Genomic DNA, 56,585 nt, shown 5'->3' with positions numbered 1-56,585 from the left:
CCCCAACGTTTCGGTTGTTGGATGGAATTCGGACTGTATTGCATGACGATTCGCCGCGCAGGATTCGTAACAGCCTGTTTTTAAAGCACTTTTGCTACGTGGCGGCATGAAATAATGGGTGCTAAAATACGGTCTTATAGGGTAAGCAATATTTTCATCAGTTAAGGGATTCAGGAGAGTTATGGAAACGAGCAAAAGTTTGCAGGTTATGGACCCGATGGTACCGGGCCGTGATTTGACCGCTTACATCGCGTCTGTGAACAGTATTGCGGTTCTAACTCCCGAACAGGAAAAAGAGTTAGCAAACCAGTACTACTATGACGATAACGTGGATGCCGCCCGACAGCTGGTCCTTTCACACCTGCGCTTCGTGGTACATATGGCGAAATCCTACTCCGGTTACGGCCTGCCCCTGGGCGATCTCATTCAGGAAGGCAATGTCGGCCTTATGAAAGCGGTGAAACGCTTCAACCCGGAAGTCGGCGTGCGGTTGATCTCCTTTGCCGTCCATTGGATCAAGGCGGAGATGCACGAGTTTATTCTCAAGAACTGGCGGATTGTGAAAGTCGCCACTACCAAGTCCCAGCGCAAACTGTTCTTCAACCTCCGCAGTTCCAAGAAGCGGCTGGGGTGGCTGAACAACGAGGAAGCGGAAGCCGTTGCCAGAGATCTGGGTGTAGATGCCAAGGTGGTAAGGCAGATGGAAGGTCGCATGAGCGCCTTCGACACCTCCTTCGACGTGGAAGCTGATGCTGACGATGACGTGAGTTACCGTGCGCCGGTCAATTACCTGGAAGACCAGAATTCTGACCTGGCGGCCAGCCTGGAGGAGGCCGAGTGGGAAGAAGTGACCAACCGCAGCCTGCATCTGGCGCTGGGTGAGCTGGACGAGCGCAGTAAGGACATTCTTGCCAGCCGCTGGTTGAGCGACAAGAAAGCCACGTTGCATGATCTGGCCGACAAATACAACGTGTCGGCGGAGCGCATTAGACAGCTTGAGAAAAATGCCATGAACAAGGTCAAGGTGATGATGGAGGCCTGACCGGGTCTCACTCGGCGTTCAAAGACTCACTGGCAGTAGGGTGTTGAAGCGCTGGCCGTTTGATTCAGAGACGACCTGAAAGGCCGCCGGCAAAGGTGGCCTTTTTTGATGGTGTCGCTTCTGGTCTGACTCCGTGACTTTCTATGCAGGCTGCACCACTGACCCGGGCAGCTTGATTTGCCTTGCCCTAACAGCCACAATCCACCTCATGCCAAAACTTTTCCTTTTTCTCGCCGCGGCCAACGGTTTCCTCTCTGTCGCTTTAGGTGCTTTCGCTGCCCATGGCCTCAGTGCACGCCTGTCGGAGCAGATGCTTGCAACCTTCCAGACCGGCGTTCAATACCACATGTACCACACTCTGGCCCTGTTCGGTGTCGGCGTGTTGAGCCTCCACTACCCGGGGGCAACGTTGCTTCGATACAGCGGGTTTCTGTTCCTGGCGGGTACTCTGATCTTCTCCGGCAGCCTCTATATCCTCGCGCTGAGCGGAATACGCTGGCTAGGCGCTATCACTCCCATCGGCGGCGTGGCATTCCTGGCAGGCTGGGCGGCGCTGGCGTGGTTTGCCCTGTCGGAACCTCTTGCCTCCTGATGGGCTCCGCCATGGAAGTACTGGTTAACGGAAAAACTGTCAGCCTCCCGGAAGCAAGCAGCCTGGCGGCACTGATTAAAACACTCTCACTGCAGGACTCCCGGGTGGCGGTTGAAGTCAATCGCGACATCGTGCCACGCAGCCAATATGAATCAACCCACCTGAAAAATGGCGACCAGGTTGAAATCGTGCAGGCTATCGGCGGCGGCTGATCACACTGGCCGCTCTGCATTTCTTCTCTCACAGATCAGACACTTTTCTCACTATGACTCAAAAACAGGACACTCCACTGACAATAGCCGGCGTGACTTATCAATCACGCCTTATCATTGGCAGCGGCAAGTATAAAGACTTCGATGAAAACCTGGCGGCGCTGAAAACCAGCGGTGCGGAAATCATCACGGTGGCGATCCGACGCGTAAACCTGGGCCAGCATGCCGGTGAACCCAGCCTGCTGGAAGTAATCTCGCCCCGGGACTACACCATTCTGCCAAATACCGCCGGTTGCTATAACGCCGATGACGCAGTCCGTACCTGCCGCATGGCGCGTGAGTTACTGGACGGTCACAGGCTGGTGAAGCTGGAAGTGCTGGGTGACCAGAAAACGCTGTATCCCAATGTAACCGAAACTCTGGCCGCGGCCGAACAGCTGGTGGCAGACGGCTTCGATGTCATGGTTTACACCAGTGACGACCCTCTGGTGGCGAAACGCCTGGAGGAGATCGGCTGCGTTGCTGTCATGCCTCTGGGGGCCCCCATCGGGTCTGGTCTTGGCATCCGCAATCCTTACAACATCCGCATGATTCTGGAAAACGCCTCGGTTCCCATCATCGTGGATGCGGGAGTGGGAACTGCATCCGACGCTGCCATTGCCATGGAGCTGGGCTGCGACGGTGTGCTGATGAATACCGCCATTGCCGAAGCCGGTGACCCGATCCTGATGGCATCGGCAATGAACAAGGCTGTGCAATCGGGACGGGAAGCTTTCCTGGCCGGCAGGATGCCGCGACGTCTTTATGCCAGCGCCTCGTCTCCGATTGATGGCACCTTCTTTTAGCTTTCAGCCACCCGTTCCAGGCAAATCTCCAGCACTCGGTCCATTCACTTTCAGCGACGCTAGAGTTATTCCCGACATGAGCACATCAGAATGCGACAACGACCTGACCGGCAGTCTGCCTTCCGGTTCGGACAGGCGCCCGATCAGGAGTTACGTCATCCGCGGCGGTCGTCTGACCACCTCGCAGCAGAAAGCCCTGGAAACACTCTCAGCCGACTACGTGGTGGACTTCAGGCCCGAACCTCTGGATAAGGAATCTCTGTTCGGCAATGCCCACCCAGTGATCGTAGAGATCGGTTTTGGCATGGGAGACTCTTTGCTGGCCATGGCAAAAAACCATCCGGAGAGGAACTTCCTGGGGATCGAAGTGCACAAACCCGGCATCGGTAAGCTGCTGCTGGGTATAGCCAGTGACGACATTGCCAATATCCGGGTCATCAACCATGACGCCCGTGAGGTTATCGAGCGCTGTTTTGTCAATCAAAGCCTGGACGGCATCCAGATATTTTTCCCCGACCCCTGGCACAAGAAACGGCATAACAAGCGACGTCTCATCCAGGCGGGTTTCGTGGAACTGCTGGTCAGCCGGTTGAAAGCCGGGGGGAAGCTGCATCTGGCCACGGACTGGGAGCCCTATGCCGAGCAGATGCTGGAAGTGCTGGAAGCCAATCAGGCTCTGATCAACAGCGCCGGCCCGGGAAACTTTGCCACACCGGGTGACCGGCCGACGACAAAGTTTGAACAGCGTGGCAGGAAACTTGGCCACGGCGTCTGGGATCTTCACTTCACCCGCCGCCCGGACTAATCAGCGGGGCTACAGCCACAGACGATGCTCGTGAGCCTGCAGCCACTCCCGGTAATACTGGTAATCGGGGCATACCGACTCCACCAGTGCCCAGAACTCTGCCGAATGGTTCATATGCACCAGATGGCAGATCTCATGGGCAATCATGTAGTCAATAATCGAGTTGGGCGCCAGCATAATCAGCCAGTTAAACTGCACGACACCGGAGGATGTGCAGTGACCCCACTTGGTCTTGGTCTTGCGCAATTTGATCTCTTTAAGCCGTCGGCTGACGCGCAGGTAGCCAGCCAGTGCCCTGGCGCGGTCGGGCAGGTATCTGCTGGCTTTTTCCTGCAGATAATTCTCCACCTGCTCTCTGGCGCTGGCCGGCGTCAGCCCGGGACCCTGAATGATGAATTCGTCTCTGCTGATGACGATGCGCTGGCGCGGAGAGTCTGCAAAGACAATGCGCCGTTCCCTGGCCCGGTAGAAGATTTTTCGTCCGTGTTCAATCCGCAGCGACTCCCGATAGCGGCGGGACTCTTCACGCAACTTCTGTTCGATCCATGCCTGGTTTGACTCCAGGAATTTCAGAATCTGCCGCCGGCTGGTCCACAACGGACTGCGAACCTCCACCTTGCGGTGCCGAATATAGATAGCAAGACTTTTTCGTGACGAGCGGCTGATCTCACAATCGATGTGCTTAAGACGACTGGACCGATCACCAAAATTGAGAGGAATCACCTTCACTGTCATATTCTTCCACCCCATGTTAAGGAACCTGTCCGGCCGGCTTGCGTGCCACCAGGCTTGCAAAGTGCCGGGGCGGTGACGCCTCAAACCCTTCGACATCCAGTAAAATTTCCCAGTCCCGGAACCACTCTCTCAGCTCGGCAGGCTGCAGAAGAAACGTCGGGTTCCGAGGGCGACCCACGTTTGCCTGCGCCACGGTGAATGTCTCATAAAGCAACAACCCACCTTCCACCAGGCACTCTCTGAGAGCCGGAATCAGCGGACGATGCAGGTAATTGAACACCAGGATTGCGTCAAATTTTTTACCAGCCAGGGGCCGACTGTCAGGCTCCTCAAAATCAACTTGCCACAGCTTCGCCGACCTGTCCGAAGCGCCCAGCCTGGCAGCAACTTTTTCCAGAGCTGACGGCTCTATGTCGGCAAAGCAGACTGGAATATTATGCCCGGCAAGAAACAAACCATTGCGCCCGGAACCGCAGGCGAGATCCAGTACGCCATGGTTCCGCACCACTGCACGGATTTCTGGCAGGTACTGTTTGACCAGTCTGGCGGGAACTGAGTGCTCTGCTGCCATTGAAACCCGGGAACAAGAAATTTCTGACATGACACCCCGGCATGTGCTGCGCGGTTGCAACCGACCGCGACCCGGAGCGGATTTAATCCAGTGGTGGCACCGGGCCAGGCGCTTACCTTTGGGTTGGGTTAAGAAACGTGATTAATTACCACAACGCCCTGCGAGGCCTTCAGACCAACCTGCTGGGTGCGTCGCACTGCCCTGGCAGGCCCAGGCATGCCGGTGGCAATGCGCCCTGTCAGTGGACTTGTCAAAAGACCAGAGCATTGTGGTAATTAATCAGGTTCCTTAAAATAGTTTATCTCGCAGGATTGGACAAGCTGCGTTTATCACTGCCACGCACAATAATCCGGGCGACCGACATTGAGCTCCAAAAAAGATACCCTGTTTGCCTCCGATGCGGCGCCGACCAGCTTTGTTTTCGATGCCAAGGTGGCAGACGTTTTTGAAGATATGATAAACCGCTCAGTGCCCGGCTACGCCACGATTGTCTCCATGATCGGCCTGTTAGCCAGACAATATTGTCAACCGGATTCCAATGTCTATGATCTTGGCTGCTCACTGGGCGCGGCAACCCTGGCAATTCACAGTCAGGTTCCCCATCAGGATTTCCGGTTGATTGCTGTCGACAATTCACCGGCCATGGTGGAGCGCTGCCGAATGAATCTGCAACGCATGAATGGCAGTCAGACTGCTGTTGACCTGCGATGCGCCGATATCCTGGAGACGGAGATCTCTGCTGCTTCCGTGGTGGTTCTGAACTTTACTTTGCAGTTCATCGCACTGGAAGAGCGGGCCGCACTGATCGAAAGAATCTACCGTGGCATGTTGCCGGGAGGGATTCTGATACTGTCAGAAAAGATACGGTTTCCGAATTCCACACTCGATCAGTTGTTCATTGACGCCTACCACAGTTTCAAGCAGCGCATGGGCTACTCGGACCTTGAAATCAGCAAAAAGCGCTCAGCCCTGGAAAATGTCCTGATCCCCGAGGCAATCACAACCCACAAGGAACGCGCCCTGGCTGCCGGTTTCCAGACCGTGGATGTGTGGTTTCAGTGTTTCAATTTCGCCTCGCTGGTAGCCATCAAGTGAACCCTCCAAAGGATCCTTTCGGGCTGGCAGCGCTGCATGAGGCTGGCAGCGATTCACCGTTAGCCGAACTCCGCGCGATCACCGATCCCGCCTATATCGACACACTGAACCATGGAGACCTTCAGGACTGGCTGGCGGTCATCGAAAGTCTGCCGGACCTTCGACCCACCCATATCGAACTGAAGAACGGGGTCAGCGCAGGGCTTGCAGGTGTCACGGCAGAGCAGATCGAAACGCTTGAAACCCAGCTAAGAAAATTTATTCCCTGGCGCAAGGGACCGTTTGACCTGTTTGGTGTGTCGCTGGACACCGAGTGGGATTCCGGCATGAAGTGGGAACGGCTGGTCCCCCATCTGGATCCGCTGGCGGGAAAGCGGGTGCTGGACGTCGGTTGCGGTAACGGCTATCACTGCTGGCGTGCGCTGGGAGAGGGAGCCGATCTGGTGATTGGCCTGGAACCTTATCTACTGTATGTGATGCAGTTTCTAGCCGTCAGAAAATACCTGGCTGGCCTCCCCTGTCACCTGTTGCCGCTGCGCCTGGAACACTACCCCGGGCCGTTCCGGTTTTATGACACAGTTCTTTCCATGGGTGTCATCTACCATGTCAGATCGCCAATCGACCACCTGCTGCTGCTGAAGAACTGTGTAAAACCGGGAGGCCAGGTGGTACTGGAGACCCTGGTGGTGGAAGGTGAAGAGGGGTACAGCCTGACTCCCGCCAGCCGCTATGCGCGAATGTCCAACGTCTGGTTCATCCCCAGCGTACCCACCCTGCAACGCTGGATGCTGCGTTGCGGATTCACTGATGTCCGGCTGGTGGATCTGACTACAACCTCGGAGGCCGAACAGCGCAGTACCTCATGGATGCCCTTTCAGTCCCTGGCCGACGGGCTTGACCGGTCCGATTCATCCCGCACCGTAGAGGGCCTCCCGGCGCCCAGGCGCGCGATCATGGTTGGCAGGGTCGCGCCTTAGCTGCTTGTCAAACAGCGCTGCTATTTGCACGATCAGGGTCTGGAACAAAAAGTATAAAAGTGTAATTCCAGCCGTTGAATCAGCTGATTTATTGATCTATATTTTTCCAACGCGATTTATTCCTGCAAACCGCCATTGTTGTGTTGACCTGTAACCCTAATTACGATAACTATGTTAAGGAGTGCAGGGGGTCAACTGTAACCTGTTTAAGATTATGTGTAGGGTTTTTGGGAGTCACAGGGGGAATTCGAGGCTCCGACCACGCAGAACACCTGGTGGAAAAGCCCCATGCTTGGCGATTAAGCAGTCACCCGTATAACAATTAGATCGAACCCCCAGGCCCAGACTTCCCGGTTACCGCCGAAACGATAAAAACAACAATAACGAAAGAGTACAGGTACCTCACAATGGCCAGACCACTACGAATAGAATATCCCGACGCTGTTTACCACGTATCGAATTACGGTCTCGACAAACAACGCGTTTTCCCCTCCGATCGATATTTCGAGGCGTTCCTGTCCGGACTGGAAGAAACCTGCTCGCGGCTCAATGTGCAGGTACTGGCTTATTGCCTGCTTCGTGATCAGTATCATCTGGTCATCAAGACCCCGGAAGCCAATCTGTCCCGCTTCATGCGCCAGGTTGATGGCCTGTACACACAGCAGTATCAGCGGTTGAAAAAGGCCGAGGGATCCCTGTTCAAGGGGCGCTACAAGGCCGTGCTGGTGCAGGAAGATAAATTTCTTCTGCCCCTGACCCGCTACGTTCATTCCCTGGTGCGCTCCGGTGACATAAAGTCCTATCAATGGTCCAGCTACGCTGCTTACGTTGGCAAAGAGCTCCCCCCCGCCTGGCTGGTGCGTGATAACGCCCTGCGCCAGTTACCGGTAGCGGCCGCCAAGCGCCGCGCTGCCTATGGCGCGTATGTTGCCGAAGGCGTCGATGACGAGATGGCAAGGTTTTACGGTAAAAAGAACCTCGCTTCTGTTATGGGCGATGAGAAATTCAGGAAACAGGCCCAAAGGAAGCGCTCAACCACCAAGGTTCGGGGTGTTTCCCGGGGCGCTCACGCAAAATGGCGGCCATCCTGCAAAGATATCGTTAGCGAGGTGGCAAAGCAGTTCAAAGTTTCCGAGGAGAGTATTTACAAGGCTGCCCGAGGCCCCGGTTCCAAGAATGTACCGCGCTGGGTAGCGATGTACCTGTGTCAGGAGCTCTCCGCCGTCACGTTGCAGTCTATCGCAAGGCTGTTCAAATTGAAGCGTTACGGTACGGTTTCCACCACCGTGGGTAAACTCAAGAAAGAGTTTGACGCGGACCCGAAGTTAAAAGCCTCTGCGGAGCGGCTGGCCAAACGACTGGCCAAAGGCAAGTAACGGCGGGCGGAATACAGAGCGCCAGAGGCCGATCGCCTGCGGTTAAGCCAGAGGCCGATCGCCTGCGGTTAAAAAGCAGGCACTAAAAAGCCGGAATTCCCGTCGGGATTCCGGCTTTTTCTGGCAACCCGAAACCGTTACTTGATCTTGGATTCCTTGTAGATCACGTGCTTGCGAACAACCGGGTCGTATTTCTTGATTTCCATCTTATCCGGCATGTTCCGCTTGTTTTTATCGGTGGTGTAGTAATGCCCTGTTCCAGCGCTTGAAACCAGCTTAATCTTGTCACGCATCGCAAGTTACCTGTTAATTTCCTGAAGATTGGTTTAAACCCGCACACCCTTATCGCGCAGACTGGCCAGCACGGTGTCGATCCCCTGCTTGTCGATAATACGCATACCCTTGCTGGATACGCGCAGTTTGACAAAGCGCTTCTCTGACTCTACCCAGAAACGATGGGTATGGAGATTGGGACAAAAACGCCGCCGCGTTCTTCGGTTGGCGTGAGAAACATTGTTACCGGTGACCGGTTTCTTGCCAGTTACCATGCATACCCTGGACATGAACTACCCTCGATTCTTGACGTTTCTTGACCACGGCACTGTTTACCGTGTCTTGACTAAAGTCTTTACTAGAATGACCACTTCATTGTCAGTATTACCTGCCCTGACGTCACAGTCGGACCCCGTGTGTTGCAAAAATTCGGGTTTTGCCGGACCTGGCCAAAAAAGAGCTGCGTTTTATACCAGAATCCCGATGCCTTAGCAATAATAGACTTACAGTAATCCGCGTTCGGCAAACGATACGACTTCCGGGTCACCGACGACAAAATGGTCCAGAACCCTGACATCTATGGTCCCCAGGGCACTCTGGAGCTTTCGGGTAATAGCAATATCAGCCTGGCTGGGTTCGGCGATTCCCGAGGGGTGATTATGGGCAAAGATCACCGCAGCCGCATTATGATGCAGACACTGCTTGACGACTTCCCGCGGATACACCGCTGCGCCGTCGATAGTGCCGCTGAACATCTCCTCGACTTTGACAATATAATGCTGATTATTCAGAAAGATACAACAGAAGCTTTCCCGTTTATGGGACTTGAACCGGGCCCTCAGGTAGTCCCTGGTGGATTTGGAACTCGAGAGCAGTTCACCCTGTGGCAGGTTTTCCAGCATCTGCCGCCGACTCAGCTCCAACGCCGCCTGCAGCACGGCATACTTTTCGGGACCCAACCCGTCCAGGCTGCAGAATTCGGCGAGCTCGTGGGCGAACAGCCGGGTCAGACTGCCCGTTTGGGTCAATAAAATTCTGGCCAGATCCAGCGCCGTCCGGCCTCTTGAGCCGGAACGCAGGCAAACGGCAAGTAATTCGGCATCGCTGAGACTGCCTGGGCCATTGGCGATCAGTCGCTCTCTGGGCCGCTCCTGGGCGGGCCACTCAGATATTGCCATTTCGGTTTTTCCTCCATTTGCGGCAATTCAAGCATAGACCGGCGGCGGAAAAGTGCCACTATTGCGCAGGCTTCTACTCTCAACCGGCTCCTTTCAACTGTCCTGCCGACAGGGCTGCCGGGCAAATTGCCAAGCCCCGGACTTGCTGATAGGCTTTCCGGCCTGCTCACCAATTCAGGAATTCAGGCCCCGCCTCAAGCCACCATGCAAAGCCTATCCAACAAACGCATTCTGTTAGGGATAACCGGTGGTATTGCCGCCTACAAGTGTGCCGAACTGACCAGGCTGTTGATAAAAGCCGGCGCCACGGTGCAAGTGGTTATGACCAGGGCGGCAACGGAGTTCGTGACCCCGCTGACCATGCAGGCACTATCCGGTAACCGGGTCCATCTGGACCTGTTGGATCCTGAGGCAGAGGCCTCCATGGGCCACATCGAACTGGCTCGCTGGGCTGACCTGGTCCTGGTCGCCCCGGCCAGCGCCGATTTTATCTCCCGTCTGGCCACTGGTCGCGCTGACGATCTGTTGACAACCCTGATACTGGCCTGCACGGCCCCGTTGGCAGTGGCACCGGCTATGAATCAGGCGATGTGGGCGGACGCAGGCACTGGCGCCAACATCGCCCTGTTGCGACAACGGGGCGTTTATCTGTTCGGTCCGGCAGAGGGGGAGCAGGCCTGTGGCGATGTGGGACCGGGCCGGCTGCTGGAACCGGAGCAGTTGCTGGAAGCCTGTGCGTCACTGTTCAAGCCTGGCCTGCTGAGTGGCAGAAAGCTGCTGATCACGGCGGGGCCAACCCGGGAAGCGATCGACCCGGTGCGTTTTATCAGCAATCACAGCTCCGGCAAGATGGGCTATGCCCTTGCCGCAGAGGCTGCTGCAGCCGGTGCCCGGGTAATGCTGGTCAGCGGTCCCACCTGCCTGCCCTGTCCAGACCGGGTCGAACGTATAGACGTACAGTCCGCCAACGAGATGCTTGAAGCCTGTCTGACCCGTATTCAGCAGGCGGATATCTTTATCGGTGTAGCCGCGGTGGCAGACTATCGCCCTGAGCAGGTGAGCGGGGAGAAAATCAAGAAAAACGCCGGGACCATGGAACTCAGACTGGTTAAGAATCCCGACATTATCAGCGCCGTAGCGTCCCTGCCGGACCGGCCTTTCACGGTCGGCTTCGCGGCGGAGACCAGTAATGTCGTCGAGAACGGCCGCGCCAAGTTACAGAACAAGAAACTGGACCTGTTGTTTGCCAACCAGGCGACCGATACATTCAACAGGGATTCTGTCGCGGCGACGGCGATCTTTGCCGAGGGTCAGAGCGATATGGGACCAGGCAACAAACACCAGGTCGCCCGACAGATGCTGAAGTTGATAGCGGAGCGCGCTCCGCAGAGCAAGGGATCCACCGATCAGCCTGCCGCCAGGCAAGTGCGTTAGACAGTAATCAGTGGTTCTATCAGGGAGTATTGAATGCCAGCGAATGGGGACCTGGGCGTGTCCACTTCCGGCCAACCGGTCACCGCGGAAATCTTTCGGGCTTACGACATACGCGGAATCTACGACGACCAGCTGGATGAACAGAGTATCCGCGTCATTGGCCACGCCATCGGCAGCGAGGCACTGGATGCGGGCATTCACACACTGCTGGCAGGGCGCGATGGCCGTCTCTCAAGCCCGAGTCTGTCTAAACACCTGATTGCCGGGATCCGGGCCAGCGGCTGCAATGTGGTGGATCTGGATCTGGTGCCCACACCGCTGGTCTACTTCGGCAATCACACCACCAACTGGACTTCCGGCGTCATGTTGACCGCCAGTCACAACCCGGCTGCCTATAACGGTATCAAGATCGTATTCCGGCGCGCCTGTCTGGCCGACAATCAGATCCAACGCATCCGCCAGCGCATCGAAGCGGGACTGCTGCGCCACGGACAGGGCCGGTACCAGGCGCTGGATATCAAACCAGACTATATCGCCTACCTGTGTGATCACCTGCAGATAAAGCGCAAACTGAAGCTCGTGGTGGATTGTGCCAATGCCGTGACCAGCATCATCGCCCCGGCGTTATTCTCTGCGCTGGGCTGCGAGGTAATTCCGTTGTATTGCGAGCTGGATGGCAATTTTCCCAACCATGATCCTGACCCCACCATTGCCAACAACCTGGCCGAGTTGCGGAAACAGGTACTTGCTCAACAGGCAGACCTCGGCCTGGCATTTGACGGAGACGGCGACCGGCTTGGTGTGGTGACCAGTGACGGAGAAATCATCGACACCGACCTGTTGCTGGCCACCCTGATCAGCCATATCGTGCCCCATCACCCGGGTGAACCGGTCATCTTCGATGTGAAGTGCAGCAGCCGGCTTGCCGGTCTGATCGAAGCCTGCGGGGGTATACCGGTCATGCATAAAAGCGGCCATTCCTTCATGAAACAGAAGATGCAGGAGACCAATGCACCGCTGGGCGGCGAATACTCGGCCCATATTTTTATCAAGGATCGCTGGTTCGGATACGATGACGGCATGTACACAGCAGCCCGTCTGCTGGAGATTTTCGCTGCCAGCCCAGGCCCGACGGCGAGTCTGGTGACCAGCCTGGGGGAACGTTTCGCCACGGCGGAGCTGCCCGTGCCGGTTCCAGAGCAGCGCAAGTTCAGCCTGGTCGAACAATTGCGCAGCCAGGCCCGGTTTCCAGACGGCCGGATCAGCGAAATAGACGGCATCCGGGTAGACTACCCTGATGGCTGGGGACTGGTCAGGGCGTCAAATACCAGCCCCGCCCTGCTCTTGAGATTCGAGGCGGATTCGCCTGCCGCCCTGGAAAGAATCAAGGACGAGTTTCGCCACCTGCTTGCCCGGGTGGATCAATCTCTTGTGATAAACTTCTAGCGCTTGCATCAAAGTAAACGTTTACTTACCTTATGCCCTTCTGAAATCCGAGTGGTTTTTTTGCTATGTCACTGAGTCTGGACAATGCCCACAACGTCGCCAGGGTGCTCACCAAAGCCCTGCCTTATATTCAGCGCTACACCGACCGTACCATCGTCGTGAAATACGGCGGCAACGCCATGGTCGACGAAAACCTGAAAAACAGTTTCGCCCGCGATATCGTATTGATGAAACTGGTCGGCATGAACCCGGTGGTCGTACACGGTGGCGGTCCCCAGATTGGTTCGCTTCTGGAAAAGCTGGAAATTGAATCCAATTTTATCGAAGGCATGCGGGTAACCGACAAGCGGACCATGGATGTGGTGGAGATGGTGCTGGGCGGCCTGGTCAACAAAGAGATCGTCAGCCTGTTATCAAGACACCAGGGTAAGGCCATCGGCATAACCGGCAAGGATGGCGGGCTGATCACCGCCGAGAAGCTGTTACTGAGAAAATCCGATGCCGGCAGCGACCAGGCGGGTATCGACATCGGCCAGGTTGGCAGGGTAACTGCCATCAATACCGAGATTATCGATGCCATGAAAAACAGTGACTTCATCCCGGTCATTGCCCCGATCGGCACAGACCGCGAGGGCAACAGCTACAACATCAACGCTGACACTGTCGCCGGTGAAATCGCCAAGGTCCTGCACGCCGAAAAACTTATCCTGCTGACCAACGTGGCCGGGGTTCAGGACAAGGACGGCAAGGTGCTCACCGGCCTCACCACGGAACAGGTGGACGGCCTGATTGCGGACAAAACCATCCATGGCGGCATGCTGCCCAAGGTGCAGTGCGCCCTGGATGCAGTGAAGGGTGGCGTTAAACGGGCCCATATCATTGACGGGCGCGTAGAGCACGCGGTTCTTCTGGAAATCTTCACTGATGAGGGCGTCGGCACGCTTATCACCAACAATAATTAAAGCCTCACCAACTGACGGGCTGGAACAGAGTAATTATGGCAACACCCCCTAAGACTTCGAGAAAAGAACAGATTCTGCAATCCCTGGCGCGCATGCTGGAAACCTCGCCGGGTGAGCGCATAACCACTGCCGCACTGGCGCGGGAAGTGGGTGTATCGGAAGCCGCTCTTTACCGTCATTTCCCCAGCAAGGCGCGGATGTTCGAGGGGCTCATCAAATTTATCGAAGACACCCTGTTTACTCGCTTCAGCCGCATCCTCAGTGACGAAGGTACCGCCGAGCAGCGCTGCGAACAGATTCTGTTTCTGGTACTGACCTTTGCCGACAAGAACCCGGGTATTACGCGTATCCTTGCCGGGGATGCCCTGGCGGGGGAAACCGAACGCCTGCGGGCCCGGGTGGCTCAGATCTATGACCGCCTGGAATCCCAGCTGAAACAGATCCTGCGTGAAGCCCAGATCCGCGAGGGACTGAGGGCCAGTATATCGCCGGCGGCGCTCGCCAATCTGCTGCTGGCCTGGTGTGAGGGGCGTATGAATGAATACGTGCGCAGTGAATTCCGGCGCTCACCGCTGGAGAACTGGGATGTTCAGTGGGCTTACCTGAAAACCAATCTGCTGGTGCCCGCGACGATACCGGGTCTGCACCCCCAGACCACGATTTCGGGTTAGCTGGCTGTCAGTCCCGCCGCGCAGGATCAGACCGCACCGTACTCTTCCCGATATCGGTCGATGGCTTCAAGGTGTTCGAGATAGGCCGGATTATCGCTGGCGTCCAGGTAATCGATAATGTCCTGCAGACTGATAATGCAGGTAATCGGTACGTTGTAGGTACTGGCAATTTCCTGAATCGTGGAGCGCTCTCCCCGCCCTCTCTCCTGTCGATCCATTGCCACCACGATGCCGGCCAGGCCGGCACCTTCTCCATTGATGATCTCAACAGCTTCCCGCACCGCTGTCCCGGCGGTGATCACATCATCAATAAGTAATACCTGGCCCCTGAGGTGGGCACCGACAATCACACCACCCTCGCCATGGTCCTTGGCTTCCTTACGATTAAAACAATAGGGCCGGTCAAAATCATGTTCGATGGCAAGAATCGCAGAAGTTACAGCGGCCAGTGGAATGCCTTTGTAGGCCGGGCCGAACATGACGTCGAAATCCATCGCCGACTCTCTGATCGCGGCGGCGTAGCTGCGTGCCAGAAAAGCGAGCTTGGCGCCGGTATTAAACGACCCGGCATTGAAAAAATAGGGGCTGGTACGTCCTGATTTCAGAGTAAATTCACCGAATCGCAGGATATCGTTGTCGATCACAAATTCAATAAACTTCTTCTGATAGTTCTGCATCGCTGTACCGGTTCCGTAATTGGTTCTCAAAATTGTCTCGGGCAGTCCCTCAAAAACTGAGGCCGCAGTTCCCTAGCGAAGTACTTCCTTTTGTTTCCTGATCAGTTCATCAATACCGCGCTGGGCCAGCGCGATCATGTCCTGCAGCTGTTGCAGGGTGAAATCGCCGTCCTCGCCAGTACCCTGAACTTCGATAAAGTTACCGCTCTCTGTCATTACCACGTTCATGTCTGTTTCTGCGTTTGAATCTTCAGCGTAATCCAGATCCAGAATCGGCGTGCCTTTGAAGATACCTACTGACACCGAAGCAATCATCTGCCGCAACGGGTCCGTTTTCAGCAGGCCTTTTACCTGCATGTGCCTGAGCGCATCAACCAGTGCCACGCAGCCCCCGGTAATGGATGCCGTGCGGGTGCCACCATCTGCCTGAATCACGTCGCAATCGATCTTGATCGTGTTTTCGCCCAGTTTCCCCAGATCAACCGCGGCCCGCAGTGATCTGCCGATCAGCCGCTGAATTTCCTGGCTGCGGCCGGACTGACCGCCCCGGGCCGCCTCACGATCCATACGACTGTTGGTAGAGCGAGGCAACATACCGTATTCGGCCGTCACCCAGCCCTGCCCCGATCCTTTCAGAAACCGTGGCACCGAGGTTTCAACGCTGGCGGTGCAGATTACCCGGGTATCCCCGAATTCGACGAGGACTGAGCCCTCGGCATGTTTGGTGAACCTTCTGGTCAGGACGATATTTCGCAGCTGCTCGGGCTGGCGTTCACTGGGACGCACGGTGTCAGACATAAATCTCTCTTGGGTTGGTCGGATTGGCCGGGGATTATCCCCGATATCCCAGGCCTTTGCGACCCGGGATTCGATCTCGAGTGTGACTGGCATCTGACCCATTACTGCCGGATTGCGCTAGAATCCACTATTGTGATTAGCTACCGGGAAGGGTTTCTATGATTTACAGCATGACGGCTTTTGCCCGACGCCAGCAGGATGAGAGCTGGGGATCACTGACCTGGGAAATCCGCTCGGTCAATCACCGCTATCTGGAAATCAGCATCCGCCTGCCGGACACCTTGCGAAGCCTTGAGCCGCTGGTACGGGAAGCCATTCGCAAGAAGCTGAACCGCGGCAAAGTGGAGTGTCAGCTTCGGTATCAACCCAGCGAGCAACAGCAGCAGCAGTTAAACCTCAATCTGGGACTTATCGCGCAGCTCAGTGAAGCGTCCGAAACAGTCCAGCAGATTGCCAGCGATGCCGATTCCCTGTCAGTGGCAGAGATTTTGCGCTGGCCGGGAATTATCCAGGAACAGGAAACTGACGTCACCGAACTGGAAGAACAGGCCATGCAGTTGTTTGGCCTGGCCATCGAAGACCTGCTGGATACCCGTCAGCGGGAAGGCCTGGAAATGGGCAGGCTGATCGAGCAGCGGCTGCGAACGATCGAAGAAATAATTGCTGAAGTTCGGGGCCTGTTGCCGGGCATTCTCCAGCGCCAGCGCGACAATATCGTTGCCCGGCTCGAGGAGCTCAAACTGGAACTGGACCCCAACAGGCTGGAACAGGAGCTGGTTCTGGTCGCCCAGAAATCGGATGTCGATGAAGAACTGGACCGGCTCGCCGCCCATGTGACGGAAGTTTCCCGGGTACTCAAGGCCAGTGGCCAGAAAGGTCGGCGGCTGGATTTCCTCATGCAGGAACTGAACCGCGAGGCCAACACCCTGTCGTCGAAATCCATCGTGGCGGAAACCACGCGCAGCGCGGTGGAATTGAAAGTACTGATAGAACAGATGCGTGAACAGATTCAGAATATCGAATAACGCGGTCACCTGCCGATGACCGCCGGACTTTCTGCGTCCGGCCGGCTTTCAGCGACTGACAGTGAAAATAGAAAGGAACACTGACTATGGCCAAAGGAAATCTTTTTATCGTGATGGCGCCGTCCGGTGCCGGCAAAACCAGCCTGGTGAAAGCACTGGTTGAATCCGAGGGCAGTCAGAACCTGTGCGTCTCGGTATCACACACCACCCGGGAAATCCGCCCCGGCGAAGTGGATGGGGTCAATTACCATTTTGTCGATAAAGAGACGTTCATTACCATGCTGAGGCAGGGCGAGTTTATTGAAAGCGCCGAAGTGTACGGCCACCATTACGGCACCTCCCAGCGCTGGGTGCAGGACCGCCTGGATGCCGGCCTGAATGTAATCCTTGAGATCGACTGGCAGGGAGCCAGTCAGGTGCGTAACGCCATGCCGGACACCTGCACCATCTTCATCCTGCCGCCATCAGTCGAAGCCTTGCGGGAACGGTTGACCCGCCGCGCCCAGGACGACCCGGATACCATCGAACGGCGCATGCGCCAGGCAGTGGATGAAATTTCACACGTGGCTGAGGCCAATTACGTAGTGGTCAATAAGGATTTTGACACGGCACTGGACGACCTGGGCGCCATCGTACGCTCCCAGCGACTGACCCTGGCCTATCAGCAGGATAACCAGGCGGAGCTGTTGCAGAAACTGTCCCATTCTCCAGACTAGCCCGCTGGCTGGTCGATTAAACAGCTGCTGCTGGCACATTCGAGGGTTTTTATAGCGGCCAGGAGCAGAATTGAGTAAAATCCCGGTCCTTTTCAGTAGAGTGCCCTTGAACCAGCACGACGTTGTTGCCCGAGCGATTGAAAAGCAGGGTGCAACTGCTTTAATGGCCCGGGGCACACGACAGACAACCAAAGACAGGTATTGATATGGCTCGAATTACCGTTGAAGACTGCCTCGACAAGGTAGATAACCGTTTCCAGCTGGTCATGATTGCCAGCAAGCGGGCACGTCAGCTGCAAACAGGTGGCAAAGATCCCCTGGTACCCGTAGAAAAGGACAAGCCAACGGTAATTGCCCTGCGGGAAATAGCGGATGACCTTATCGATGTCAGCATCCTGAAGGAAAAGCAGACCATCGAAATGGACGAGGCGACTCTGGAAGCCCAGCATGCCGCCGAAGTGGCAGTGGCAGCCGAGATGCCGGCGGTTCCTGAAGAGGGTCTGGACGCGGCGGAAGGCGAGGTCGAACCGGATCAGACTTCGGAAGACGAAGAACAGTAGGTCTGAGGAGTCGGGCGGTGGACGTGCGTGCTACAGACACTATCGACTCACTGTCCAGTAACCTGGCTTCCTACCTGGTGCCCAACCAGGTCAACTCCGTACGACGCGCCTATTACTACGCGGAACAGGCCCACGACGGCCAGTTCCGTCGCAGTGGCGACCCTTATGTTACCCATCCTCTGGCTGTCGCCAACATCCTGTGTGACATGCACATGGACCATCAAAGCCTGATGGCGGCGATGCTGCATGATGTCATCGAAGACACCGGCATTTCCAAAACAGCGATCAAGAACCAGTTCGGGGGCACCGTCGCCGACCTGGTAGACGGTGTCAGCAAGCTGAATAAAATCAATTTCAGCTCCCGTGCCGAAGCCCAGGCGGAAAACTTCCAGAAGATGGCCATGGCTATGGCCAAAGACCTGCGGGTCATTCTGGTAAAAATCGCCGATCGGTTGCACAACATGCGGACCCTGGGTGTGCTGACGCCGGAGAAGCGCCGCCGCATCGCCCGGGAAACCCTGGATATCTATGCCCCTATCGCCAACCGGCTGGGCATGAACAACGTGCGGGTGGAATTCGAGGAACTGGGCTTTCATGCCCTGTACCCGATGCGGGCGAGCCGTATTGCGACCGCGGTGAAAAAAATCCGCGGCAACCGCAAGGAAATCCTGTCCCAGATTCAGACTTCGCTGGAGGCCTGCCTGGAACGGGAAGGGCTGCCCGGCCGCACTATCGGCCGGGAAAAGCATCTGTTCAGTATCTACCAGAAGATGCGCAGCCAGCGGAAGTCGTTCTCCGAAATCATGGACGTGTACGCGTTCCGGATCATCGTCGACAAGGTCGATACCTGCTACCGGGTACTGGGCGCCGTGCACAATCTGTACAAACCGGTGCCTGGACGGTTCAAGGATTACATCGCCATTCCGAAAGCCAATGGCTACCAGTCCCTGCATACTACCCTGTTCGGCATGCACGGGGTTCCCATCGAGATCCAGATCCGCACGGAAGAAATGGAGGCAATGGCTAATAACGGCATCGCCGCCCACTGGCTTTACAAATCAGGTGACGAGACCCCGTCCAACGCCCACATGCGCGCCAGGGAGTGGGTCAACGGCCTGCTGGAACTGCAGAAGAGTGCGGGTAATTCCCTGGAATTTATCGAGCATGTAAAGATCGACCTGTTCCCCGATGAAATCTATGTGTTCACTCCCAAGGGTTCCATCCGCGAACTGCCCACCGGCTCCACCGCTGTGGACTTCGCCTATGCAATTCACACCGATGTCGGCAATTCCTGCGTGGCCTGCCGTATCAACCGGCGTCTGGCACCCTTGAGCGAACCCCTGCAAAGCGGGCAGACGGTGGAGATTATTACCGCCGCCGGCGGCCAGCCCAATCCGGCCTGGCTGAGTTTTGTCACCACCGGCAAGGCTCGCAGCAACATTCGGCACTACCTGAAAAACCAGCGTCATTCCGAATCGGTGTCACTGGGCCGCAGACTGCTCAACAAGGCCCTCGCCACTTTCAATACCCAGCTGGACAAGATCCCCCACGAGGACATCGACCAGGTTCTGAAGCAGACCAGCCAGGGCAGCCTGGATAATCTGCTGGCGGAGATCGGGCTGGGCAACCGCATGGCCTATATCGTGGCCCAGCGCATGGTGCCTGACACCCGCACCCAGGAAGAAATGGAAAAGTCCGAGTCGCAGCATTCTCTGGCTATTCGCGGTTCGGAAGGGCTGGTGATGAACTACGCCAGGTGCTGCCGCCCAATCCCCGGGGACCCGATTGTCGGCCATGTCAGTTCCGGTCGCGGCATGGTCATCCATACCGATGACTGTAACAACATTACCGATATCCGCGACAACCCGGAAAAATGCGTGACAGTAACCTGGGACCCCGATGTCGAAGGGGAATTTTCCGTGGAGTTACGGGTAGAGCTGGAAAATCAGCGCGGCATCATCGCCACTCTGGCCACCGCTGTGACCGGCGCCGAAGCCAACATCGAAAAGATCAGTACTCTGGAGCGGGATGCCCGCCTCAGTATCGTGAACCTGTTGATCAGCGTCCGCAACCGCATCCACCTGGCCCAGGTCATGAAGCGTATTCGTCTGATCGGCGCCGTCAATTCTGTAAGCCGGGTCAAGAGCCGGGCGACCCGGAAAGAAATCAGAAACACTATTGGCAGTCATCAATTCGAGAGTAATCATGACAAAGATCCAGCCGGTTAACACCTCTAAAGCCCCTCATGCCATAGGCCCCTATTCCCAGGCTATCAAGGCCGGCAACCTGGTTTTTCTGTCGGGACAGATACCGCTTCTGCCCTCCACCATGGAACTGGTGGAAGGGGGTATCGAGGCGCAAACCAACCAGGTATTCAAAAATCTGTCGGCCGTGATCGAGGCAAGTGGAGCAACCCTGGCCGATGTTGTGAAACTGACTATCTACCTTACCGACCTGACAGAGTTCCCCCGGGTCAACGACATCATGGCCAGCTATTTCAGCGAACCGTATCCGGCCCGGGCCACGATCGAGGTCAGCGCCTTACCAAAAGGATCACAGGTGGAAGTTGATGCCGTTGTGATGCTCGGCGCCTGAAGCAGGCTGTCATCCGTCCTGTTTTTCAACGCTTACCAGGCCTGGCATCCTCTGACACTGCCATGGAGCCAAACGACGGGCCCTGTGGCCGCTGTCACAAAAACCTCCTATACTCATTCAGCACAGCCTTCAGCCAGGTGTTCGTTCAGTCCCCATGCCCACACCCACTGCCGGAAGCAATAAGTCAACTCCTACCGCTTCAGGCAAGGGCCTGGAACAGATGCCATTGACTACGCTGCGCGGCGTGGGGCCCAGTATCGAAAAGAAGCTGCAGAACCTGGGCATCAGCAACTTGCAGGACCTGCTGTTTCACCTGCCCTTCCGTTACCAGGACCGCACCCGTATCGACGACATAAGAAGCGCCCGCTTTGGCGACCACGTGCAACTGCAAGGCGAACTGGTCGCCAGCCGGGTTCTGTTCGGTAAACGACGCAGCCTGCAATGCACCCTGAAAGACGATACCGGCTTTATCAATCTACGCTTTTTCTTCTTTTCGCCGGCACAGCAACAATCCCTGCAATCCGGTGTGCGGTTGCGCTGTTACGGGGAAGTCAGACGAGGCAGCGCCGGGTATGAGATCTACCATCCCGAATACCGGATCCTCGACAACGGCGATAGCGGCGGGCTGGAAAACACCCTGACGCCGATCTACCCCTCCACCGAGGGATTGCAGCAGGCGAGGCTGCGCAGCATTATCGATCAGGCACTGGCACGCATGGACGCTCTGCATCAGATTACCGAATACCTCCCCGAGGAAGTACGAAGTCGATCACGACCCCCGGGTCCGAACGGCGGCAATCCATTGTCCATGAGCCTGGCCGAAGCCCTGCGTTTCCTTCATCATCCGCCGCAAAATGTGACACTGGAACTGTTGGAAAGCGGCCAACATCCTGCGCAACAGCGTCTGGCGTTCGAGGAATTGTTAAGCCACCGATTGTGCATGCGCCGTCTGCGACTGGCATCCAGTACCCGCCCGGCACCGTCCATGCCGGCCCAACATAGCCTGGTGGAACAGTTCATCAAGAACCTGCCTTTCCAGCTTACCGGCGCCCAACGGCGCGCTTTTGATGAAGTGGCGGCAGACCTGGCCGGCGTCTCGCCGATGCTGAGGCTGGTGCAGGGGGATGTCGGCTCCGGCAAGACCGTGGTCGCTGCGCTGGCAGCCCTGCGGGCGGTGGAAAATCATTTCCAGGTGGCCATCATGGCGCCTACCGAAATTCTGGCCGAACAGCACTTCATGAACTTCAGCCAGTGGCTTGAACCGCTGGGCATAGCGGTCGGCTGGCTGAGCGGTAAACTGACTACGACTCAGCGCCGGCAGCAACTGGAGGGCATAATCTCCGGTACAACCAGAGTCGTGGTCGGTACTCACGCGCTGTTTCAGGAGTCGGTCAGCTACGCCAATCTGGGGCTGATCATCATTGATGAGCAACACCGCTTCGGGGTCCATCAGCGTATGGCTCTGAAAGAGAAGTCAGCCAGCAAGGCCCGTGAGCCTCATCAGCTGGTGATGACCGCCACACCCATTCCCCGCACCCTGGCCATGAGTGCCTATGCAGACCTGGACTGTTCGGTGATCGATGAACTGCCACCCGGACGGACCCCGGTACAGACACTGGTGATCGGCGACGAGCGCCGGGAAGAGGTCATTGCGCGGATTCACAGCGCCTGCGAAGAAGGCAATCAGGTGTACTGGGTGTGTACGCTGATTGAAGAATCCGAGTCACTGCAGTGCCAGGCCGCCGAAGCCACAGCGGCAATGATGCGGGAACAGCTTACGGAGCTGAATATCGGGCTAGTTCATGGCCGGATGAAACCCCGGGAAAAGGCCGCCGTGATGGAGCAGTTCAAAGCCGGTCAGCTGCAGTTGCTGGTAGCCACGACAGTCATCGAAGTGGGTGTCGATGTGCCCAATGCCAGCCTGATGGTGATAGAAAACTCCGAGCGCCTCGGACTGGCCCAACTGCATCAGCTGCGTGGCCGGGTAGGCCGCGGCAGTAAACGCAGCTATTGCATCCTGCTTTACCAGGGACCGTTGTCTGAAACCGGCAAACATCGCCTGGCGGTAATGCGGGAAAGTACCGATGGGTTCTACATCGCGGAAAAAGACCTGGAGATCCGGGGCCCGGGCCAGGTGCTGGGAACCCAGCAGACCGGGCTGATGAGTTTTCGCGTGGCGGATATCTCCCGGGATGCCTATCTGCTGGAGGATGTGCGCGCATCTGCCGAGATCATTCTCAACAGCTACCCGGCGCTGATCGACCCACTGGTGCACCGCTGGCTGGGCCGGCGCGAAGACTACGGCAGGGTGTAAAATTAATCCTCAGGAACAGGGAAGCTGGAATTAAACCCGGCAATACTCTGGCGATCAGGCAAGTCCATTGAGAAGGAGCTTTGTCGCCAGCAGCCATCGGCCCGAAATGACAGCCCAGAGAAGCCGGGGGATTCGCAGGCTGGCCGCAGCTGGAAGAGCCTGTCATGCGAGAGGGAACTTTATGGTCATGCCAGGCAAAACAGCGTTTATTTGCCGGGCAGAGGAGGTATCAGTCATTTACAATGGGCATTGTCATGGTTAGTTTTTCCTGCATTGCGAAAGCTCCTTCATGACTTAAACTTCTGCGTGGCTTAAACTTCAGCCTGGCTAAAACGTCAGCGTGAAGCCTGAAATAACTCCGCTTCCACATCAATCGATAACAGTTTTACAAGGTTATGTCTTCTGAATCCAAATTTGTAACCACGTTACAGGACAAATTGCAGGGCCGATTCCCGGAGTTTTCTGCCAAACTGCCAGGCTATTTACAACTCATCCGCTTTGACAGGCCCATTGGCGTGCTACTGTTGCTCTGGCCCACTGTCACCGCGCTCTGGATTGCAGCGGAAGGGCTGCCCGATATCGGCCTGTTGATTATTTTTACCCTGGGAACCTTTCTGATGCGTTCGGCCGGCTGTGCCATCAACGATTATGCCGATGCCAACTTCGATGGCGAGGTAGCGCGGACTCAAGGCCGCCCACTTGCTACCGGCCTGCTTAAGCGCCAGGACGCACTCAAATGCTTCCTTTTTCTGGCAGCATGCGGGTTCTTACTGGTACTACTGACCAACCGGCAAACCATCCTGCTTTCTTTTGGCGCAGTGGCAGTTGCTGCCATTTACCCGTTCATGAAGCGTGTGACCAACCTGCCGCAGGTTATCCTGGGAATCGCCTTCTCCTGGGGCATCCTGATGGCATTCACCGCCCAGACCGGCTCGATTCCAGCTGCAGCATTCCTGCTGTTTGTGGCTAATTGTCTTTGGACTGTGGCCTATGACACGGAGTACGCCATGGTGGACAGGGAAGATGACCTTAAGCTGGGCCTCAAATCCACAGCCATTCTGTTTGGTTCCGCGGATCGTATGATGATTTTTATATTGCAGATGATGTTCCTGATGTCGCTTGTGCTGGCCGCACAACGCTTTCAACTGGGTGGTTTCTTCTATACCGGGCTGGGAGTGGCTACCCTGTTGTTGTTGTACCAACAGTTTCTGATTCGTGAACGCGAACCCGCTGAGTGCTTCAAGGCTTTTCTGAATAACAACCTGGTGGGTGGTGTGATCTTTACTGGCACAGTTCTCCACTATCTTTGAATTTTGATGCTACTCGGCCCGCTGAGGGACAACCTAAGAAAAACCAAGATAAGAATAAGCACAGAATCAGGAGAATCCTCTGATCTGATCGTCGCCTGTGAGGCTCACAAAGGAGCTCACTAGGCTTACGCGTATCGCGATTGTTATAGGTCTGCTGGTCGTCCTTCTGTCTAAGTTCTGCACTGGCACTATCAATCCTGCAAGACTGGGGCTCAACCGGCTCAGGATTGGTTAGCCTGTCACTGTTCAGGTGTACGTTGGATCAGTGAACAGAATTCGCATCACAGAAATCAGAGATAACTTTTAGAGACTGAATGTCAGAATCGACTGGCAGGTTTTGAGTCGACTATAAGAATTACAGCAATGTTGAAAAAGCCTGAAGCAGCCTTCTCTTTTTTCAACCCCAAGTACAAGGCGCGACAGAAGACACCCGGAGTACCCGGGAGCCTCCTGTGTTCAGAAAATGGCGCAGTCCCCCGGAATCCGATAGGGACACGGCTAGCGACTGAACGCCTGAATTCCCGTCTGCTCGCGACCCAGGATCAGCGCGTGAATATCCTGGGTACCCTCGTAGGTATTGACCACTTCCAGGTTCTGAGCATGACGCATGACCGGGTATTCGTCGGAAATTCCGTTGCCGCCCAGCATGTCACGTGCCTCCCGTGCCGCATCCAGAGCCTTCAGACAGGAGTTCCGCTTGAGCAGAGAGATCAGAGGCGGGGTCAGCCTGCCCTCGTCTTTCATGCGCGTGGCTCGCAGACAGCCCTGTAAAGCCAGTGACAGATCAGTCTGCATGACCGCCAGTTTTTTCTGTATCAACTGGTTGGCTGCCAGTGGCCGCTCGAACTGCTTGCGGTCCAGGGTGTATTGCAGGGCTGCTTTCCAGCACGTTTCGCCAGCGCCGATGGCGCCCCAGGCGATACCCAGGCGGGCCGAGTTCAGACAGGTGAAAGGACCTTTCAACCCGCCCACTTCAGGAAACTTGTTTTCCGCTGGCACGAACACCTCGTCCATTACGATTTCGCCGGTAATCGACGCACGCAATGCCAGCTTGCCTTCGATCTTTGGTGCGCTGAGCCCCTGCATGCCCTTTTCCAGCACAAAACCACGGATGACGCCGTCGTCGTCCTTGGCCCACACCACGAATACATCGGCGATGGGTGAATTGCTGATCCAGTTCTTGGCGCCGGACAGCAGATAGCCGCCGTCGACGGTTCTGGCGCGGGTTATCATGCTGCCCGGATCGGAGCCGTGATCGGGTTCGGTCAAACCGAAACAGCCTATGTATTCACCACTCGCCAGCTTGGGAAGGTACTTCTGCTTCTGCGCCTCGGTACCAAACTCATGAATAGGGAGCATTACCAGGCTTGACTGGACACTGAACATAGAGCGGTAGCCGGAGTCCACCGCCTCAATCTCGCGCGCTGCCAGGCCGTAACAGACATAGTTCATGCCAGCGCAGTCGTAACCGTCGATAAATGGCCCCAACAGCCCCAGGGCGCCCATTTCACGAAAAATTTCGGGATCGGTCTCTTCTTTTCGATACGCGTCGCGGACACGAGGAAGCAGCTTTTCCTGGGCGTACTGGCGGGCGGTATCACGCACCATGCTCTCTTCTTCACTGAGCTGATCGTCGAGCAGAAACGGGTCTTCCCAGTTGAACTGGGCCTTGTCTGAAGATGCAGACATGTTGATCTCCTAACGGTTGGTCCTATCTCGGTGACGGTATACCCGGTCAGAATTCCGATACGCCAGCCGGGGAAGGGAATTGGTTTCGCGGGTGGATCGCCTGCGGAATTGCGGTACTGAAACTTTGTCAGGGCGCCGATTCTACCAAACTTGGCGCGTTTAGCTAAGCAACCCCTGCTTAAGGAGCCTCTGATTAATTACCACACTGCTCTGGCCTCCAGACTGAGTCCGCTGGCAAGGCGCATTGCCGTCTTCATGCGTCTGCCTGTCAAGGCAGTACAACGAAGCCAGCGAGCTTGTCTGAAGGCCCCGCCGGACGGGACACCCGCAGGAAATGGTCACCTTATTGCCCGATAAGCGATGCCAGGTACGGCAAACTTCAACGCCAACATACCAGAGTGCTGCGGCACGTAACCAGGCGCTCTTCAGCTATCTGTCTGGTTTCCAGTGCGCCGTGAAAATCCCATCAGGCGACCCGGCGCAGAAAGCGAAGATTCTGGCCACCGCTAATTACTCTCAGAAGGTTTACGCTTCCGGCTCGCGTTTGGTTTCCGCGCATGTCGCGATACGCCGATGGGTCGCTTCGCCGCCAAAAATGCGCCCCTACATATGCTGTCATCCGAGGAGTTTTAGACGCCGTCCCGGCGTCTGGTAATGAACCTGACAATAAAACTCCCTTCTGTTCGGATCAATCGCAGACGAATGGGGTAATTTTGCTAGAATAGCGCCCATCATGATGGATGACGTCTCCCATATTCTCGACAAACTTAACGCCCCGCAGCGGCAGGCCGTTACTACCAGTTCCCAAAGCCTGCTGGTGCTGGCTGGGGCGGGCAGTGGCAAGACCCGCGTGCTGGTACATCGCATTGCCTGGTTGTTGCATGCCGAACAGGCTTCGCCCTACAGCATTCTGGCGGTGACATTCACCAACAAGGCGGCACGGGAAATGCGCGGCCGAATCGAGCAACTGCTGTCTCAACCTATCGGCGGCATGTGGGTTGGCACCTTCCATGGTCTGGCTCATCGACTGTTGCGCACTCACTGGCAGGAGGCCGGCCTGGTGGAGGATTTTCATATCCTCGACAGTGACGATCAGCTGCGCCTTATCAAGCGGCTGTGTCGCAGCCTGGGTATCGACGAGGATAAGTACCCGCCGCGACAGATCCAATGGTTTATCAATTCACAGAAAGACGAGGGCCTGCGGGCCGCCAACCTGGAAACCGTCGGCGACGATTACGGCCGTAACATGGCCGCAATTTACGCGGCCTATGAAGAGGCCTGTGATCGCGGCGGCATGGTGGACTTCGCCGAAATTCTGCTGCGAGCCCACGAACTGTGGCTGAAAAATCCACAGATTCTGGATCACTACCAGCGCCGCTTCCGGCATATTCTGGTGGACGAATTTCAGGACACCAATACAATCCAGTACGCGTGGCTGCGGGTGCTGGCCGGTAATCGGAACCAGATGATGGTGGTTGGCGACGACGACCAGTCGATCTATGGCTGGCGCGGCGCTAAGATTGAAAATATTCAGAAATTCAGCAGCGATTTTCCCGGCAGTGAAATCGTCCGTCTGGAGCAGAACTACCGCTCCACTTCGACAATACTGAACGCCGCCAACAAGCTGATCGCCAACAATCAGGGTCGACTGGGCAAGGAATTATGGACCGATGGGTCCGATGGCGAGCAGATCTCGGTGTACGAAGCCTTTAATGAGCAGGACGAGGCGCGGTTTATTGTTGATCGGCTGCAGGACTGGGTGAACAAGGGCAACCGTCGGGTTGACTCAGCGGTGCTTTACCGGTCTAACGCCCAGTCCCGGGAACTGGAAGACGCACTGCTGCGGGTTGGTATGCCCTACCGGATCTATGGCGGCCATCGTTTTTACGAACGGCTGGAAATCAAGAATGCCCTGGCCTACCTGCGCCTGCTGGTCAATCGTCATGACGATACCGCCATGGAGCGGGTGATCAACGTGCCTACCCGAGGCATAGGCGGGCGGACCATCGAGCAGGTGCGGATGCTGGCCCGGCAGGAAGGCAGCTCCCTGTGGACCGCCTGCCTGAGGAGTGTTAGCGAGAGGCTGCTCAGCTCTCGGGCAGCGAACTCTTTGCAGGCGTTTCTCGACCTGATTGAATCCATGGACGATGCCTGCACCAACCTTGAGCTGCACCACAAGGTGGAACACATCATCAAGCATAGCGGGCTGGTTCAGCACCATGAAAAGGAAGGCGGCGAGAAAGCCCGGGCCAGACTGGAAAACCTGGATGAACTGATTACCGCCGCTAACAGTTTCGACGAGTCGGAACTTGATGTGGATGACGACATGACTGCCAAATCCATCCTGGCCGCCTTTCTGGATCAGGCGGCGCTGGATGCGGGAGACGCCCAGGCGGGGGACGAGGAAGACGCGGTTCAGCTGATGACTCTGCATTCTGCCAAGGGGCTCGAGTTTCCCCTGGTGTTCCTGGCCGGCATGGAAGAAGGGCTGTTCCCGCACCGTATGTCGATGGAAAATCTGTCCGGGCTGGAAGAAGAGCGCCGTCTCTGTTACGTGGGTATAACCCGTGCCAAGACCAAGTTGTACCTGTGTTATGCCGAGTCGCGGCGAATGCACGGAGACGTCAATATGACCCGTCCGTCGCGGTTCATCCGCGAGATTCCTGCCGAACTGGTGGAAGAGATCCGCCTGAAGTCTTCCATTACCAGGCCGGCGCTGACCGGTGTTCGTCCCCTGTCGGGATTTAACGGCGGTGGGGCCGAGGTGCCTCAGACCCAGCTGTCCCTGGGCCAACGGGTTGTACACGGTAAATTCGGCGAAGGGGTGATTCTTAATTACGAAGGCCAGGGGCATAATGCCCGGGTTCAGGTTAATTTTGACGGTTTCGGCAGCAAGTGGCTGGTGTTGTCCTACGCGAAACTTGAAGCAGTGTGAGATGCCGGGCCTATCCTCCGGCTGATGCTGGCGTTGGGCGTTGGGCGTTGGGCGTTGGGCGTTGGGCGTTGGGCAGCAAACTACCGACTAATTAGAATAGCAATTACTTTACTATGCAGGCTTTCAGGCCTGCGCACCGGAGTTAACAAGCATCATGACATTCAAACTGGTTGTACCGGCTTTACTGGCAGTGGGGCTGCTGGCCTGTGGCGCAGAGAGTAATCCTGGCGCCGGTAATGCCACAGTGGCACCGCAACAGACTTACAACTGGAAAATGATTACCTCCTGGCCGAAGAACCTGCCCGCCCTGGGCACGGCACCGGAGCAGTTCGCCCGCAGCGTTGAAAAAATGAGTAACGGGCGCCTGCGTATCCGGGTTTACGGCGCCAACGAACTGGTGGGTGGTCTGGAAGTTTTTGATGCAGTATCCGCCGGAACTGCGGAGATAGGCCATAGCGGCGCCTATTACTGGCAGGGCAAGATCAACGCCACACCGTTCTTTTCCACCATCCCTTTCGGGCTGACGGGCACGGAGATGGACGCCTGGCTGGCCTACGGCGGGGGCAATGAGCTGTGGAAAGAGATTTATGCGCCCTACAATCTGATTCCGGTGCGGGGTGGCAATTCCGGCACCCAGATGTTTGGCTGGTTCAACCGGGAGATCAATTCCGTAGCAGACCTTCAGGGCCTGAAGATGCGAATCCCGGGCCTTGGGGGCGAAGTTTTCGCCCGCGCCGGCGGGGTACCGGTCACCATGCAGGTAAGCGATGTTTTCACCGCTCTTGAAACCGGCGCGTTGGATGCCACAGAGTGGGTAAGTCCCTACAATGACCTGTCGGCGGGCTACCACACTGTGGCGCGCTACTATTATTACCCAGGCTGGCACGAGCCCGGTTCCACGCTCGAAACCCTGTTCAACAAGGAGGCCTTCGAAGCGCTGCCGGAAGACCTGCAGGAAATTCTGCTGGCTGCCGCTGAAGTCATGAACCAGCGGGTCTATGATGAACTGACCGCCCGCAACAACGAAGCACTGCAAACCCTCGTCAACGAACACAACGTCGAAGTGCGCCGGCTTCCTGATGACGTGCTGCAGGAATTCCGCCGCCTGTCCGAACAGGTTATCCAGGAAATGGCCGCTGTGGATGAGACCAGTACCCGGGTTTACGAATCCTGGAAGGCATTTCTTGATGGCGTGTCGGCTTACCACCGGATTGCCGAAGATGCCTTTATTGAGGCTCGAAACCTTCCGGTCAATTAGTACTTACTTCGCTTCAGAGCACTATAAAAGGCAATGTGCGCCGGGGCTGTTTGGCTCGACGACTCGTTGCTCCCCGCCGCCCGGCCCAACGTCAGTGTGCTGCTGTTGGTAATCCGCTCTGCCAGGCTCGGCTTCCGCCAGGACGTCCCGTGCCGGGCGGGATAGTGTCCCGGTGATGTGATGTTTATTCTGCCGTGTGCTGACTACTGGCGTTCACCGGTCTTTATCCTTTACTCTTTTTTAGCCTTCTCTTTAGCCCATACCACCACTTAACGAATAGCTGTCCTGACCGGACTGGCTGGCATTGCACCCGTTGCATTTGCTTCCGGCGAATCCTTTTCAACCCGCGATGCTGATTCTGGCTCCTGTGACCCGAAAGCTGGTTAAAGCTTTAAAGGCTATTCAAGGTAAGTGTGTGCTGACTTCGCCAAAGTAACAGCATGCCTGGCAACGTCCACAGGCCAGGCTGCAACGATTGATTCCAGACGTGCCAGATCGTCTGCATAAAGTGCACGCACGGCTTCCTCGTAACCCGCTTCATCGCCGGCGATACTGGTCATAAACCGGAAGGCTGATTCCTGGGCAAGGCGATGAAAGTCGGTCTGCCGGCTCGTTTTACGGGCGCTTTCGACCAGTTTCCGCAGAGCGACAGACGCGCCACCGGGCTGCGTGGCGAGCCATTCCCAATGGCGCGGCAGCAGGGTTACCTCCCTGGCGACCACGCCCAGCTTCGGTCGGCCCCTGGGTCGTTTGGGAGCCCTTGCGTTTACCTCGGAGATACCTGGATCAATTTCACTGTCAGCAAGGCCGGACTTTTCCGGTTGGTGTGCGTCTCCAGTTGTTTCTGTAGCATGAGCCGAGCCGGTATCGCCGGAATTTGCTGGCGGGCCGTGCAGCACGGACAGAAGTCGCTCAACGGATAAGCGGAGATCCAGCTCCACTGGCTGACTGCTGACCGCATCCAGTACCAGCAGGTTACGGTCCGGAAACTGGCCGATAAAACGCTTCAAGTCAGGAATTGCCTGCTCAGGGGAACCGCTGGCCACACGGTCACCAGCGGAAAAAGCAATCAGGGTCGGCGAAGTTTTCAAACTGGACATACGTACCTCCGGGGTCAGGAGGTATTATTACCCGGGTATTAATAGTTAGTCAATTATACCCGGGTATTAATAAAAGCTATGTTGCTAACTCAGCGTGGTATCGGCCTAGTTCGGCCATTATCGTCGATGGCCACGAACACAAACTGACCTTCGGCAACCTTACGCAAATTTTCGTCCGCACCTGCGTTGAAGATCCATACTTCGATATTGATGTGAGCCGAGCTGCGCCCTATCTCTTCCAGCTCAGCGTAACAGCTGACGGTTGAACCAACATTCACTGGGTAGAGAAAATTAACATTCTTGATGGCAACGGTCGCCGATCGGCCCTTGGCAACGCGTTTCATTGCAATGCCCGCCGCCAGGTCCATTTGCGAAACCAGCCAGCCTCCGAAGATATCGCCATTGGCATTCGTGTCTCTCGGCATCGCCAAGGTCTGCAGAGTCAGCTCCCCTGTCGGCGCGGGGTCCTGGTCCAATTCTTCCTTATCAATCATTGGTATTCCTGCGAGTTTCTTCTTTTCAACTCTGAATGTTTTGGACAACGCAAAGACCAATCTGTTGCATCTGCTACTTACTGAGATGTCTCATTACTGCCTCCGATGGTAATACAATGCCAGACTCAGTGGTCAGTCGAGAGCGTCCGGCAACCAGGTAGCCAACTCCGGCCAGAGAGACAAAATCAGCAAAGCACTAAGCTGGATAAGCACAAACGGGATTACGCCCCTGTAGATATCGACTGTACGTACCTCCGGGGGGGCTACGCTCCGTAAATAGAAAAGGGAAAAGCCGAAAGGTGGGGTTAAAAAAGAGGTCTGCAGATTGATCGCCAACATGATCCCCAACCAGACCGGGTCGACACCCATGGAAAGCAACACCGGCCCGACCAGAGGTACGACCATGAAGGTTATCTCAATAAAGTCCAGTATGAAGCCCAATAAAAATATAAGTAGCATCACCAGAAACATGGCGCCGAGCACTCCCCCTGGCAGGTTGCCCAGTAGTTCTTCGATGAGAATATCCCCGCCAAAGCCACGGAACACCGATGAGAAAATGGTCGCCCCGATCAATATCAGATAGACCATGGCGGTAATTCGCATGGTCTCCACATTCACCTGCTGAAGGACCCGAAACCCAAGCTGTTTCTTAATAAGGGCCAAAAGACTCGCACCGATAGCGCCAACACTGGCGGCTTCAGTCGGCGTCGCCACGCCCGCCAGAATGGAACCAAGTACGGCGGCTATCAGCAGTACCGGAGGGAACAATCCTTTCAATAACAGGAGCAGAACCACAGTCATGCTTTCAGACCCGACACCATTTTTTCTTTGACCAGCGGCAGGTGCCTGATCGGGCCTCAATAGCGCAACAGCAAAAACATACAAGCCGTATAAGAAAACTAACAGCAATCCGGGCAGTAAGGCACCCGCAAAAAGATCACCGATAGTCACTACATCGGGAGAAAACACACCACCGTTCAACTGGGATTGCTGATAGGCGCTGGACAGCACCTCACCCAACAGTACGAGACTGATAGACGGTGGAATGATCTGCCCAAGAGTTCCGGTGGCACACAAAGTGCCACAGGCGAAGGAAGGGTTATAGCCTCGCTTTAACATGGTCGGTAAGGACAGAATACCCATGGTCACCACCGTGGCACCGACTATTCCAGTACTGGCCGCCAGCAGCATCCCGACGATCACCACGGAGATGCCCAGCCCTCCCGGCAACCGACCAAACACTCGTGCCATGTTGTCCAGCAATTCCTCCGCGAGCCGGGATTTCTCCAGCATTACCCCCATGAACACAAACAAGGGAACCGCCAGAAGATTCTGGTTGATGATGATGCCGTAGATCCGGTTTGGAATGATCGCGATGTAGGCCGGATCGAACCCGCCCGCCAGACTGCCAATAGCAGCAAACAGCAGCGACACGCCCGCCAGTGTAAAGGCAACAGGATAGCCCAGCATCAAGGCCAGACAGATTACCGCGAACAGCGAAAGAGGCAGCACTATTGCTGCCCTCCAGTGTCGACACGTATTAACCTCACTGCTTTAAGCATCTCCGCAATTCCCTGCCACCACAACAGCGCCGCCAGCAGAAGAATCGTGCTTTTAAGAAGGTATACTATTGGCAGACCACTGGTTTCGACGGATCTCTCGCGAATCTGCCAGGATAAAGAGACATAATCCCAACTACTCCAGAGAATGAAGCCACACACTGGCATTAAAAAAAATAGTGTTCCAAACAGGTTTATCAAAGCCTGGTGACGCACGGAAAGGCGGCTGTAAAATATATCTACCCGCACATGACCATCTCGCTTGAGCGTATAGGCAGCTCCCATTGTGAACAGGACTGCGTTTATGTAGATGAGAGATTCCTGTAAAGGGATAGAGCCAGTCTGGAAGGCATAGCGCAACAGCACAACCAGTCCGGTATTCAAGACAAGCACCAGAGCCAGCCATGCCACTACGCTACCGACCCACTCGGTGACAGCCTCAATACCCGCCCTTAGCCGATTCATTCTTAACAAGATCTCTCCATACCCACCAGTAGCGAAGCCACATCGATATGATCACAGCCACTGTAATTCCACCGAATGGTGCAATGTACCTGCAGAATTCGGGACGGGCAAGCCTCGCAGGTGCCTGTAAAAGAAGTAGGACCACTGCTGGTATTTCGGACATGGGTATAGATCTGTGTGGTTTTCAACTCACTGTGCCCAAGAATGTCCTCGACCGTGCGGATATCGGTGATGTTAGCGAGCAAACGGGTAGAGAAAGGATGCCTGAATGTATGACAGGTAACCCGCTTGTCATCGACACCAGCCCGCGATATGGCATCTTACTGACATACTGTCGTGTGTAACGAATGAAGAAAGCCCTCCCCGGACTCAACAGGGTCTGAAGGTCTATTCGCCCATTGCCGCAATGCCCCGTGAGTGCAAAACAATCCGAATAAATGTCTTGCACTCGGAGACTCGATCGCTCGCCAACTGTAAGCCCATTTCCATCAGAGCGGTCTTTTCGGATTCACGCTATGCCAGAACTCCATCGCCATGTAGGTCTTCTACGTGGACATACTGGAGCCGCACATACTCATATTGGAACGTCTGTCCTCTATGAACCGACAGGCATTGATGCACGCACTCTGATTCCTGATCGAACTTACCCTACAAGCTAGTAAATATCGTGTAGGATTACGTATTAAGACTGAAAAAGGAGAATTGAGCACACTATCCATCAGTTAAAACGTGAAATGTCGATACAAATCAGAAAGGTGGAAAGGCGAACCACGCGGATACGGGGAAACCTGCATATTGATGTACCGGGGGGCACCTTATCTACGATTCGTGAGACCAGCGCTATTTCATCTATCCCTTAACTGATCATATAAACTTATTGTTTGTCAGGAACCAACTAGCAGGTACACTTCACAACACCTCGAGATAAATACCGAGCGGGCCATATATACAGATGTTAGAGCGCAAATGTATATAGTGCGGCCTTCAAACAAATACCTATTTCTGGGGCAGTCTTTGAAGCTTCTGCTTGCCATTTCGCTGTTTGTATATAGTTCGATAATAGTGGCAGCTTCTCCCAATGAAGATACGCGTAGCTTTTCTCAAATTTTTCACCTTTTAGATATTTCTCAACCTCCGAGGGAAGGTGATACTTGTTTTGAGGCCTTTCAATACGCACTGAGCGAGCATGATGAAAGTTTGATGTCGCCCATCCCAGCAGGTGTATTAAATTTGTTCCAAGAAATGTACGAACTCACAAAGAGTAGAAGGGCTGATTTACTACAGAACCATATTCTAGATTTTGAAGATTCAAGATACTACGCCCAGGTGAGTGAGCTAGCGTCAAACGGAACGCCTTTTTTCACTAATTTCACAGATCAAGGCGGGGACAATTTTCTAGTGTTTTCAGTGGCATTTGAGTCATACAAATATGCCGACACTATTAGAAGCAGGCTATCAAGCTATTTCCCAGACCTCGTAATCGGCATAATTCAGTGTGAAATATATCAACCCTCGAATGGTAATACACCTTATATAGTTGGTGGATATAGCTACGTTATTGAACTTGATGATAGTTGGAAGTATATACTGCCTTAGGAGTGCTCGTGCGCTCTAACAATAAATTCAAAACGGGACGTGGCACTGCGCGCCACGCCCCTTAACAAGGGCGTTGAGGCTGTAGAAAAACCCCTATACCGTTCGTTCTGATATATAATGTAGCCCTCACAGACAAAGAGGCTTTTCTGTTGCCTAACTTCAAACATTACGATTACAACCAGTCTTCTATGGTTGTCATCAACTACGAAGACCAGCTCCAGCCCGGTACTTTCGAGCACACCATCCACCACCTGATCGATAACAAGCTGGACCTGTCCGTTTTTCATCCCAACTACCGCAATGATGACAATGGCCGCCCGGCCTACGACCCGGCGATTCTGCTGAAGATCATCCTCTTCGCCTACTCCAAGGGCATTACTTCCAGCCGCGAGATACAGTGGTGCTGCGAGACCAACATCCTGTTCAAGGCTCTGTCCTGCGACAGCGTGCCCCACTTCACCACCATCGCGCATTTTGTCAGTACCCATACCGATGAGATCGAAGCCCTGTTCGAACAGATTCTGCTGGTCTGCCACCAACAGGGGCTGCTGGGCAATGAACTGTTTGCCATCGACGGCTGCAAGATGCCCTCCAATGCCGCCAAGGAGTGGTCCGGCACATTCAAGGAACTTGAGGAGAAGCGTGACAAGATCCGGCGTCGCATCCGCCATCAGTTAACCGAGCACCGGCGCCTGGACAAGCAGGATCCGGACAACCAGGCCCGGGTTGAGCGTTCGAAACAGACCCTGGAAACGCTCGATAAGGCCTGCGACCGCATCGACCGCTTCCTAAAGCAGGCGGCCCCAAGGATGGGACAAGGTCGCCGGCGCAAGGAAGTGAAGAGTAATATCACCGACAATGAAAGTGCCAAGATGACCACCAGCAAGGGCACGATCCAGGGGTATAACGGGGTTGCAACGGTCGACGGCAAGCATCAGGTCATTGTGGACGCCCAGGCTTTTGGGGAAGGCCAGGAACACCATACCCTACAACCGGTTATCGAGGCAGTCCGGGGACGCCTCAAGAAACTCAAGATCAACAGGAACCTCAGCAAGACCGGCACGGTAATCACTGCTGATACTGGCTTTGCCAATGAAGCCAACATGAAATACCTGAAGGATAACGGCCTCAATGCCTATATCCCGGACAACCAGTTCCGCAGCCGCGATCCCCGCTTTGCGGATCACAAAAACAAGTACGGCAAGAAGCCGGCAGTAACCGGCAAGCCCTGGGGCGGAGACAAGAAGAAGGCCGTTATCCCCGGCAGTGAGTTTACCTTTGATGCCAAGGCGCTGGTCTGCATCTGCCCCCAGGGAGAGACGCTCAGCTATAACGGAACCCGCACCAATGCCCAGGGTGACAAAGTGGCTTACTTCGAGGGACGCTTATTACAATGCCGACACTGTCCGAGGAAGAAGGCTTGTATGCACAACCCGGAATCCGCTGACCACCGAAAGGGGCATGGCAGGCAGGTGTCCTTTGTCCTAAAGCAAGCCGGCAAGCGGGAGTCCAGCACCCCGTATACCGACTGGATGAAGGCCAGGGTTGATAGTGAGCAAGGTAAGGAAATTTATGGGCACCGGATGTCGGTGGTGGAGCCGGTGTTTGGTAATATCGGAACCAACAAGGGTTTGAATCGGATCAGTCTGCGAGGCAAACGCAAGGCGCAGGGGCAATGGCGCTTGTATTGCATGGTTCACAATATTGAGAAGTTGATGAATTACGGGAAGCTGGCGGCATCACCGTGAGAGGATGAGCGAATATCTGATCGATCTGGGTAAATTCAGATGGAAACGTCAAATACAAACGAATCGATAAATGGTCATAGGTAGAGAGACAATAATACCAGCTTGGGAAGGCCTGACTTGTCAGTCGGTTTTTCTACAGCCTCGTTATGCAGCATCCCAAGTAAAAGCCAGCATTTGACTTCTGTCACGTGACGCATTACATTTGCTGGCATGATTAAGACTTTCGCAGACAAGCACACCAAGTCTCTATACGAATCAGGAAAGTCGAGGAAATTTCCACCAGACATCCATGCTCGTGCTTCGCGCAAACTGGAATACGTCAATCTTGCCACAAGCCTTGATGACCTGAAGGTGCCGCAGGGTAATAAACTGCATAGACTGACCGATGATCGTGAAAGGCAGCATGCTATAGCGATTAATGACCAGTGGAGAATCTGTTTCCGATTTGAAGATGGTGATGCTTTCGATGTTGAAGTCTGCGATTACCATTAGTGAGGTGTGTTAAATGACGATTAACAATACAGGAATGAAACGAAAGCCCACTCATCCGGGGGAAATGCTGCGGGAGGATTTTATGCCAGATTACGAGCTAAGTGTCTCGGGCCTGGCTGAAGCGTTGGGTGTATCGCGGCAGTCAATCAATGAACTATTGCGTGAGCGCCGTGCGGTAAGCCCGGAGATGGCTATACGTCTTGGCCGTCTATTTGGTAACTCTGCTGAGTTCTGGCTCAATGCTCAGCGCGCTTTAGATTTGTGGGAAGCCAACCATGCGCTCAAATCTGAAGTTGCCCGAATTCGACCGCTAAATGCTGCATAACCATCAATTCCACGCGACCAGCAAAGCTGGCGCGTGAATACGGGCGTTATGTTTCTAGTTGGGACCCGTGGCCTCTGATAGATAGGAACGACATGAAGTTTGATAAACTGAACGAGTGGCTTTCCGTGGCTGCAAATATTGGAGTAGTAATCGGAATTATCTTTTTGGCATTGGAAATTCGTTTCGCAAGAGATTCTATTAATCTCCAACTACTGAATGCGTCAACGGGTGGCTACCAGAGTATCAATGAAATATTGCTGTCAAATGGCGGAGCAGCAGGAGCACTTGCGAAGGGTTTGTACAATCCGAATACCCTAACCGATGCAGAGGTAGTTCAGTTCTCGATGTTCCTATTAATGTTTCAGAACAATGCAAGGAATTTGCGGGAATTGTGGTTGGACGATCAAATAGCAGAAGAAGATTTCCGGTATGCAGTTAGGCAGTATGCATCTCTTTTGAATACGCCCGGAGGGCGCTTATTTAGAGAGAATTGGCCCCGGTTTGAAACAAGCGGAGTTGCAGAAGATATTGCGCCGTATGAAGACGCACCTCCAATGTTGAATTTTATTCTTGATAGAATTCCAGAAGAGATAGGTGTGAATTAGTACCGAGAAAACGAAACATAACAATCAATTCAAAAAGGAAAATGGCGATGCCATTTCCTATTAATACGGGCGTTAGGAGCCGCAATGAAGCCATCAGCACTCTTCGGCATACTTGCTTTTGTGCCTTCGGTGCTTTTCGCTGAAGGAACTATTTCGAGCGGAATTATCGAATCTTCCGCGCTTGGAGTATCAAAGAGTTTTAATATATATCTACCGACTGGGTATTCGAGTGGCGATCTAAGATATCCAGTGATTTATCTCGTGCACGGTTGGGGCGTCAATGAAGATACTTGGTCATCACCTGGCCTCGAGGTGCAAAAGGTTGCTGACGAAATGAATCTTCAGGCCATTATTGTTATGCCAGACGGAGATAGAGGGGTTTATGTAAATTCTGCTACTCCTGCTAATTTTGATGAGTGCATGAATGAAGCCTCTCCTACCCGCAATGCGCGTGAACCCCGACAAGAATTTTGCGTTCGTACATCAAATTACGAAAGTTATATGGTCGAGGAAATAGTTCCTTACATCGACGGCACCTACCGTACTATTTCAACCAGGCAAGCCCGCAGCATCACGGGAGAGTCTGCTGGAGGGCTTGCTGCGTTTCACCTCGCTTTGAGGCACAAAGATCTATTCTCTTCTGTTGCTGCCCATTCCGGCGGTGTGTCCATGCTTTACTTGCCCCGCGAGGACGCGATGCTCACGAATATCGAGCATCGTCCGGGCTTCGAGGAATGGGAAGCCGTGTTTGGCTTAAATATCGAGGGTTGGAGGCAGTATGACCCTTACTCACTGTTGGATTCTCTTCAGCCCAATGAGTTAGCGATCTACTTTGATAGCGGTACGGAGGATGAGTTTGGCTTTTACCAGATGGCACTTCATTTCGAGCGGCGGCTGAAAGAACTGGGCTTAGAACACACGTTTGTCTCGGTGCCGGGCGGGAAGCATGATGTATCATTTTTTGGAAGCAGGATACCTTTCAGTCTTGAGTTCCATGTCGGGCAGTTCGAGAAGGCAGGAGTATACCCGGAGCCATGATAAGTGTGGCGGCTCCTAACAAACCGATCCTGAGCGACAAAAGTATGTCGTCATGCCTTTTGCAAAGAGCGCAAAAGCCACGCCAACATACTTTCGCGCCAGATCAGGGGCGTTATGTGCCTTTTAAACATCGGAGATAGCGATGTGTGCTGAATCACCTGAATTGAGTCGTGAAGACATTCAAAGAATGGTGACTGAAAAAATAGATGAATATGCGACACTCAACTTCCTTGAACGTTTTTCAATCTTCATGGGGAAAGCCCAATTACTGGAATTCGGGCTCAAACGCGTTTTATCCAGGGACTACGAAATTCCGATTGAAGAAATGGAAAGATGGACCCTGGGACGGACCAAAAATGAACTTGAGAGAGTCGGCATTCGGCCAGATTTCATCGCTTTTCTCGACGGAGTCGTGAAACACCGAAACTATATCGCTCATGAGCTGCTTTTAGATAACGCAATAACTAGAAGCATAGCGAATTTTAGCCCGCGAAAGCTTGAAGGTGACTTATTTCGCGGCACGTACGAACTTGAACAAATCATTGTTCTTTACGACTGGTGTGAAGAACACAACGGGTGGGTAGAACGTGCTGAAGGCACATAACAAAGCTTTCAATGGGTCGGTCTCACCACACAGCGCTTTCGGGTGGCCTTCGCCCACTTTACCCGAAAGCGCTGCGCGGCGAACCCGCCCCTTAAAAACGGCGTTATGTTTCTAGTTATAAATAGTGCAATCTTGCAGGGCTATTAGGGGCTATGCCAATTCTTACTTCGCAGTCTAAATCGATTCGCTGGTTATTCGCAGAGCTGAGCGTCGTAATACTAGGTATACTAATAGCATTTCAAGTAGAAGAATGGCGCAGTGAGTCGATTGATCGTGATGAAGAACTTGCAGCGCTTGGTGCAATTTTATTGGACTTAGAGAACGAAGTATCTCTACTGAATACATTTTTAGAGTCTGCTGAACGACAAGTTTCAGCGTTGTCCCTGATGGTTGACCTCGGTTCGAATGCAAAGTCGAATGATGATGAATGGGTTGCTAATATCTATCGCGAAGCAGTGTTAACCCGACTTTGGCAACCTGCCTCTACCACGTACGAAGGATTACGCAGTTCTGGAAATCTAAATCTTCTTACTGATCCGGAATTACTGAGCTCCATAATCCGCTACTACGATGCAAACAACACAAGTCTAAACATATTAATAAACGACATGCGAGATGCAAGAGATAGCTTTCTCCTAGTATTGGGAAGAGATATTCATTTTCTGGCGACAGATGAATTTTCTAACGACACCGCATCTCTCAAAGTCAATATTGTTCCACCCATAGAGAACATGCCTCGACACCCGGAATTCTACGCGCACTATGGATCTTATGCTTATCGTGTTAGCGTTTTGAGAATTCGACTGGAAGGAAAGCTGGATTTCAATTCTAGACTCCATGATGACGTACGCAAACGAATTCAATTATTGAGCAACTAATTGGAAACGAAACATAACAAGCTGTGCAATGGGATGTCTTCACCACACTTGGTTTGCGGATGGCTTCGCCATCTTATCCGCAAACCAACTGCGGCGAATCCACGCCTTAACAAGGGCTACATGGACTCCCCCAAGTGTCAAGCGCTGATGGTATTAGACCTTAAGGTATAGACTGCAGCTCTACATTCGGCCTTCGGATGAGTTGTTCTGTCAACTCGGGCCCAGATGAATATTCGCTAGTGAAATCGGCCTCATTCGTTAGACGATCTTTCTGATCACCCTTGTTACCAGGCTCTGATTTCATCGGTCTGACCTGTTTGTCATCTACCGCCTTCGCAGGACTCGGTGGGTATCTCTTGTAAATTCTTACTAGTTAAATTGTGTTCAATACAGTGCGTTAAATTTACTAGTCGTTCACACAGGCATCGTTCGATAGCTTTCCTGCTTCATCATCAAGGTCCATATTAACCTCGCATTTCTGGCCGCCAACGCGACCACTGCCCGCAAGTAGCCTCGGCGAGCAATCAGGTCCCTCAGCCAGCAGCTGACCCTGTCTTGTTTATCTCTCAAATTGGCCACCACTGCTCTAGCACCGTGTACCAGACAAGTGCGCAAATATTGGTCCCCTTTCTTCGTAATACGGCCCAGTTTGATCTTACCCCCTGTCGTGTATTGCCTGGGAACCAGTCCTAACCACGCTGCAAACTGCCGACTATTCTTGAACATCTTTGGGTTGGGTACGCTGGCCACTACGCCGCTAGCCGTCTGTTCTCCTATGCCAGGGATTGTCATTATTAGCCTGGCAATTGGGTGTTCTTTCACCAGCAATGCAAGTTCTCGATCATAGTCTTGAATCTGATCACTGGCCTGTTTGATACGCTGCCATAGATTGGCAATAACCCGCCTCGCAGTCATCGGCAAGCTATTCTCAGCATCTTCCAATATGCCCACTATCGCCTGCTGAGCCGGATAACGGCCTTTGGGCATCACAATGCCAAACTCACTCAGCAGGCCTCGAAGTTGGTTGATCATGCTAGTTCTGTCACGTACCAAGCCCTGGCGTACTCGATGTATACACAACACCGCCTGTTGATCCGGCGTCTTGATTGGGACAAACCAGATATTGGGCCGTAATACTGCTTCACAAATGGCCTCGGCATCGTTATTGTCATTCTTACTGCCCTTGCGGTATGGTTCAACAAACTTGGCCGCAATAAGGCCTACTCGGTGCCCGAGCTTAATGAACTCGCGGCCCCAGTAATGTGCGCCTGAGCAGGCCTCCATGCCAATGAAACAGGGTGGGCACTGAACGATGAAAGGCAATAGCTTGTTTCGCGATAACGACTTGCGTAGAACAACCTTACCCTGCTCGTTCATGCCGACGACACTGAAAGAATTTTTAGCCAAGTCTATACCGATGGTTGTAATATTCATTTGGGCTCCCCTTACTATTAAGTGTATTGGTAACACATTCACTTTGGCACGTTGCGATGCCGTTAGGTAGGGGGAGTCCATTTCATTCGTTATGTGTCTGTGCGTGCCACGTCTATTGAGGTAGAATGCAGAAATGGATAATCAATATACAGCAATAGTGAAGCAAGACGGGGATTGGTGGATTGGCTGGGTTGAAGAGGTTCCGGGCGTTAACTGCCAAGAATTAACCAAAGAATCCCTTCTCGAAACGCTCTCTATCACCCTCAAAGAAGCCTTGGAGATCAATCGAGACGACGCCATTTTGGCGGCCGGCGAAGGTTTCGAGGAACTCAAAATAGCGCTATGAAGAGGCGCGACCTGATTCGACATCTCGAATCTCATGGTTGCGAACTACTTCGGGAAGGCGGCCGTCATTCTTGGTGGCACAATCCCACCCAGAATAGACGCTCTGCTATCCCCAGACATCGCGAAGTTAACGACCATCTCGCAGCTAAGATATGCGCTGATCTTGGGGTGGCTAAAGTTTGACGACACATAACAAACAACTCTAAAAGGAAAAATGGCTACGCCATATTCCTATTAGTACGGGCGTTATGTTTCTGAATCCAGACTCAGCGGCAATTCTGAGAAAAACGATATGAAAATCGAAAACCTAAATAATTTGCTTTCATTGCTCGCGAATTTTTGAGTACTCGCAGGTATAATTTTCCTTGCGATCGAAATCCAACAAAATACTGAAATATTCCAATTTGAGGCGCTTCAAGCTAATCGAAATGCCCACATTGAGCATTTTACCAGTGTTCGTGATTCTGAATTCATAATCCCGATATTGGCCAAGCAGGGTGCAGGGGAAGAGCTAACTAATGAAGAAGTTGGGCGCGCAATAAAACATTTTCGAGCCGCATGGAGCCAGGAATATTACGATTGGGCACAGCATGAAATGGGATTGGCTGGCTAATTTTCGACAAATCAAGTGTCCGAAGTCGTTGCCTCACTTTTAACCAACCCCATTGGATTGCGAATCTACAACGGCTCAAAAAGCATCTATCCAGAAGGTTTTGCCAACTACGTTGATAGCGTGATCGTGGAAATGAATTCCAGTGCACCACAATAATGTTGAAAGTTATGAGCACACAGAACATAACGAATAAGGATACGTCGCGCGCCAGCCGCGACTTATCCTTGTTCGTTAGGTGTGCTCTACGGTGCATGCGAAAAATGGCTATTTGGAGAAATGACTACGGAATACATTAACGCTATTATTCAGTGGTTCTCTGGATTAAGCGACAGTCCACAGCTGGATGACCAGGTAGTAATGTCGTTCGCTACTCTAAGAGACTGGTTCGTTAGCTTGAGTCTGAATCAGCAGTTGGTTGTTTTGCTGCTTTTGTTTTGTTGTGTACTTGTGGTATTCGGGATTTATAGGGGATTTAGAGTGAGTCAAAGAAACCTGAGACTCTGGTACCGGAGAAAACGCATTCCTAAAAGTATAGATCTGCACCTAGATCGCGACGCTTCATCAAAGGAATCACGGTAATCGCCATGGGCAAACTAACATCAAGGTCACAAAAGTTGTCTTTCTCTACAACACATAACATTTCAATAAGAGCTTGCGCAGCGCCCGATAAAAAGCGTTATGCAGCGTAGATCGGCGCTTCCGCAAGAATATTGACATATCATATTTAGTATATATACTATTTTTGATATGTGGGTGGTATACGAACATAAACGAGTATCGAAGATCCTCGCTTCAGCACCAATAGACGTGGCAAAGCGATATGAAAAGTGGAAAGATATTGTCTCGATATCAGGGCCTATTGGTCTTAGATCGGTTAAAGGCTTTCACGATGAGTCTCTATCTGGAAAATGGAATGGCTATCGATCTTCAAGACTGAATATTCAGTACCGCGTCATCTATAAGATCGAAAAAGACAAAGTGCTCGTCCAAGTAGAAAACGTTACTCCGCATGACTACCGGAGAAAGTGATATGAACGACTACAGATTAGCCAAACGGAATATCGATGTATCGGTCGGAGAATCCGTCAAGATCTTACGAGAACTACAGGAATTAAGTCAGAACGAACTGGCTCAGGTTTCTGGTATTCCCCAATCAACTATTTCAGCAATAGAGAATAACAGAGTGCCACTTGGCGTTGAGCGCGCTAAAGTCTTGGCGAGGGCCTTGCATTGCCACCCTGCAGTGCTTGTATTCCCAGGCTGGGATATCGATCATGAATCTGCTGCATAACAATACGCTCAATCAATGACAATCTGCTGAGCAGTTTGCCCATTAACAATGGGCTACATCGACTCCCGCCAGTGTCAAGCGTTAGCTGTATTTGACCTTAAGGTATAGACTGCAGCTCTGCATTCGGCCTTCTAGTGAGCTGTTTACCAGCTTGGGCCCAGAGGAATATTCGCTGGTGAAATCGGCCTCATTCGTTAGACGATCTTGCTGATCGCCCTTGTTAGGCCCTGATTTCCTCGGTCTGACCTGTTTGTCATCTATCGCATTCACAGGACCCGGTGGGTACATAACATGGCTCCGAGCGTGGCCATGTAAAGACTTGTTCTATCCGCGCCAAGGCCTTGCACTGCCATCCGGCAGTGCTTATATTTGCCGGCTGGGATATCGAACATGGATCTGCTCCATAACGATCAAAGCCAGCAGGGATAACTGGACCCGATCGGATAAGAGAAGTGAGGGCTATCCAAATTCAGTAATCTTTCGAGATTTTGTTATGATCGCGCCTGAATCGGCGCTGGTGTTTTTTTCAGCGGCAGTAGCCCTGGCGCTGGTTCCCGGCCCGGATAATATTTTTGTTCTGACTCAGTCTGCTCTTCATGGAAAAAAGCGGGGATTACTCGTTACTCTGGGCTTATGCACCGGACTGCTGGTACACACCAGTGCCGTTGCGCTTGGCGTGGCGGCAATTTTTGCAACCTCTGCGCTGGCTTTCAACACGTTGAAGATCCTTGGCGCGCTTTATCTGCTGTATCTGGCCTGGCAGGCTTTTCGCGCCGGGGCCGTGGGGTTGGTCGGGCAAGACTTTAATCCAACCAGCCCGTGGAAACTTTACGCCCGGGGAGTGATTATGAATGTCACCAATCCCAAGGTGGCGGTATTTTTCCTTGCCTTCCTGCCGCAGTTTGCGGATCCCACTATTGGATCGGTGACTCTTCAGATACTGGCTTTCGGTGGTCTCTTTATTATAGCTACAGTATTGGTATTCGGTAGCGTTAGCTGGGCTGGCGGAGTTTTAGCGGAGCAACTGAACAGATCGGCGAATGCTCAGCGGCTTATGAATCGGCTCGCAGGCTTTATTTTTATAGCTTTGGGGCTCAGGCTTCTGGCCAGTAGTCAATAACGTACCACATGGCAAGTCTCTTTTCCGGTTTAGAGAGATGGTATTTATCCTGTGATATAGTACCGACCTGACCTCATTCAAATAAACTGGAGAGAAAAGAAGCAAACCGCTTTTCAAGGAGCAAGTCATCGAAACCGAATCTTCATTTTTTGGCAACCTATGGCAGACTATTGTCTCTTTCTTTCAGAGTTATGGCGATACCAATATTATCGCGGTAGTCATTGTTGTCGTGGTCATCGCCGCCGCCGCAATGGTATGGTCGGAACGGTCTGATCGCCGCCGAATAAGAAAAGCTGACGCCGCTAATCGACTGCGACAGAGACGAAAATAGTCCACCTGGCCTCACTTTGGTTTATTCACAGACCCTCGCGAAAGCGGTAAAACCTGTATGTCTGCTATTTCCGATATCGATATACTTCTTCGATCCCTTTCGCCCACGCTCAGTGTTACTGACTATGTTTTTTGCAGCGTTCCGGGTGATTCTGGAGACTGGCTACGATTTGATCCATTGGCCACATGCAAAGAGCCGGAAGGTCTTTCACTGGTAATCTCAAAGGAGGCCGCGGAGCGGGCAGGAATTCAATATGATGGCGTTTTCAGATTAATCTCGCTGGGGGTTCATTCCAGTCTGGAGGCCGTCGGGTTAACCGCAGCAGTAGCCAGCAAGCTGGCATCCGGAGGAATCAGTGCCAACGTGATAGCCGCCTGTTACCATGATCATGTTCTGGTACCGGCACACCAGGCCGACGCTGCCTTGATTGCTCTCAAGCAACTGAGCACAGATTGACCTCCACTTTTTCGACTCCGCTGTATTAGTGTCCACAGTAAAATTGATGTTTCGATTATCCCAACAGCACCCTCGTTGATAAGGTAGCCGCCAACCCATGGATAAAGTCAAAGAAACCGTTGCCACCTTCGATAAATATGCGTCGCAGTACCAGCAAAAGTACGATAGCTACGAACCCTATCTTTCAACCTACGAAACCTTCTCTCAATTGATTGGAAAGGACCATGTGCGGGTACTGGATGTTGCCTGCGGCCCGGGAAACTTTGCCAGTTTTTTATTGAAGAAACACCCGGGGCTGAAACTCACCGGCGTAGATCTGTCTCCGGCTATGATCAAACTGGCAACACAGAGAATACCCGACGCTGAATTCAATATCATGGATTGCCGGGACATTATCTCTCTCGGGGCAACCTACGACGTAATTGTGTTCGGGTTCTGCTTTCCATACCTGTCCCCCGACGAGGTTACCGAGCTGATTGAAAACTCGGCACAGATGTTGAGCAGTGGTGGACTTCTTTACCTCAGCACCATGGAGGGTGATCACACCAGATCGGGATTTCAGTCCGGGGCAAGTGGCGATCGCGTCTATTCCTATTATCATCGACAGGGGTTTTTAACCGGGCTACTGGAGAGCAATGGATTTGACATTGTCCACACAGAAAAAAAGCCTTTCACACGGGATGACGGCTCGGCAGAAACTGATCTGTTTATTTATGCACGGGCGGCACACCGTCCAGAAATGCAGAAGGTTTGAGAGATTTCTCACAAATAGCCACAATGTTCTTTTTTTAATCAGAGGTTCCTTAGTATACATCCAGGGGTGAGGTTCCCAGTTTTTCTACTACCCGATCATCGTCGGGCTTTATTCTACCGGCCCGTACAAAATAATAATGTGCCTGGCCGTCGTCATTCTTTTTTTCGGCAATCAACCCCAACGTGAAAAGAACATCGAAGTTTTGCGGCTCATGGTCCTGGAACGTCTGCAACATTTTTTTCGCTTCGTCGTACTTACCCTGCATGAGTAATACCTTCCCAAGGCTAGTACCCAGGTTAATGTCTCCTGGCCTGATAATCAGAGCTTCTTGCAGGTATTGCTCGGCCTGGGCAATCTGGTTGCTCTGCAGGGATACCCGGCCCAGGTTGGCCAGTACTTCGAAATTCTCGGGCTCTTTGAGAAAAGCTTCCTTTAGCATCTGGATCGATAAATCCAATCTACCGAGGGCTTTGGCGATCATAGCCTGGTTGTTCAGCGACATGACGTGGCGAGGCTCGATAGTCTGGATTCTTTCGTACAATTCTGATGCACGCTGCAAATTTCCGGCCTTATGAAAGCCGACAGCGGCATTAAACAAGAATTCTATATCAGAGCTTGAACCACACATTAGCGCAGTTTAGTGACGCAAACCGACTGCCTCAAGCGAGAATAAGGTATTGGGCACAAGATTCTTGAATTCCACTCGATAATTTTTCAGTTGCTTGATCTATATCACAGACCTTATGCTTGATTTGCCGACCCGGTGCAGTTCTTACATTGTCCCGGATTCTGATCAATTTTTGCTGAGGGGAAGTAAAATTGCCAAACCCGGACATTAAGACCAAGGCCCTTTTGTTAGTCTGTATGTTGATGCTTTCCAGTTGTGCTGGACTGACCGAGAGCCAACGGCCGATCATTAATCTGACTAATCTGCGCCTGCTTGAATCAGAGGGCCTGAGTATGCGATTCGCTATCGACCTGCGTGTTACAAACCCCGGACCTGTTTCTTTTCCGGTAGATGGATTATCGTGGGAGCTGCAACTGGAAGGCAGCCAGATTCTGACCGGTGTAACTAATAACGTCCCGCGGCTGGAACCCTATACCGAAGTGCCACTCACCCTGGAGGCAAGCACCAATCTGGCCGGTATGGTGGAATTATTCACCCGTCTTATGAATCGCCAGAACGATCGGTTTGATTACCAGCTACGCACGCGGCTTGGCCTGTCAGGATTTCGCCTTCCGATTACCCATACCGATACCGGATCTATAGAACTGACCCGGTTGCAGGACCGACTTACACGGTAAACAGGGTCACCCGTCACAATACCTTGATTACAGGGGATCAGTGCAAGGGCGACCCTGGTTATACCAAACAGTCACTGCCCGGTTCCCTCCTGCTAAGCCAGGGCGGGCATAAATATCAGGGTCTCAACTCCAGGGTTTCGAACAACACCGTTTCGATTTTTTCCCGACTGTAGAATGCAGGAAATACCTTGTCGTTAGCCCAGAGTTCAAACAGATTAGCGTAAAGAGGATGATCGGGGTCTCCCACCTGTCCCGGCGTATTCATCCCGAGGGTATTGTCCCAGTCCCTGGTGTCCACGAAAATTCTGAAAGAAGCACCAGAAGTCTGATTATCGCCACCTCCTGTACTACCAAGGGTAAAACCATTTCCGCCCCTGGGTGCAGGACCCACGTCCAGCCGCTCACGAGTCCGGGCATCGACAGCGCTGGAAAGTGGATGCCTGATCAGGGCATGTTTGTAGTCAGCCTGACCATAGACCCAGTTGGACTCGTTAGCGCCCAGTTTATTCCGTAAGTCTTCAATCCCCTGTTCCAGGGCCTGCAATAGGAAGGCATCCCGGCCGGCAATCGGGTCGTTACCGAAATCACCGTCAGGCGCCAGCAGGAAGTCGATCATTCGCTTCATACCGATGGTTACGTATTCACTGGCAGTTTCCGGTATCTTCAATAACTCGATATTGTCCAGCAGGCGCCTTTCGAAGGCGACATAAATGCCTGCCTCCACAGAGTTTTTATCCAGCACGTAATTCCAGTTCAGCAGGCGCTGACGGGCTCGTTCTACTGCGGCCTCCTGAGCCTGCAGGTCCTTAAGCATAGGCACCAGGGTCCGGGCAGGAATCGACAGGTAGTCATGCTGTAGCTGAATCATGTCCATCATGTTGAACTTTCGTCCCGAGCCAAGAACTTCGCTGCCCCGAGCCCAACGGTAGGGATCAGTCCAGGTGAAACCGATAGCGTCCAGATAAGGATAATCCGGTGGCGTGTAATTACTGTTGGAGGTTTCGACAAAGCCACGGGATGGGTTGTATTCATGTGGCTTCGCTTTGATTGGCAGGTAACCATCCCACTCGAATCGACCGTCGCCGGATACCGGAACCATACCGGAAAAGTTGCGTCGTATGGGCGCTATACCTACCGCCTGCCAGCCGATGTTCCCCTCGCGGTCTGCCCAGATCATGTTCTCGCCGGGTATATTGCTGTAGTTGGACGCCTCGCGAAACTCCTCCCAGTTGGTGGCCTGGTTCATGCGCAGAGAGGCCAGGTAAGGAGCCCCTCCCGGTTCCATCCAGGCGGGCCGCACAGCGTAGGCCAGGTTCTTTTCCTGATCCTGAAAAGTAACAGGACCGTGCCGGGTGTAACGCAGTTCAACCGTAACCGGAGCACTACCTTTTACGTTGATGACTTCCTCGATAATCCGCATGTCTTCCCAGCGGCCCCTGTATTCATACTGATCGGGATTATCCGGGTTGGTTTTATAGACGTACAGGTCCTCACCATCGGTATTGAACACCGTCAGGCCCCAGGCTCCGTGTTCATTGTGGCCAATGGATATACCGGGAATTTCCGGCTCACCACCACCGATTACGTTCCACCCCGGGCCCACCAGATGCGACCAGTAACGCAAGGAAGGAACTGCCTGAACACGATGAGGATCGTTGATCATCATTGGCCACCCATCCTGGGTCAACTCACCGCTAACCACCCAGTTGTTGCTACCGATGTCATCGATGGAACGCTTGTTTAATTCCCGGTCCTCCTGGTCAAGCGTTAATGCCAGTTGCTCAAAGCTGCTCTGATTGTTTCTGAACGTGGCAACAACATCCTGTGGCTCAAAACGCAGGGAGTCACGATAAGCGTTATAGAGATAGAGAATGTCGTTCTCCAGCAGCGACTCACAATCGATGTCGGTATCAAGGTTTAAGTCTGGTTGATGAGGATGGAAGTAATTGAGTTCGGTGACTTTTTCCGGCCCCAACAGACAGACGGCACGGCCGGTTCTCAATTCAAGAGCGATGTTCCCCAACAGTCCCTGGTGGCGCGAGATTACAACTTCTTCGGTCCAGTGCTGTGGTTCAATTCCAAGTATCTTGAATGGCAGGGGCAGGTCGTCGGGGTTCAGCATCGCCTGGTCAATATAAGCATTCACCCCATGCACGAAGGCATTGATTATGTCCACGCCGTTGGGGTGATAGTGGCTCAGCTCCTGGCCCAGATCTCCCCTGAATTTGAACAGGCGGGTACCGTGGTCCCTATCTATGGCCCGGGGTCCCAGAATTTCAGCCGTGGTACCCGTAGCCTGGGCGCGCCAGATTTCAAACTGAAATAATCGGTCTCTGGCGGCGTTATAGCCCTGAGCAAAGAACAGATCGTGCTCGGTTTGCGCGTAGATATGGGAGATACCCCACCTGTCCTTGAGAATTTCCACCGGCTGATCGAGCCCTTCCACCTGCAAAATCTGGTTTGACTGGGAAATAGCCTGGTTACTCAACATTGAGCAGGCAACGACTAAAAGGAATGTCTGAATGCTGGCTTGGCGAATCATGGTACTATGCCTCTTTTGTCTTTTTGTGTTTTCTTGTCCTGATTTCTGAATCTACTCAGCTGATTCCGTTTTCCTGGTGGTGCCGTACAGCTATTATCAGGACCGCCTACAGCATAGAAGCCTTGGCGTACTTTGTCTAACAGGCTGCTAATCTGGCTCCCTGACAATTAGTTTCAGCGCCTGCCTGGTTTAACTTCGCAACAACCCTACGAGCGACGAAACCAAAATGCTGAGAATTACCATAGTCGTCAGTGGTAATTGAATTCTGCATCTTTACCCGCAAACAACCTCTGTGCAGATATCCCAATGCCCTGTATTTAACCGCCACTGGGCAGACATTGGCTTTTATGCAAGTCTCCGTAGTATAAACAATAAATCCGTTAACGCGCTAAATCGTTGGCCAGACGGGCTGGCGGGTGGCGCCTGATTACTTGCCGATGCTGCTATGACTCAAACTTCCATCAAAAAGAATACCGGTGCGCTGCTTGGCTGGTTACTGCTTGCCTTTTTTGCCGCCGGCCTTGGTGGCCTGGGGTCAGCCAGCGCACCGGATTTCTATGGGCAATTGAATCTGCCGGGGTGGGCACCTCCCGCCTGGCTCTTCGGTCCTGTATGGTCTGCCCTTTATCTTATGATGGGTATCGCCTCCTGGCTGGTCTGGCGGGAAGGAGGGTTTCACAAAACGCGCCTGGCCTTGAGCCTTTACCTGCTGCAGCTCGGCATCAATTCTCTCTGGCCTTGGTTATTCTTTGCCTGGCATCTTGGCGCATGGGCTTTTGTAGAAATTGTCATCCTGTGGTTCGTGCTACTTGCTACCCTGGTGTCGTTTCGAACTCATAATGTGCTGGCGTCACTTTTTCTGATACCTTATTTGGCCTGGGTGACGTTCGCCACAGCGCTGGCGTGGAGTGCCTGGCATATGAACCCGGCACTGTTAGGCTGAGAGTCAGAACCCCATGGTGTTTGAGTTATCCTCAATCTGAATATATAGAATGCCTGGTCTGTTACTAAAGCTGGCAGGCTTCTAACAGGAGGCAGAAATCATGTATCGTGTATACGGCGATTTACTTTCGGGTAACTGCTACAAGATAAAGCTGATTCTGGAGTTTCTTTCACTTCCCTATTCCTGGCAACACCTGGATATACTCGCCGGTGAAACCCAGGTCGATACCTTTCTGGCGATTAACAGTAACGGCAAAGTTCCAGTCCTGCAGATCAGTGAGGGCGAGTTTCTCTCCGAGTCGAATGCCATTCTGAACTTCCTGGCGGAGGGCAGCGACTGGCTACCGGATACAGGCCTGCTCCGGGCCAGAATACTGCAGTGGCAGTTTTTTGAGCAATACAGTCATGAGCCCTACATTGCCGTAGCCCGCTACCTGAACAGATACCTCGGTCTGCCCGACGCGAGACTGGATGAGTATCGAAGCAAGCAGCAGGGAGGACATAAGGCGCTCGCGGTCATGGAGAGACAACTTAAAGACTCGGCTTACCTTGTTGGTGACAGGCCCAGTATTGCCGATATCAGCCTCTACGCCTACACACACGTTGCCCACGAGGGCGGATTTGACCTATCCGATTATCCCGCCATCAAGGGGTGGTTAGACCGGTTCAGTAACCTGCCAGGCTATGTTGCGATGCCTGGCCAGTAGCTTTTGCAACACACCGCTGTCGGGTAAGAATACCAGTAAGTTAATGCGTCGCATGTGGCTGTCGGGTTATTCTTCTGCAATATGGTTGTCAGGTAGACTGGCAGAAACTAACAGGCTGTTGAAAACCGTTGTAGGCGCAGCCAGGACAAGGCTGAACTGGCGCTAAAGCACAATAGCTTTTCCAACAGTCGGTTGACCTGTCTTGCTGAAACGCAGCGATAACAATAATAGTATGGTTGACTCTCACCGTCCTTGTCCGGCCGCCACTGATTTCCACAGTCAATTCCTGAGGGAAACCGGAGTCCGGGACACTGGAGTAGTGAAAAGACCCTCCTTCCAAGAACCACTAGAACACTGGAGATTACCGATGAATTCCTCAAAATTCTTTCAGCCAGGATATTTCTGTTCGATCCTGCTGGCGGTGCTGACTGCCTGCGGAGAATCTGAACCCCCGGCCCCCACAATTACCTTTGAAGAAGAACTGCAAACGCGGCTCATCAACGCCACCCCTGGAGATATTATTGAGATCCCTGCCGGTGTACACGAATTCACCCGCAGCCTGTCTCTCACTGTTAACGACATAACCCTTCGCGGGGCAGGTATGAACGATTCCATACTTTCGTTCAAAAACCAGCAACAGGGAGCCGAGGGCCTGTTGGTAAGCGCGAATAATTTCGCTATTGAAGACCTGGCTATTGAAGACACCATCGGCGATGCCCTGAAGGTCAATCAAAGTACCAACGTAACTATACGCAGAGTCCGAACTGAATGGACTGGCGGACCTCTGTCCACCAATGGTGCTTATGGTATCTATCCGGTCCAGTCCACCAATGTCCTGATTGAGGAGTCGGTTGCAATTGGCGCCTCCGATGCTGGCATTTATGTCGGGCAATCCAGCCAGATTATCGTTCGCAACAGCAGGGCAGAATACAACGTGGCGGGAATAGAAATCGAAAATTCCACCTATGCCGATGTCTACGACAATGTCGCCACCAATAACACTGGTGGCATTCTGGTTTTCGATTTACCTGATCTACCGGTTCAGGGAGGCCAGGCAACACGGGTCTTCAACAACCAGATAGTAGGGAACAATACGGAAAATTTTGCGCCAGCGGGGAATATCGTCGCCAACGTCCCCCCTGGAACAGGACTACTGATACTGGCTAACGACAACATCGAAGTCTTTGATAATGAGTTCAGTGATAACGGCAACGTCAATATCATGATTTACAGTTATGTGCTCGGGGGAAGAACCGTTGAAGATCCCAACTACGACCCCTATCCGGAAAAAATCTATATCCATGGCAACCGGTTTTCCGGGGGCGGGACCAAGCCAAGACACCCTTTACTGGTAAAACTCAATAACAGTACCGGCCAACCGATTCCGAACATTGCATGGGGAGGAATTCTCAAACCGGGTACCGAAAATCAGGATCTTATCTGCCTCGAAAACAATGGAGAAGAAAGCTTTGTCAATCTCAATGGCGGCGGCGACCCGCTCTTCGAAATAACAGCTCACCGTTGCAACCTGCCCAGGTTGTCCGCAATTTCACTGGAAAATCCATAGGGGAAATCACTATGACTGCTTATGTTATTGCCGACATCACCGTAACAGATCCAGACAGATATCAGGAATATGTCCGGCTGGCACCGGCTTTCATTGAAAAGCACGGGGGTCAGTACCGGGTAAGGGGTGGCGAGGTAGACTGCCGTGAAGGTGACTGGAAGCCACAGCGGCTTATTGTGTTGGAATTTCCATCCCGGAAGAATGCCGAGGCCTTTCTGGAAGATCCAGGGTATCAACAGATAGCGAAGATCCGCCAGCAATGCGCTACTACCAATTTAATCGTTGTGGAAAGTAACCTGCCCGGCCGCCAGTAATTCGGGCGGGCTTAATCTCCGTGGCAGCGTAATACCCCCTGGCGGTTCACTAGTCTGCCTGTTGTCGGAGCACCAGGAGAAAGTCAGCCTACCCCGACAACCAGCAGCCGGTAACTGAGAACCAACAACGCCACCGTAAGGATAAGAAATAACAAGGCTAAAATATTGCGTAAAAAGTGCTGTAAGCGAATTTTCTGGCGAAGAAAGAACCCCTGGTTGTTATCGATTGCTGGGGGTATGGCACGAAACAGACTTACCAGCGTAAAAACCAGCAAGCACCAGCAGGAGAGGAGGAATGTCGGAACCAGCTTCCGCTCCAGCTCCATGCCGGGATCCAGAGCGACGTAACCGGCCACGAAAAAAGCGGATACACCGACGATCGCGGCCAATGGCTGCAACCACGTTAATCTTACCGCCAGTTCATGGAGCTTTTCCTGCATGTCAGCAAGTCCCTGTTAGGCCGGGCAAGTCGCCGAATCAGGTATCTGGTATCGGGACTGTTTCGGCCCAGCATACCTGTTAACAAACCAGGCATCCAACTGTGAGTCGGGGGCGTATAAGTCAGGGATTACGAGTTCATGTTTTGTTATCATAGCCCTCGTATCAGTGGTGGTAACAGGCTGCCCGCTTATGCCCGAAAAGACCGGGTCGGCGCTACCTACCCATCTGAAAAACTGCAAGCCGGATACTATCGACCATGTTAGTTGTATTATCGCCCGCCAAATCCCTGGACCTTGAATCCCCCGTAGCCACCCGGAAATTTTCCCAGCCGGAGTTTCTCAGCGAAGCACGGAAGCTGGTGAAAGACCTGAAAAAGCTCAATCCGGAGGAGCTTTCAGAACTGATGCACATGAGCTCCAAGCTTGGGACACTGAACTATGCGCGTTTTGCCAACTGGCAAACCCCCTTTGACAAGGATAACGCCCGGCCTGCTATCTTCACCTTCATCGGTGACGTATACCAGGGTCTGGAGGCTAAGAGCTTTACCAGTGCCGATTTGAATTATGCACAGAAACACCTGCGTATTCTATCCGGGCTTTACGGTGTGCTACGGCCCCTCGATCTTATGCAACCCTACCGCCTCGAAATGGGAACCCGGCTGGCCACCAGCAAAGGTCAGGACCTTTATGGTTTCTGGGGCCGGAAACTTACCAGCAACCTGAATGAGGATCTGGCCACTGAGAAAGGAAAGATCCTGCTCAACCTGGCGTCTAACGAGTACTTCAACGCCATTGACGTCAAGGCACTGGATGGCACGGTAATAACACCTGTGTTCAAGGATTTTTCCAACGGCAAATACCGCTTTCTGAGTTTTTATGCCAAGCAGGCGCGAGGTATGATGGCAGCGTTTGTTATCAGAAACCGGATAACCACGGTGGAGAAACTGAAAGAATTTGACTCCGCCGGTTATCGCTTCAGTGCTGATGACTCGACAGAGACAAAACTGGTTTTTCTGCGCAAGCGGGCAGCCTGATAAAGATCGTGACATCCCTGCCCTTCAGCCAGGCCTGCGAGAATAACAAAACGTTTATTCTAGATATTCTGCACAGGCATCTGCAGCAACCGTCCAGCGTATTAGAGATTGGCAGTGGAACCGGTCAACATGCCGAGTATTTCGCCAGCCACTTGCCTCACCTGACGTGGCAGGCGACAGAACTGGCAGAAAATATCCCTCTGCTTGACAGTCGCCTCAAGCTGGCTACCCTGCCAAACCTGCCCGAGGTTCTGGCGCTTGACGTTACCCGCGGCGAATGGCCCAGCAAGAAGGTAGGCAATATTTTTTCAGCTAACACGCTGCATATCATGGGCGCGCCTGCCGTAAGGCTGTTTTTTGAGGGTGTGGCCCGCCATCTTGAACCTGGCGGGTTA

59 protein-coding genes and 1 pseudogene (1 of these 60 running past the window's edge) are annotated in these 56,585 nt (G+C 53.4%); 43 read left to right on the top strand and 17 right to left on the bottom strand.

Going from position 1 to position 56,585, the window contains the following annotated elements; all coding sequences use genetic code 11:
• Window positions 1-181: 181 nt before the first annotated feature.
• The 5 genes from rpoH to trmB all read left to right on the top strand — a co-directional run bounded on the left by rpoH (window position 182) and on the right by trmB (window position 3,496).
• The gene (gene rpoH, locus R3F50_06870; protein MEZ5490027.1) at window positions 182-1,042 is read left to right on the top strand and encodes an RNA polymerase sigma factor RpoH; all 861 of its coding nucleotides are present in this window, start codon (window positions 182-184) and stop codon (window positions 1,040-1,042) included.
• A gap of 208 nt (window positions 1,043-1,250) precedes the next feature.
• Complete coding sequence (locus R3F50_06865) at window positions 1,251-1,634, top strand: DUF423 domain-containing protein (GenBank protein ID MEZ5490026.1); 384 nt, start codon at window positions 1,251-1,253, stop codon at window positions 1,632-1,634.
• Between the two features lie 11 nt (window positions 1,635-1,645).
• Window positions 1,646-1,846: a sulfur carrier protein ThiS gene (gene thiS, locus R3F50_06860; GenBank protein ID MEZ5490025.1), complete on the top strand. Its 201-nt coding sequence runs from the start codon at window positions 1,646-1,648 to the stop codon at window positions 1,844-1,846.
• Between the two features lie 53 nt (window positions 1,847-1,899).
• Window positions 1,900-2,691, top strand: coding sequence for a thiazole synthase (locus tag R3F50_06855; GenBank protein MEZ5490024.1), 792 nt, complete (start codon window positions 1,900-1,902; stop codon window positions 2,689-2,691).
• A 76-nt stretch (window positions 2,692-2,767) separates the two neighbouring features.
• A complete protein-coding gene (trmB, locus tag R3F50_06850; GenBank protein MEZ5490023.1) occupies window positions 2,768-3,496 on the top strand; it encodes a tRNA (guanosine(46)-N7)-methyltransferase TrmB in 729 nt (242 codons plus the stop codon).
• A 9-nt stretch (window positions 3,497-3,505) separates the two neighbouring features.
• On the opposite strand, the gene R3F50_06845 is transcribed toward trmB, so the two are convergent.
• On the bottom strand, window positions 3,506-4,246 hold the full coding sequence (locus R3F50_06845) for a SprT family zinc-dependent metalloprotease (protein ID MEZ5490022.1): 741 nt from the start codon (window positions 4,244-4,246) through the stop codon (window positions 3,506-3,508).
• A 1-nt stretch (window position 4,247) separates the two neighbouring features.
• Complete coding sequence (locus tag R3F50_06840; GenBank protein MEZ5490021.1) at window positions 4,248-4,832, bottom strand: methyltransferase domain-containing protein; 585 nt, start codon at window positions 4,830-4,832, stop codon at window positions 4,248-4,250.
• A gap of 333 nt (window positions 4,833-5,165) precedes the next feature.
• Here R3F50_06840 and cmoA point away from each other — a divergent pair, with 333 nt between their 5' ends.
• The 3 genes from cmoA to R3F50_06825 all read left to right on the top strand — a co-directional run bounded on the left by cmoA (window position 5,166) and on the right by R3F50_06825 (window position 8,250).
• A complete protein-coding gene (gene cmoA / locus R3F50_06835; protein ID MEZ5490020.1) occupies window positions 5,166-5,897 on the top strand; it encodes a carboxy-S-adenosyl-L-methionine synthase CmoA in 732 nt (243 codons plus the stop codon).
• Between the two features lie 23 nt (window positions 5,898-5,920).
• Entirely contained in the window at window positions 5,921-6,874 is a 954-nt protein-coding gene (cmoB, locus tag R3F50_06830) for a tRNA 5-methoxyuridine(34)/uridine 5-oxyacetic acid(34) synthase CmoB (protein ID MEZ5490019.1), read from the top strand.
• Between the two features lie 407 nt (window positions 6,875-7,281).
• Window positions 7,282-8,250 (top strand): helix-turn-helix domain-containing protein, encoded by a 969-nt coding sequence (locus tag R3F50_06825; protein MEZ5490018.1) that lies wholly within the window; start codon window positions 7,282-7,284, stop codon window positions 8,248-8,250.
• Window positions 8,251-8,387: 137 nt separating this feature from the next.
• Here the strand turns inward: R3F50_06825 and rpmG are convergent, their stop codons facing one another.
• The 3 genes from rpmG to radC form a co-directional block, all read right to left on the bottom strand.
• A complete protein-coding gene (rpmG, locus tag R3F50_06820) occupies window positions 8,388-8,543 on the bottom strand; it encodes a 50S ribosomal protein L33 (protein ID MEZ5490017.1) in 156 nt (51 codons plus the stop codon).
• Window positions 8,544-8,576: 33 nt separating this feature from the next.
• Window positions 8,577-8,813: a 50S ribosomal protein L28 gene (gene rpmB, locus R3F50_06815; protein MEZ5490016.1), complete on the bottom strand. Its 237-nt coding sequence runs from the start codon at window positions 8,811-8,813 to the stop codon at window positions 8,577-8,579.
• Between the two features lie 213 nt (window positions 8,814-9,026).
• Window positions 9,027-9,701, bottom strand: a complete 675-nt coding sequence (radC, locus tag R3F50_06810; protein ID MEZ5490015.1) for a DNA repair protein RadC — start codon at window positions 9,699-9,701, stop codon at window positions 9,027-9,029.
• Between the two features lie 204 nt (window positions 9,702-9,905).
• Here radC and coaBC point away from each other — a divergent pair, with 204 nt between their 5' ends.
• From coaBC to slmA, 4 genes are all read left to right on the top strand, one after another.
• On the top strand, window positions 9,906-11,135 hold the full coding sequence (gene coaBC / locus R3F50_06805) for a bifunctional phosphopantothenoylcysteine decarboxylase/phosphopantothenate--cysteine ligase CoaBC (GenBank protein MEZ5490014.1): 1,230 nt from the start codon (window positions 9,906-9,908) through the stop codon (window positions 11,133-11,135).
• 33 nt (window positions 11,136-11,168) lie between these two features.
• Entirely contained in the window at window positions 11,169-12,581 is a 1,413-nt protein-coding gene (locus R3F50_06800; protein ID MEZ5490013.1) for a phosphomannomutase/phosphoglucomutase, read from the top strand.
• Window positions 12,582-12,646: 65 nt separating this feature from the next.
• Window positions 12,647-13,543, top strand: a complete 897-nt coding sequence (gene argB / locus R3F50_06795) for an acetylglutamate kinase (GenBank protein ID MEZ5490012.1) — start codon at window positions 12,647-12,649, stop codon at window positions 13,541-13,543.
• 35 nt (window positions 13,544-13,578) lie between these two features.
• Window positions 13,579-14,214 (top strand): nucleoid occlusion factor SlmA, encoded by a 636-nt coding sequence (gene slmA, locus R3F50_06790; protein MEZ5490011.1) that lies wholly within the window; start codon window positions 13,579-13,581, stop codon window positions 14,212-14,214.
• A gap of 26 nt (window positions 14,215-14,240) precedes the next feature.
• Here slmA and pyrE read toward each other — a convergent pair whose 3' ends face one another.
• Window positions 14,241-14,891 (bottom strand): orotate phosphoribosyltransferase, encoded by a 651-nt coding sequence (gene pyrE, locus R3F50_06785; GenBank protein ID MEZ5490010.1) that lies wholly within the window; start codon window positions 14,889-14,891, stop codon window positions 14,241-14,243.
• 72 nt (window positions 14,892-14,963) lie between these two features.
• Window positions 14,964-15,677 (bottom strand): ribonuclease PH, encoded by a 714-nt coding sequence (rph, locus tag R3F50_06780; protein MEZ5490009.1) that lies wholly within the window; start codon window positions 15,675-15,677, stop codon window positions 14,964-14,966.
• A gap of 170 nt (window positions 15,678-15,847) precedes the next feature.
• Here rph and R3F50_06775 point away from each other — a divergent pair, with 170 nt between their 5' ends.
• The 7 genes and pseudogenes from R3F50_06775 to ubiA all read left to right on the top strand — a co-directional run bounded on the left by R3F50_06775 (window position 15,848) and on the right by ubiA (window position 24,209).
• Entirely contained in the window at window positions 15,848-16,714 is an 867-nt protein-coding gene (locus R3F50_06775) for a YicC/YloC family endoribonuclease (protein MEZ5490008.1), read from the top strand.
• Window positions 16,715-16,800: 86 nt separating this feature from the next.
• Entirely contained in the window at window positions 16,801-17,430 is a 630-nt protein-coding gene (gmk, locus tag R3F50_06770; protein ID MEZ5490007.1) for a guanylate kinase, read from the top strand.
• A gap of 206 nt (window positions 17,431-17,636) precedes the next feature.
• Window positions 17,637-17,990, top strand: a complete 354-nt coding sequence (gene rpoZ / locus R3F50_06765; GenBank protein MEZ5490006.1) for a DNA-directed RNA polymerase subunit omega — start codon at window positions 17,637-17,639, stop codon at window positions 17,988-17,990.
• 23 nt (window positions 17,991-18,013) lie between these two features.
• Window positions 18,014-20,137 (top strand): annotated as a pseudogene (gene spoT, locus R3F50_06760) (bifunctional GTP diphosphokinase/guanosine-3',5'-bis pyrophosphate 3'-pyrophosphohydrolase).
• A gap of 58 nt (window positions 20,138-20,195) precedes the next feature.
• Entirely contained in the window at window positions 20,196-20,585 is a 390-nt protein-coding gene (locus R3F50_06755) for a RidA family protein (GenBank protein ID MEZ5490005.1), read from the top strand.
• Window positions 20,586-20,739: 154 nt separating this feature from the next.
• Window positions 20,740-22,899, top strand: coding sequence for an ATP-dependent DNA helicase RecG (recG, locus tag R3F50_06750; GenBank protein ID MEZ5490004.1), 2,160 nt, complete (start codon window positions 20,740-20,742; stop codon window positions 22,897-22,899).
• A 395-nt stretch (window positions 22,900-23,294) separates the two neighbouring features.
• Entirely contained in the window at window positions 23,295-24,209 is a 915-nt protein-coding gene (ubiA, locus tag R3F50_06745) for a 4-hydroxybenzoate octaprenyltransferase (protein ID MEZ5490003.1), read from the top strand.
• Window positions 24,210-24,707: 498 nt separating this feature from the next.
• Here ubiA and R3F50_06740 read toward each other — a convergent pair whose 3' ends face one another.
• A complete protein-coding gene (locus R3F50_06740) occupies window positions 24,708-25,898 on the bottom strand; it encodes an acyl-CoA dehydrogenase (GenBank protein MEZ5490002.1) in 1,191 nt (396 codons plus the stop codon).
• Between the two features lie 733 nt (window positions 25,899-26,631).
• Between R3F50_06740 and uvrD the strand changes: the two genes are divergently transcribed.
• Both uvrD and R3F50_06730 read left to right on the top strand, forming a co-directional pair.
• Window positions 26,632-28,833, top strand: coding sequence for a DNA helicase II (gene uvrD, locus R3F50_06735; GenBank protein ID MEZ5490001.1), 2,202 nt, complete (start codon window positions 26,632-26,634; stop codon window positions 28,831-28,833).
• A 154-nt stretch (window positions 28,834-28,987) separates the two neighbouring features.
• Entirely contained in the window at window positions 28,988-30,091 is a 1,104-nt protein-coding gene (locus tag R3F50_06730) for a TRAP transporter substrate-binding protein (protein ID MEZ5490000.1), read from the top strand.
• A gap of 398 nt (window positions 30,092-30,489) precedes the next feature.
• Here the strand turns inward: R3F50_06730 and R3F50_06725 are convergent, their stop codons facing one another.
• The 5 genes from R3F50_06725 to R3F50_06705 form a co-directional block, all read right to left on the bottom strand.
• The gene (locus tag R3F50_06725) at window positions 30,490-31,191 is read right to left on the bottom strand and encodes a DUF2239 family protein (protein ID MEZ5489999.1); all 702 of its coding nucleotides are present in this window, start codon (window positions 31,189-31,191) and stop codon (window positions 30,490-30,492) included.
• A gap of 89 nt (window positions 31,192-31,280) precedes the next feature.
• Window positions 31,281-31,685: an acyl-CoA thioesterase gene (locus R3F50_06720; protein MEZ5489998.1), complete on the bottom strand. Its 405-nt coding sequence runs from the start codon at window positions 31,683-31,685 to the stop codon at window positions 31,281-31,283.
• A 132-nt stretch (window positions 31,686-31,817) separates the two neighbouring features.
• Window positions 31,818-33,197 (bottom strand): TRAP transporter large permease subunit, encoded by a 1,380-nt coding sequence (locus R3F50_06715; protein ID MEZ5489997.1) that lies wholly within the window; start codon window positions 33,195-33,197, stop codon window positions 31,818-31,820.
• Window positions 33,197-33,709: a TRAP transporter small permease subunit gene (locus tag R3F50_06710; GenBank protein ID MEZ5489996.1), complete on the bottom strand. Its 513-nt coding sequence runs from the start codon at window positions 33,707-33,709 to the stop codon at window positions 33,197-33,199. Before R3F50_06710 ends, R3F50_06715 begins: the two co-directional genes overlap by 1 nt.
• A 2-nt stretch (window positions 33,710-33,711) precedes the next feature.
• On the bottom strand, window positions 33,712-34,023 hold the full coding sequence (locus tag R3F50_06705; GenBank protein ID MEZ5489995.1) for a tyrosine-type recombinase/integrase: 312 nt from the start codon (window positions 34,021-34,023) through the stop codon (window positions 33,712-33,714).
• A 700-nt stretch (window positions 34,024-34,723) separates the two neighbouring features.
• Between R3F50_06705 and R3F50_06700 the strand changes: the two genes are divergently transcribed.
• The 8 genes from R3F50_06700 (at window position 34,724) to R3F50_06665 (ending at window position 40,995) form a co-directional block, all read left to right on the top strand.
• Window positions 34,724-35,305, top strand: a complete 582-nt coding sequence (locus tag R3F50_06700) for a hypothetical protein (GenBank protein MEZ5489994.1) — start codon at window positions 34,724-34,726, stop codon at window positions 35,303-35,305.
• A gap of 149 nt (window positions 35,306-35,454) precedes the next feature.
• Window positions 35,455-37,053: an IS1182 family transposase gene (locus tag R3F50_06695; GenBank protein MEZ5489993.1), complete on the top strand. Its 1,599-nt coding sequence runs from the start codon at window positions 35,455-35,457 to the stop codon at window positions 37,051-37,053.
• A gap of 210 nt (window positions 37,054-37,263) precedes the next feature.
• Window positions 37,264-37,545 carry a type II toxin-antitoxin system RelE/ParE family toxin gene (locus tag R3F50_06690; protein MEZ5489992.1) on the top strand — a complete coding sequence of 94 codons (282 nt, stop codon included), beginning with the start codon at window positions 37,264-37,266 and terminating at the stop codon, window positions 37,543-37,545.
• Between the two features lie 13 nt (window positions 37,546-37,558).
• The gene (locus R3F50_06685) at window positions 37,559-37,870 is read left to right on the top strand and encodes a HigA family addiction module antitoxin (GenBank protein ID MEZ5489991.1); all 312 of its coding nucleotides are present in this window, start codon (window positions 37,559-37,561) and stop codon (window positions 37,868-37,870) included.
• Between the two features lie 92 nt (window positions 37,871-37,962).
• On the top strand, window positions 37,963-38,475 hold the full coding sequence (locus tag R3F50_06680; GenBank protein ID MEZ5489990.1) for a hypothetical protein: 513 nt from the start codon (window positions 37,963-37,965) through the stop codon (window positions 38,473-38,475).
• 84 nt (window positions 38,476-38,559) lie between these two features.
• Complete coding sequence (locus R3F50_06675; GenBank protein ID MEZ5489989.1) at window positions 38,560-39,513, top strand: alpha/beta hydrolase-fold protein; 954 nt, start codon at window positions 38,560-38,562, stop codon at window positions 39,511-39,513.
• Window positions 39,514-39,655: 142 nt separating this feature from the next.
• Window positions 39,656-40,117 (top strand): hypothetical protein, encoded by a 462-nt coding sequence (locus R3F50_06670; protein MEZ5489988.1) that lies wholly within the window; start codon window positions 39,656-39,658, stop codon window positions 40,115-40,117.
• A gap of 152 nt (window positions 40,118-40,269) precedes the next feature.
• Window positions 40,270-40,995, top strand: a complete 726-nt coding sequence (locus R3F50_06665) for a hypothetical protein (GenBank protein MEZ5489987.1) — start codon at window positions 40,270-40,272, stop codon at window positions 40,993-40,995.
• Between the two features lie 414 nt (window positions 40,996-41,409).
• Here R3F50_06665 and R3F50_06660 read toward each other — a convergent pair whose 3' ends face one another.
• Window positions 41,410-42,429, bottom strand: a complete 1,020-nt coding sequence (locus tag R3F50_06660) for an IS110 family transposase (GenBank protein MEZ5489986.1) — start codon at window positions 42,427-42,429, stop codon at window positions 41,410-41,412.
• Window positions 42,430-42,562: 133 nt separating this feature from the next.
• Between R3F50_06660 and R3F50_06655 the strand changes: the two genes are divergently transcribed.
• The 7 genes from R3F50_06655 to R3F50_06625 all read left to right on the top strand — a co-directional run bounded on the left by R3F50_06655 (window position 42,563) and on the right by R3F50_06625 (window position 47,339).
• Window positions 42,563-42,775, top strand: a complete 213-nt coding sequence (locus tag R3F50_06655) for a type II toxin-antitoxin system HicB family antitoxin (protein MEZ5489985.1) — start codon at window positions 42,563-42,565, stop codon at window positions 42,773-42,775.
• Window positions 42,772-42,957, top strand: coding sequence for a type II toxin-antitoxin system HicA family toxin (locus R3F50_06650; protein MEZ5489984.1), 186 nt, complete (start codon window positions 42,772-42,774; stop codon window positions 42,955-42,957). The genes R3F50_06655 and R3F50_06650 overlap by 4 nt, the downstream gene beginning before the upstream one ends.
• A 1,177-nt stretch (window positions 42,958-44,134) precedes the next feature.
• Window positions 44,135-44,416, top strand: a complete 282-nt coding sequence (locus R3F50_06645) for a type II toxin-antitoxin system mRNA interferase toxin, RelE/StbE family (protein MEZ5489983.1) — start codon at window positions 44,135-44,137, stop codon at window positions 44,414-44,416.
• Window position 44,417: 1 nt separating this feature from the next.
• On the top strand, window positions 44,418-44,678 hold the full coding sequence (locus tag R3F50_06640) for a helix-turn-helix transcriptional regulator (protein ID MEZ5489982.1): 261 nt from the start codon (window positions 44,418-44,420) through the stop codon (window positions 44,676-44,678).
• A 250-nt stretch (window positions 44,679-44,928) separates the two neighbouring features.
• Window positions 44,929-45,798, top strand: a complete 870-nt coding sequence (locus R3F50_06635; GenBank protein ID MEZ5489981.1) for a LysE family translocator — start codon at window positions 44,929-44,931, stop codon at window positions 45,796-45,798.
• A 388-nt stretch (window positions 45,799-46,186) separates the two neighbouring features.
• Window positions 46,187-46,585, top strand: coding sequence for an ACT domain-containing protein (locus R3F50_06630; GenBank protein MEZ5489980.1), 399 nt, complete (start codon window positions 46,187-46,189; stop codon window positions 46,583-46,585).
• A gap of 97 nt (window positions 46,586-46,682) precedes the next feature.
• On the top strand, window positions 46,683-47,339 hold the full coding sequence (locus R3F50_06625) for a class I SAM-dependent methyltransferase (GenBank protein ID MEZ5489979.1): 657 nt from the start codon (window positions 46,683-46,685) through the stop codon (window positions 47,337-47,339).
• Between the two features lie 49 nt (window positions 47,340-47,388).
• On the opposite strand, the gene R3F50_06620 is transcribed toward R3F50_06625, so the two are convergent.
• Entirely contained in the window at window positions 47,389-47,898 is a 510-nt protein-coding gene (locus R3F50_06620; protein MEZ5489978.1) for a tetratricopeptide repeat protein, read from the bottom strand.
• 401 nt (window positions 47,899-48,299) lie between these two features.
• Here R3F50_06620 and R3F50_06615 point away from each other — a divergent pair, with 401 nt between their 5' ends.
• On the top strand, window positions 48,300-48,644 hold the full coding sequence (locus tag R3F50_06615) for an LEA type 2 family protein (GenBank protein ID MEZ5489977.1): 345 nt from the start codon (window positions 48,300-48,302) through the stop codon (window positions 48,642-48,644).
• A gap of 115 nt (window positions 48,645-48,759) precedes the next feature.
• On the opposite strand, the gene R3F50_06610 is transcribed toward R3F50_06615, so the two are convergent.
• A complete protein-coding gene (locus tag R3F50_06610) occupies window positions 48,760-51,186 on the bottom strand; it encodes a penicillin acylase family protein (protein MEZ5489976.1) in 2,427 nt (808 codons plus the stop codon).
• A 445-nt stretch (window positions 51,187-51,631) separates the two neighbouring features.
• Between R3F50_06610 and R3F50_06605 the strand changes: the two genes are divergently transcribed.
• From R3F50_06605 to R3F50_06590, 4 genes are all read left to right on the top strand, one after another.
• Window positions 51,632-52,129, top strand: a complete 498-nt coding sequence (locus tag R3F50_06605) for a TspO/MBR family protein (protein ID MEZ5489975.1) — start codon at window positions 51,632-51,634, stop codon at window positions 52,127-52,129.
• 100 nt (window positions 52,130-52,229) lie between these two features.
• Window positions 52,230-52,835: a glutathione S-transferase family protein gene (locus R3F50_06600; GenBank protein MEZ5489974.1), complete on the top strand. Its 606-nt coding sequence runs from the start codon at window positions 52,230-52,232 to the stop codon at window positions 52,833-52,835.
• Window positions 52,836-53,202: 367 nt separating this feature from the next.
• Window positions 53,203-54,402, top strand: a complete 1,200-nt coding sequence (locus tag R3F50_06595) for a parallel beta-helix domain-containing protein (GenBank protein ID MEZ5489973.1) — start codon at window positions 53,203-53,205, stop codon at window positions 54,400-54,402.
• A gap of 11 nt (window positions 54,403-54,413) precedes the next feature.
• On the top strand, window positions 54,414-54,716 hold the full coding sequence (locus R3F50_06590; GenBank protein MEZ5489972.1) for a DUF1330 domain-containing protein: 303 nt from the start codon (window positions 54,414-54,416) through the stop codon (window positions 54,714-54,716).
• An 83-nt stretch (window positions 54,717-54,799) separates the two neighbouring features.
• Here R3F50_06590 and R3F50_06585 read toward each other — a convergent pair whose 3' ends face one another.
• Window positions 54,800-55,156 (bottom strand): hypothetical protein, encoded by a 357-nt coding sequence (locus tag R3F50_06585; protein MEZ5489971.1) that lies wholly within the window; start codon window positions 55,154-55,156, stop codon window positions 54,800-54,802.
• 257 nt (window positions 55,157-55,413) lie between these two features.
• Between R3F50_06585 and yaaA the strand changes: the two genes are divergently transcribed.
• Both yaaA and R3F50_06575 read left to right on the top strand, forming a co-directional pair.
• On the top strand, window positions 55,414-56,190 hold the full coding sequence (gene yaaA / locus R3F50_06580) for a peroxide stress protein YaaA (GenBank protein ID MEZ5489970.1): 777 nt from the start codon (window positions 55,414-55,416) through the stop codon (window positions 56,188-56,190).
• A gap of 8 nt (window positions 56,191-56,198) precedes the next feature.
• Window positions 56,199-56,585, top strand: partial view of a DUF938 domain-containing protein gene (locus R3F50_06575; protein MEZ5489969.1) — the 5' portion only. It continues 210 nt past the right edge of the window; the window shows 387 of its 597 coding nt (coding positions 1-387); its start codon is at window positions 56,199-56,201; its stop codon lies off the right edge, out of view.

This window comes from Gammaproteobacteria bacterium (assembly GCA_041395725.1).
GTDB lineage: Bacteria > Pseudomonadota > Gammaproteobacteria > Pseudomonadales > Pseudohongiellaceae > NORP240.
The sequence above is the reverse complement of the archived record's forward strand: the minus strand, read 5'-3'. Positions and strand labels throughout refer to the sequence as shown.

Excerpts from the sequence above, each read along its gene's own strand:
- R3F50_06665 (MEZ5489987.1), top strand. The coding sequence starts at position 40,270 with ATGCCAATTCTTACTTCGCAGTCTAAATCGATTCGCTGGTTATTCGCA.
- slmA (MEZ5490011.1), top strand. The coding sequence starts at position 13,579 with ATGGCAACACCCCCTAAGACTTCGAGAAAAGAACAGATTCTGCAATCC.
- coaBC (MEZ5490014.1), top strand. The coding sequence starts at position 9,906 with ATGCAAAGCCTATCCAACAAACGCATTCTGTTAGGGATAACCGGTGGT.
- recG (MEZ5490004.1), top strand. The coding sequence starts at position 20,740 with ATGCCCACACCCACTGCCGGAAGCAATAAGTCAACTCCTACCGCTTCA.
- R3F50_06650 (MEZ5489984.1), top strand. The coding sequence starts at position 42,772 with ATGAAGAGGCGCGACCTGATTCGACATCTCGAATCTCATGGTTGCGAA.
- argB (MEZ5490012.1), top strand. The coding sequence starts at position 12,647 with ATGTCACTGAGTCTGGACAATGCCCACAACGTCGCCAGGGTGCTCACC.
- thiS (MEZ5490025.1), top strand. The coding sequence starts at position 1,646 with ATGGAAGTACTGGTTAACGGAAAAACTGTCAGCCTCCCGGAAGCAAGC.
- R3F50_06660 (MEZ5489986.1), bottom strand. The coding sequence starts at position 42,429 with ATGAATATTACAACCATCGGTATAGACTTGGCTAAAAATTCTTTCAGT.
- R3F50_06670 (MEZ5489988.1), top strand. The coding sequence starts at position 39,656 with ATGTGTGCTGAATCACCTGAATTGAGTCGTGAAGACATTCAAAGAATG.
- R3F50_06730 (MEZ5490000.1), top strand. The coding sequence starts at position 28,988 with ATGACATTCAAACTGGTTGTACCGGCTTTACTGGCAGTGGGGCTGCTG.
- uvrD (MEZ5490001.1), top strand. The coding sequence starts at position 26,632 with ATGATGGATGACGTCTCCCATATTCTCGACAAACTTAACGCCCCGCAG.
- ubiA (MEZ5490003.1), top strand. The coding sequence starts at position 23,295 with ATGTCTTCTGAATCCAAATTTGTAACCACGTTACAGGACAAATTGCAG.
- R3F50_06725 (MEZ5489999.1), bottom strand. The coding sequence starts at position 31,191 with ATGTCCAGTTTGAAAACTTCGCCGACCCTGATTGCTTTTTCCGCTGGT.
- rpmB (MEZ5490016.1), bottom strand. The coding sequence starts at position 8,813 with ATGTCCAGGGTATGCATGGTAACTGGCAAGAAACCGGTCACCGGTAAC.
- R3F50_06595 (MEZ5489973.1), top strand. The coding sequence starts at position 53,203 with ATGAATTCCTCAAAATTCTTTCAGCCAGGATATTTCTGTTCGATCCTG.
- R3F50_06775 (MEZ5490008.1), top strand. The coding sequence starts at position 15,848 with ATGATTTACAGCATGACGGCTTTTGCCCGACGCCAGCAGGATGAGAGC.
- R3F50_06720 (MEZ5489998.1), bottom strand. The coding sequence starts at position 31,685 with ATGATTGATAAGGAAGAATTGGACCAGGACCCCGCGCCGACAGGGGAG.
- R3F50_06685 (MEZ5489991.1), top strand. The coding sequence starts at position 37,559 with ATGACGATTAACAATACAGGAATGAAACGAAAGCCCACTCATCCGGGG.
- R3F50_06800 (MEZ5490013.1), top strand. The coding sequence starts at position 11,169 with ATGCCAGCGAATGGGGACCTGGGCGTGTCCACTTCCGGCCAACCGGTC.
- R3F50_06690 (MEZ5489992.1), top strand. The coding sequence starts at position 37,264 with ATGATTAAGACTTTCGCAGACAAGCACACCAAGTCTCTATACGAATCA.
- R3F50_06645 (MEZ5489983.1), top strand. The coding sequence starts at position 44,135 with ATGTGGGTGGTATACGAACATAAACGAGTATCGAAGATCCTCGCTTCA.
- R3F50_06845 (MEZ5490022.1), bottom strand. The coding sequence starts at position 4,246 with ATGGGGTGGAAGAATATGACAGTGAAGGTGATTCCTCTCAATTTTGGT.
- rpoZ (MEZ5490006.1), top strand. The coding sequence starts at position 17,637 with ATGGCTCGAATTACCGTTGAAGACTGCCTCGACAAGGTAGATAACCGT.
- R3F50_06585 (MEZ5489971.1), bottom strand. The coding sequence starts at position 55,156 with ATGCAGGAAAAGCTCCATGAACTGGCGGTAAGATTAACGTGGTTGCAG.
- R3F50_06710 (MEZ5489996.1), bottom strand. The coding sequence starts at position 33,709 with ATGAATCGGCTAAGGGCGGGTATTGAGGCTGTCACCGAGTGGGTCGGT.
- R3F50_06865 (MEZ5490026.1), top strand. The coding sequence starts at position 1,251 with ATGCCAAAACTTTTCCTTTTTCTCGCCGCGGCCAACGGTTTCCTCTCT.
- R3F50_06625 (MEZ5489979.1), top strand. The coding sequence starts at position 46,683 with ATGGATAAAGTCAAAGAAACCGTTGCCACCTTCGATAAATATGCGTCG.
- radC (MEZ5490015.1), bottom strand. The coding sequence starts at position 9,701 with ATGGCAATATCTGAGTGGCCCGCCCAGGAGCGGCCCAGAGAGCGACTG.
- gmk (MEZ5490007.1), top strand. The coding sequence starts at position 16,801 with ATGGCCAAAGGAAATCTTTTTATCGTGATGGCGCCGTCCGGTGCCGGC.
- R3F50_06740 (MEZ5490002.1), bottom strand. The coding sequence starts at position 25,898 with ATGTCTGCATCTTCAGACAAGGCCCAGTTCAACTGGGAAGACCCGTTT.
- R3F50_06630 (MEZ5489980.1), top strand. The coding sequence starts at position 46,187 with ATGTCTGCTATTTCCGATATCGATATACTTCTTCGATCCCTTTCGCCC.
- R3F50_06855 (MEZ5490024.1), top strand. The coding sequence starts at position 1,900 with ATGACTCAAAAACAGGACACTCCACTGACAATAGCCGGCGTGACTTAT.
- R3F50_06755 (MEZ5490005.1), top strand. The coding sequence starts at position 20,196 with ATGACAAAGATCCAGCCGGTTAACACCTCTAAAGCCCCTCATGCCATA.
- R3F50_06590 (MEZ5489972.1), top strand. The coding sequence starts at position 54,414 with ATGACTGCTTATGTTATTGCCGACATCACCGTAACAGATCCAGACAGA.
- R3F50_06675 (MEZ5489989.1), top strand. The coding sequence starts at position 38,560 with ATGAAGCCATCAGCACTCTTCGGCATACTTGCTTTTGTGCCTTCGGTG.
- rpmG (MEZ5490017.1), bottom strand. The coding sequence starts at position 8,543 with ATGCGTGACAAGATTAAGCTGGTTTCAAGCGCTGGAACAGGGCATTAC.
- R3F50_06655 (MEZ5489985.1), top strand. The coding sequence starts at position 42,563 with ATGGATAATCAATATACAGCAATAGTGAAGCAAGACGGGGATTGGTGG.
- R3F50_06680 (MEZ5489990.1), top strand. The coding sequence starts at position 37,963 with ATGAAGTTTGATAAACTGAACGAGTGGCTTTCCGTGGCTGCAAATATT.
- yaaA (MEZ5489970.1), top strand. The coding sequence starts at position 55,414 with ATGTTAGTTGTATTATCGCCCGCCAAATCCCTGGACCTTGAATCCCCC.
- trmB (MEZ5490023.1), top strand. The coding sequence starts at position 2,768 with ATGAGCACATCAGAATGCGACAACGACCTGACCGGCAGTCTGCCTTCC.
- pyrE (MEZ5490010.1), bottom strand. The coding sequence starts at position 14,891 with ATGCAGAACTATCAGAAGAAGTTTATTGAATTTGTGATCGACAACGAT.
- R3F50_06610 (MEZ5489976.1), bottom strand. The coding sequence starts at position 51,186 with ATGATTCGCCAAGCCAGCATTCAGACATTCCTTTTAGTCGTTGCCTGC.
- R3F50_06600 (MEZ5489974.1), top strand. The coding sequence starts at position 52,230 with ATGTATCGTGTATACGGCGATTTACTTTCGGGTAACTGCTACAAGATA.
- R3F50_06640 (MEZ5489982.1), top strand. The coding sequence starts at position 44,418 with ATGAACGACTACAGATTAGCCAAACGGAATATCGATGTATCGGTCGGA.
- R3F50_06605 (MEZ5489975.1), top strand. The coding sequence starts at position 51,632 with ATGACTCAAACTTCCATCAAAAAGAATACCGGTGCGCTGCTTGGCTGG.
- rpoH (MEZ5490027.1), top strand. The coding sequence starts at position 182 with ATGGAAACGAGCAAAAGTTTGCAGGTTATGGACCCGATGGTACCGGGC.
- R3F50_06825 (MEZ5490018.1), top strand. The coding sequence starts at position 7,282 with ATGGCCAGACCACTACGAATAGAATATCCCGACGCTGTTTACCACGTA.
- R3F50_06840 (MEZ5490021.1), bottom strand. The coding sequence starts at position 4,832 with ATGTCAGAAATTTCTTGTTCCCGGGTTTCAATGGCAGCAGAGCACTCA.
- R3F50_06615 (MEZ5489977.1), top strand. The coding sequence starts at position 48,300 with ATGCGATTCGCTATCGACCTGCGTGTTACAAACCCCGGACCTGTTTCT.